Raw genomic sequence first — 57,671 nt, forward strand, 5'->3', positions numbered from 1 at the left:
TCCTGCGCCCCCTCATCGATGCAGGCCTGTTGCCCAGAGACTTTCCGGTGTCGCTGCCCTCGGTCAGCGGTTACTCGGGCGGTGGCCGCACCATGATCGAGGCCTACGAGGCCGGCACCGCACCGCTGCACGAGGCCTACGCGCTGGGCCTGTCGCACAAGCACATTCCCGAGATCCTGCGCTACACCGGCCTGAACCGGCGCCCCATCTTCATTCCTGCGGTCGGCAACTTCCGCCAGGGCATGCTGGTGCAGCTGCCCCTGCATCTGGACGACCTGCCCGGTCAGCCCAAGGCCAGCGATCTGCACGACGCGCTGGTGGCGCACTATGCGGCCAGCGCAGCGCAAGGCGGCTGGGTCAGCGTATTGCCCGCGACCAGCGACGGCAAGCTGGACGCCACCGCACTGAACGACACCAACCAACTCGAATTGCGCGTGTTCGCCAACGAGACGCACCGCCACGCCGTCGTCATCGCGCGCCTGGACAACCTCGGCAAAGGCGCCAGTGGCGCGGCCGTGCAGAACCTGCAGCTCATGCTGGGGCTGTAACGCCCGCCGTATCAATCGTCGTCCGCACCGCGGACCACACGACGGATCGCCTCGGCGCCAAAGCCGCGCGATGCGAGGAACCGCATCTGCTTGGCACGACCCGCCGCGTCCGCCGCGGGCTCGCCGAATTTCTTGCGCCAGACCTCGCGGGCCCGCTCGGTCTCGGTGCCCCGAAGCCGGTCCACCGCCTCGGCAACCGCCTCGGCACTGACGCCCTTGGCCTGCAGTTCCTGCTTCACGCGACCTGCGCCCAGCCGGGCGGACCGCCGGTGGATCACCGACTCGACCACCCGCTGTTCGCTGATGAAGCCCTTGGCCTGCAGCTCGTCCAGGGCGCGCTGCACTTCACCAGGCTCCTGCTCGTGGGGTGCCAGCTTCTTCTCCAGCTCGGCGCGCGAGTGTTCGCGGCCAGCCAGCAGCCGCAGCGCTCGGCCCTTGAGCGAGATCTTGTCGAACCCCACCGCAGGACTTATTCAGCGGCCTCGGCTTCGGTGGCCTTGGCCTTCTTGCCCTTGGCAACGGCCGGGGCAGCTTCTTCGGCTCCCGCATCAACCGGCAGCAGGGGCACCCCCAGCTCGGTGCGCACCTTGTTCTCGATCTCCACGCGCAGCTCGGGGTTCTCCTTGAGGAACTCGCGCGCGTTGTCACGACCCTGGCCGATCTTCTCGCCGTTGTAGGCATACCAGGCACCGGACTTCTCGACCACCCGGTGCAGCACGCCCAGATCAAGGATTTCGCCTTCGCGGCTGATGCCTTCGCCGAACAGGATGTCGAATTCGGCCGTCTTGAACGGTGGCGAGACCTTGTTCTTCACCACCTTCACCTTGGTTTCGTTGCCGATCGCGTCCTCGCCTTTCTTGATGGTGCCGGTGCGGCGGATGTCCAGGCGGACGGAGGCGTAGAACTTGAGCGCGTTGCCACCGGTAGTGGTTTCGGGCGAACCGAACATCACGCCGATCTTCATGCGGATCTGATTGATGAAGATGACCGTGCAGTTGGTCTTCTTGATGGTGGCAGTGAGCTTGCGCAGGGCCTGGCTCATGAGGCGGGCCTGCAGGCCGGGCAGGCTGTCGCCCATCTCGCCCTCGATTTCGGCCTTGGGCGTGAGCGCCGCCACCGAGTCGATGATGACCAGATCGACCGCACCAGAGCGCACCAGTGAATCCACGATCTCCAGCGCCTGTTCGCCGGTGTCGGGCTGACTGATCAGCAGGTCGGGCACATGCACGCCCAGCTTCTGCGCGTACTGGATGTCCAGCGCGTGTTCGGCATCGACGAAGGCGCAGGTGCCGCCGAGCTTCTGCATCTCGGCAATCACCTGCAGGGTCAGCGTGGTCTTGCCCGAGGATTCCGGGCCGTAGATTTCGATGACACGGCCACGGGGCAGGCCGCCGACACCCAAAGCAATGTCCAGACCCAGCGAACCGGTGGAGACCACCTGGATGTCCTCGATGGCCTCGCCTTCGCCCAGGCGCATGATGGTGCCCTTGCCGAACTGCTTTTCGATCTGGGCCAGCGCGGCCTGCAGGGCCTTGGCTTTTTCGGTATTGGTGGCGTTGTCCATGTGCGGTGCTCCTGTGTGTGAGTGGGTACTTGCATCAGTCTGTGGATTTATGTACAGGCTGGATGTCTGAACAGGAGTGTATCGCCACATAAACTTCTCACAAGCCAGTAAATGGTCAGTTTGCCTTACCATTTGCCATGCCTGTCTCACCCGCTTCCACGACCGCCGACGACCGCTGGCGGGCCACCCACCTGGGCCGTGTCATGGGTCGTGCGCTGCGCCGCTTTGACGAGCGCGTGCTGTTCCTGATGGCGCACGACGCCAATGTGCCCCTGGCCCTGTCCAACCTGGCCGCACGCGAGCAGATCGGCGCCGCCCACATCCACATCACGCGCCACCTCGCCCTCAAGGGTTCGCGCCTGACCGAACTGGCCGCCGCCGCAGGCATGAGCAAGCAGGCCATGGGCGATCTGGTGGCGCAGTGCGAGGCCTGGGACCTGGTGCGGCGCGAGCCCGATCCGCTGGACGCGCGCGCGCGGCGCATTGTCTTCACCGAGACCGGCCTGCTCTGGCTGGAGGCCTTCCGGCTGGCCGTGGCGCGGGCGGAAACCGAGTTCCGCGCGCAGGTCGGCACCGAGGTGGCGACCGTGGTCGCGCTGGGGCTGGAGGCGTATGCTTCGCGCTAGGCGCGCCACCTACAATGACCCCAGAACCCGTAAGGAGACACCCATGCGCATCCTGATTGCAGAAGACGACCAGGTCCTGGCCGATGGTCTGTTGCGCAGTCTGCGGGCCGCAGGTGCCGCGGTCGACCATGTGGCCAATGGCAGCGAGGCCGACGCGGCCCTGATGACCAACAACGAGTTCGACCTGCTGATCCTCGATCTCGGCCTGCCCAAACTGCACGGCCTGGAGGTGCTCAAGCGCCTGCGTTCTCGCGGCTCGGCCCTGCCCGTGCTGATCCTGACCGCCGCCGACAGCGTCGATGAGCGGGTCAAGGGCCTGGACTACGGCGCCGACGACTACATGGCCAAGCCGTTCTCGCTGCAGGAGCTCGAAGCCCGGGTGCGCGCGCTCACGCGCCGTGGCATGGGCGGCGCCAGCTCCACCATCAAGCACGGCCCGCTGGTGTACGACCAGGCCGGCCGCGTGGCCACCATCGACGGCAAGATGGTCGAACTCTCGGCACGCGAGCTGGGCCTGCTGGAGGTGTTGCTGCAGCGCGCCGGCCGCCTGGTCAGCAAGGACCAACTGGTCGAGCGGCTGTGCGAGTGGGGCGAGGAGGTAAGCAACAACGCCATCGAGGTCTACATCCACCGCCTGCGCAAGAAGATCGAGAAAGGCCCGATCCGCATCGCGACCGTACGGGGGCTGGGCTACTGCCTCGAAAAGATCTGAGCGCCTGAGCACCCTACTGCCCCGACATGCCCGATCACAAGCAGGACAGCCACCGGATCACCTTCGGACTGTTCCAGCGCGAGCAGCGCAGCCTGTTCGGTGAGATCCTCGACTGGATGCTCACGCCGCTGCTGCTGCTGTGGCCGCTGTCGCTCGCACTGACCTGGTTCGTGGCCCAGAGCATTGCGTCCAAACCATTTGACCGGGCGCTCGAGTTCAACCTGCAGGCACTCACACAGTTTGTCGTCACCAAGGACGACAAGGTCAGCTTCAACCTGACCCCGCAGGCGCGCGACCTGCTCAAGGCGGATGACAGCGACCTGGTGTACTACCAGCTCCGGGATGCCCGGCAGGGCGTGATCAGCGGCGAGGCCGATTTCCCGCCACCACCCGACACCAGCGTGCCGGCCGCCGGACGGGTGCTGTTGCGCGACGACGAGGTGCGTGGCGACGAGGTCCGCGTAGCCTACACCTGGCTAGCGCGGCACAGCGACCCCAGCCAGCTGGTGCTGATGCAGGTGGCCGAAACCAAGGGCAAGCGCTCGACGCTGGCCACGGAAATCATCAAGGGCGTGATGGTGCCGCAGTTCGTGATCCTGCCGCTGGCGGTGCTGCTGGTGTGGCTGGCGCTGGTGCGCGGCATCCGCCCGCTCTCCGACCTGGAGCAGAAGATCCGCGCCCGCAAGCCCGACGACCTCAGCCCGATCGAAGAGTCCTTCATCCCGCAGGAGGTGGCCCCGCTGGTGTCATCGATCAACGACCTGCTGACACGCCTGACCGCCTCGCTCACCACCCAGAAGCGTTTCCTGGCCGACGCCGCGCACCAGCTCAAGACGCCGCTGGCCGGCCTGCGCATGCAGGCCGAACTGGCGCAGCGGGAATCCAACCCGCAGGAGATCCGCAGCTCGCTGCAGCAGATCGCGCACTCCAGCACGCGCGCCACCCACACCGTCAACCAGCTGCTGGCCCTGGCCCGCGCGGAAACCACCGGCCGCACCCTGCCCACGGCGCAGATCGACCTCGCGCAGCTGGTCACTGGCGTGGTGCGCGACTCGGTGCCCCGGGCGCTGGAACACGGCATCGACCTGGGCTACGAAGGCCCGGACGAGATGCCCGAGATCTGCCTGATGGATGGCAACCCCACGCTGCTGCAGGAGATGACACGCAACCTGGTCGACAACGCGATCAACTACAGCGGTCGCGGCGGCGTGGTGACCGCACGCGTGCTGTTCGACCGTTTCAGCGGCGTACAGATCCTGCAGGTCGAGGACAACGGCCCGGGCATTCCGGAGAACGAGCGCGAGCTGGTGCTCCAGCCGTTCTACCGCGCCCTGGGCACCAACGTCGATGGCTCAGGCCTGGGGCTGGCCATCGTGCACGAGATTGCCCAGCAGCACGGGGCGTTGGTGATGATGGAGGACGCACACGCCGAAAGCCAGCGGCGCGGGCTGCGGGTGTCGATCCGTTTTGCCGCGCGCCGTTCGCCCGACGAATAGAGTTGTTGCCCCCACGCTCCACCGCTGCGCGGATCGCGCTCAGGCCGCGGGCTGGTAGACGTTGAGTTGCAGGCGCTCGCGCTCGATGACGCGGGCCACCGCCGGCAGCGCGGCGAACCGCTGGACCAGGGTCCAGGTCGCGGGCAGCGTGGTCGGGTCGATGCCGGCGTAGCCACCCCAGCGCAGCAGGGTCAGCGCGTAGGCGTCCAGCGCACATGGCGCCTCGCCGCACAGCCAGGGCGAGGCCTTGGCGGCCATGGCCTCGATCTCGCCGAGCAACCCCTTGTAGCTGTTCGCCGCAAAGGCACGGATGATCTTCTGCGCCCCCTCGTCGTCGGTGAACTTCTGCGGCATGAACACGTGGGTGAAGGTCGGGTGCACCGTGTTGTTCATCCAGGCCAGTGTGGACAGCGCGCGGGTGCGCGCCACGCCCGAGGCGGGCAGGATGCCGGCCTGCGGGAACTTCGCGTCCAGGTGCAGCAGGATGGCCACGATCTGCGTGATCACCTCGCCGTCGTCCACCAGCACCGGCACCTGGCCGCGCGGGTTCATCGCGAGGTACTCGGGGCTGCGCTGCTCGCCCTTGTGCAGCTTGACCATCATCGGCTCGAACGGCACGCCGGCCAGTTCGAGCATGGCGTGTGGCACGAACGAGCAGGCGCCTGGGGCGAAGAAGAGTTGGAGGCTCATGGACCGTGTCTCCTGGTGTTGTGGTGAATGGAATCAGTCGACCAGGTGCTGGCCGACGATGCCGGCGATCTCGAACATCGTGACCTGGTCCTTGCCGAACACCGGGCGCAGCTTGGCGTCGGCGTTGACCTTGCGCTTGTCGGCCGCGTCCTGCAGGCCATGGGCCTTGATGTAGTCCCACAGCTTCTTGACCACCTCGGGGCGCGAGACCGCGCCTTCGCCGATCACCGCGGCCAGCGCAGCGCTGGGCTGCTTGCCGGTGGCGGCGGTGGTCTTGCGCGGGGCCTTGGGCGCGGCGGCCTTTTTCGCAGCCGGCGCCTTCTTGGCTGCGCCAGCCTTCTTGGCAGGTGCGGCCTTGGCCGCAGCTCCGGCGGTCTTGCGCGGTGGGAACTTGCTCTCGCGCGGCTCGAACTCGAAGTTCACTTTGCCGGCCTCCTTGTCCCAGGCGAGGAAGGCCTTGAAGCTGCGGCGTGTGCGCATGGAGACGAACTTGTCCAGCAGGTCGGTCTTGCCCGTTGCCAGCAGCTTGCTCATCTGATCGCGCGCCACCGGCTGCTGCAGGATGACCTTGCCGCTCTTGAACGTGCAGCTGGGCGTGGGCTGGGCGGCCGTGGGCACTGCCTTGCTGCAGACGTAGTTGGCCCCGTGCTCGAACACCTGGGCGCCGCAGACCGGGCAGGCGCCCAGGCCCTCCTGGTCCGCAAAATCCACCAGCTCGCCGGTTTCTTCGGCGTTCTTGTCGTCGCCGAAGTCGAACTCCAGCTTCCAGTTTTTGTCCTCGTCGCTGTACTTGAGGGTCATCTCGGCCACGAAGGGCCAGCCGGCCTTGGAGCGGAAGCCTTCCAGCGGGCCGATGTGCCTGTCGCGCACAAAGGCCTCGGCTTCGGTCACTTCGAAGGTGCGGCCGGCGGGCGACTTGGTGAACGAGAAGCCGCAGCCCTCGCTGTTGCCGTCGGCGCCGGTGCAGGCGTAGCGGCGGTAGTTTTCCTTCACCACGCCGCCGCAGTTGGGGCAGGGCGCTTCGAGCGTGGCGTAGTTGCCAGGCACGGTGTCGCGGTCGTATTCCTTGGCCTTCTTCACCATGCGCTCGGTCATGGCGGCGATCTCGGCCATGAAGGCCGCGCGCGAGAGCTTGCCGTGCTCCATCTGGGCCAGCTTGTATTCCCACTCGCCGGTCAGTTCGGGGCGCGAGAGTTCCTCGACCTCCAGGCCGCGCAGCAGGGTCATGAGCTGGAAGGCCTTGGCGGTGGGGATGATCTCGCGCCCTTCGCGCAGCATGTACTTCTCGTTCAGCAGGCCTTCGATGATGGCTGCGCGCGTGGCCGGGGTGCCCAGGCCCTTCTCCTGCATGGCCTCGCGCAGTTCGTCGTCCTCGATGAACTTGCCCGCGCCTTCCATGGCGCCCAGCAGCGTCGCTTCCGAATAGCGCGCCGGCGGCTTGGTCTTCAGGCCTTTGGCCTCCACGGTCTCGGTGCGCACCGTCTCGCCCTCGCGCACCGGCACCAGGTTCTGACCCTTGTCGCCGTCCTTCGCGCCTTCCACGTCTTCGGCCGCTTCCTTGCCGTAGACCGCCATCCAGCCCGGCTTGACCAGCACCTTGCCTTCGGTCTTGAAGTGGTGGTTCAGCACCTTGGAGATGCGCGTCGTCACCATGAACTCGGCGCTGGGGAAGAACACCGCCAGGAAGCGGCGCACCACCAGGTCGTAGAGCTTCTGCTCGGCCTCGCTCAGGCCGCTGGGCGCCTGCAGCGTCGGGATGATGGCGAAGTGGTCCGAGACCTTGCTGTTGTCGAAGATGCGCTTGCTGGGCTTGATGTAGTTGCCGTTGAGCGCCGTCAGGGCGTGCGGCGCCAGGTGCTTCATGCCGCTGTCGGCCAGCATCTCGAAGGTCTGCTTCACGGTGCCCAGATAGTCCTCGGGCAGGTGGCGCGAATCGGTCCGCGGGTAGGTCAGGGCCTTGTGGCGCTCGTACAGGCTCTGCGCCAGCTGCAGCGTGGTCTTGGCCGAGAAGCCGAAACGGCCGTTGGCCTCACGCTGCAGGCTGGTCAGGTCGTACAGCAGGCCGCTGGCCTGCGTGGTGGGCTTACTCTCTTCGGTGACGCTGGCGGCCTTGCCGCGCACCGCCTCGACGATGGCCAGCGCCTCGCGGTGGTCCCACAGGCGGTCCGCGCGCAGGTCGGCGTCGGCGTCGTCGCCGGTGGGCTTCTTGAAGGCGGGATCGAACCACTTGCCGGGGTACTCGCCGGCCTCGGCCAGGAAGCTGGCGTGGATTTCCCAGTAGTCGCGGCTGCGGTGGGCGCGGATCTGCTCTTCGCGCTCGACCACGATGGACAGCGTGGGCGTCTGCACCCGGCCGACGGTGGTCAGGAAGAAGCCGCCGTCGCGCGAGTTGAAAGCGGTCATGGCGCGGGTGCCGTTGATGCCCACCAGCCAGTCGGCTTCTGAGCGGCTGCGCGCTGCGTCAGCCAGGCCGCGCATCTGCTCGTCGCTGCGCAGCTTTTCAAACCCGTCGCGGATGGCCTGCGGCGTCATGGACTGCAGCCACAGCCGCTGGACCGGCTTGCCCAGGCCCTGGTACTGGCCGCTTTTCTGCCCGCCGGCGTACTGCTCGATCAGGCGGAAGATCAGCTCCCCCTCGCGGCCCGCGTCGCAGGCGTTGATCAGGCGGCCCACGTCCTTGCGCTTGGCCAGCCTGACCACGGCCGACAGGCGCGACTTGGTCTTGTCGATGGGCTTGAGCTCGAAGAACGGCGGCAGCACCGGCAGGTGGGCGAAGCTCCACTTGCCGCGCTTGACGTCGAACTGCTCGGGCGCGGCGATCTCCACCAGGTGGCCGACGGCGGAGGTCACGACGTACTGCTCGTTCTCGAAATGGTCGTCGTGCTTGTCGAACTTGCCCGCCACCGGGGTAAGCGCGCGCACGATGTCCTGGGCCACGGACGGCTTCTCTGCAATGACCAGTGTTTTGTTCATCTCTACAATTTGGGCTTCACGCGCGTGTACACGCGCACGGGGGCGCACACGCACATACGCGCGCACCTGCATGAAACAACCTTACCAAAATTCCCGATCGTGAAGAAAACCGCCCCCGCACGCCGCATCCAGACCCGCCGCTCGGGCGTTCACGGCAAGGGGGTGTACGCCCTGGTCGATCTGGCCGAAGGCGAAACCGTCATCGAGTACGTGGGCGAGGTCATCAGCTGGGACGAGGCGCTGCGCCGCCACCCGCACGATCCGAAGGACCCCAACCACACCTTCTATTTCCACATCGACGAGGACCACGTCATCGACGCCAAGTACGGCGGCAACTCCTCACGCTGGATCAACCACAGCTGCGACCCCAACTGCGAGGCCGAGACCGACGAGGGCCGGGTCTTCATCCGCGCCAAGCGCAACATCAAGGCCGGCGAAGAGCTGTTCTACGACTACGGCCTGGTGATCGACGAGCCCTACACGCCAGCCCTCAAGAAGCAGTACCCCTGCTGGTGCGGCTCGAAAAACTGCCGCGGCACGCTGCTGGCCCCCAAACGCGGCGGCCGCGCCACGAAGCTCGGATGACCGACCTGCTCGCCCACGCCGAATCCGTCTGGCAGTCGGTCGTCGCCGACCTGCCGACCTTCACCGTCGAGGTGCTGCCCCGCATCGACTCGACCAGCAGCGAACTGATGCGCCGCGCCCGCGACGGGCTGGTGGAGCCGGTACTGCTGGCGGCCGAGGAACAGACGGCTGGCCGGGGCCGCATGGGCAAGGGCTGGCACAGCCGGGCGGGTCAGTCGCTGACCTTCTCGCTGGCGCTGCCGCTGGCGCCGGCCGACTGGTCGGGCCTGTCGCTGGCGGTGGGCGTGAGCCTGGCCGAGAGCCTGCATCCGGACGTGCAGCTGAAGTGGCCCAACGACCTCTGGCTGCAGCAGCGCAAGCTGGGCGGCATCCTGGTCGAGACCGCGGGCACCGGTGACGGTGCCTCGGCGCCGCGCACCGTCGTCGTGGGCGTGGGCATCAACATCGCGCGCCCGGACACGGCAGCGGTGCAGTCGCTGGCCACGCCCGGTGCGGTGGCGGCCATGCCGCCGGCCGGGCTGGCCGAGGTGCGCATGGGTGTGACCGCCGGCGAGACCCTGGCCCTGGTTGCGCCCGCGCTGGTGCGCGACGTGCTGCGCTTCGGCGCGGACGGGTTCGCCCCCTTTGCGAACCGCTTCGCGCTGCGCGACGCCCTGCTGGGCCGCGCCGTGCGGCTGACCGACGGCACGGAAGGCACCGCCGAGGGTGTCGACGCGCAGGGCGCCCTGCGCGTGCGGACGGCACAGGGGCTGCGCACCGTGCACAGCGCGGAAGTGAGCGTGCGCCCATGCTGAGACTCGTCGCCATCGCCCTGCTGCTGGCCAACGCGGTCTACTTCGCCTGGACCCAGGGCTTCCTGGCGGGGCTGGGCCTGGCGCCAGTCCAGCAGAGCGAACCCGAACGGCTGAACGCGCAGATCGAACCGGGCACGCTGCGCCTGCTCAACGGCCCGCGCGCCGAAGCCGAGGACCTGGCCCAGGCCACCGACGCAACCCCCAGCTCGCCGGAAGTCGCGCCCGCCACGTCCTGCTGGCAGGCCAGCGGCTTTACGGCGCCTCAGGCCGACGCGCTGCGCGCTGCGCTGGCCAGCACCGGCCTGAACGAAGCGCTCTGGCAGTTCAGCGAGGCCAAGTCCTCCGGCCGCTGGATCGTCTACATGGGCCGCTACAACGACGAGCAGATGGCGAAGAAGAAGGGCGAGTTGCGCGAGCTCAAGATCGAGTTCCGCGAGGTCAACCTGCCGTCGGCCGGGCCGGGCCTGGCGCTGGGCACTTTCTCCAGCGAGGAGTCGGTGCAGCAGGCGCTCAAGGACGTCGCCAGGAAGGGCGTGCGCACCGCACGCGCCGCTCTGGAGCGCCCCGAGAGCGTTTCGTGGACCCTGCGCCTGCCCGCCATTACCGACGAGCAGCGCACGTCGATCGAGAGCCTGGGCGAGTCCCTGGCTGGCAAAAAACTCCAGCCGTGCGAATGAAAAAAGCCGCTGTTTCCACAGCGGCTTTTTGAGTCCAGGGCACCCGTGGAACCGGCTTTGCCGGGCCACAGGGTGCGTCCCCTCTCCGGGGGGAAGCCGCGAAGCGGCGCAGGGGGGAGCTTATTTGCTCACGACGCGGACCATTTCCAGGCACTTGTTCGAGTAGCCCCACTCGTTGTCGTACCAGCTCACGACCTTCACGAAGGTCTTGTCCAGCGCGATGCCGGCGTCGGCGTCGAACACCGAGGTGCAGGTCTCGCCGCGGAAGTCGGTGGCCACGACCTTGTCGGTGGTGTAGCCCAGCACGCCCTTGAGCGCGCCTTCGCTCTGGGCCTTCATTTCGGCGCAGATCTCTTCGTAGGTGGCTTCGCTGTTGAGTTCAACGGTCAGGTCCACCACCGACACGTCGGAGGTCGGCACGCGGAAGGACATGCCGGTCAGTTTCTTGTTCAGCTCGGGGATCACCACGCCCACGGCCTTGGCAGCGCCGGTGGAGGACGGGATGATGTTTTCCAGGATGCCGCGACCACCGCGCCAGTCCTTGTTGGACGGGCCGTCCACCGTCTTTTGCGTGGCGGTAGCAGCGTGCACCGTCGTCATCAGGCCGCGCTTGATGCCCCACTTGTCGTTCAGCACCTTGGCCACGGGGGCCAGGCAGTTGGTGGTGCACGAAGCGTTGGAGATGATGGCCTGGCCGGCGTAGGTCTTGTCGTTCACGCCGAAGACGAACATGGGGGTGTCGTCCTTGGAGGGAGCGGACAGGATGACCTTCTTGGCGCCCGCGTCCAGGTGCTTCTGGGCAGTGACCTTGTCCAGGAACAGGCCGGTGGATTCAATGACCACGTCGGCACCGACGTCGGCCCACTTCAGGTTGGCGGGGTCACGCTCTTGCGTCAGGCGGATGGTCTTGCCGTTGACGACGATGTTGCCGCCTTCGACCTTGACGGTGCCCTTGAAGCGGCCGTGCACGCTGTCGTACTGGAGCATGTAGGCCAGGTAGTCGGGCTCGAGCAGATCGTTGATGGCCACGATCTCGATGTCCGGGAAGTTCTGGATCGCGCTGCGCAGCACGTTGCGACCGATGCGGCCGAAACCGTTGATACCGACTTTGATAGCCATGTCCTCAGCTCCTGTGATGGATGAAAAAAGAAAGGAAAACCTTATTTGGCGAGCACGGCGCGCACCGTGTCGGCCACGTTCTCGGGGGTGAAGCCGAAGTGCTTGAACAGCACCGGCGCCGGGGCCGATTCGCCGTAGGTGTCGATGCCGACCACGGCCGACACGCCGTACTTCCACCAGCCGTCGGTGGCACCCATCTCGACGGCGACGCGCGGCAGCCCCTTGGGCAGCACGGCGGCCTTGTAATCGGCGCTCTGGCGGTCGAACACACTGGTGCTGGGCACCGAGACCACGCGCACGGCGATCTTGTGTTCCTTGGCCAGGGCTTCCTGCGCCTTGAGCGCCAGCTGCACTTCGGAGCCGGTGGCGATGATCACGGCCTGGGCCTTCTTCTTCAGGCCCACGTCGGCCGGCTCGGACAGCACGTAGCCGCCCTTGCTGATGTCGGCCAGGTCGGCCTTGGGTGCGTACGGCAGGTTCTGGCGCGACAGGCACAGGGCGCTGGGGCGGTTGGCGGTCTGCAGGGCCACGGCCCAGGCCACGGCGGTTTCGGCCGTGTCGGCCGGGCGCCAGACGTCCAGGCCCGGGATCAGGCGCAGGCTGGCGACGTGTTCGATGGACTGGTGCGTCGGGCCGTCTTCACCCAGACCGATGGAGTCGTGCGTGAACACGTGGACCACGCGCTGCTTCATCAGCGCGGCCATGCGGATGGCGTTGCGGCTGTAGTCGCTGAAGGTCAGGAAGGTACCGCCGTAGGGGATGAAACCGCCGTGCAGGGCAACGCCGTTCATGATCGCGGCCATGCCGAACTCGCGCACGCCGTAGTTGATGTGGCGGCCGCCCACGCCAGCCTCGTTCTTCACGACGTTGCCGGCCAGGTCCACGCGCAGGTTGGGCGTGGACTTGGTGTTGGTCAGGTTGGAACCGGTCAGGTCGGCCGAACCGCCCAGCAGTTCGGGCAGGGCCGCGGTGAAGTGCTCCAGAGCGATCTGGCTGGCCTTGCGGCTGGCCACGGTCTCGGCCTTGGTGTGGGCTTCGACGGCGGCGTTGACAGCGACCTGGTTGAAGGACTTGGGCAGCTCGCCCTTCATGCGGCGAGTGAACTCCTTGGCCAGCTCGGGGAAGGCGGCCTTGTAGGCGGCGAACTGTTCGTTCCAGGCGGCCTCAAAGGCCTTGCCAGCCTCCTTGGCGTCCCAGGCGGCGTACACGTCCTTGGGGATCTTGAAGGGCTCGTGGCTCCAGCCCAGCGCTTCGCGGGTGAGCTTGATTTCTTCGGCGCCCAGCGGCTCGCCGTGGGCCTTGGCGGTGTTGGCGCGGTTCGGGCTGCCCTTGCCAATGCTGGTCTTGCAGCAGATCAGCGTCGGCTTGTCGGCGCTGTTCTTGGCGGCGGCAATCGCGGCGCTCACGGCGTCGGCGTCGTGGCCGTCGACGGCGCGGATCACGTTCCAGCCGCAGGCTTCAAAACGCTTCGGGGTGTCGTCGATGAACCAGGGCGCGACCTGGCCGTCGATGGAGATGCCGTTGTCGTCGTACAGCGCGACCAGCTTGTTGAGCTTCCAGGCGCCGGCCAGGGCCACGGCCTCGTGGCTGATGCCTTCCATCAGGCAGCCGTCGCCCAGGAACACGTAGGTGTGGTGGTCGACGATGGCATGGCCTTCACGGTTGAATTCGCTGGCCAACAGCTTCTCGGCCAGCGCCATGCCCACCGCATTGGTGATGCCCTGGCCCAGCGGGCCGGTAGTCGTCTCGACGCCGGGCGTGTGGCCGACTTCGGGGTGGCCGGCGGTCTTGCTGCCCAGCTGGCGGAAGTTCTTGAGTTCGCCGATGGGCAGCTTGTAGCCCGTCAGGTGCAGCACCGCGTAGATCAGCATGGAGCCGTGGCCGTTGGACAGCACGAAGCGGTCGCGGTTGGCCCAGGCCGGGTTGGCCGGGTTGTGGCGCAGGTGGCGGCCCCACAGCGCGACGGCCATGTCGGCCATGCCCATGGGCGCGCCGGGGTGGCCGGAGTTGGCGGCCTGCACCGCGTCCATGGCGAGCGCGCGGATGGCGTTGGCCTGGGTCTGGGCGCTCACGGCGGAAACTGGGGCGGAGGCGGTGCTGGGGGTGGCGTCGGACATGGTGCAGGGAAGGGGAGGAGAGAAGGGGTCGGCGCGGGCCGAAACCAGGGATTTTATCGGCCCCCGTCGGCGGACCATAATGCGCGCGGCGGTTCACTGAACGCGCACCCACCATGGCCTCCACCCTTCACACGCCCATTCCCGCCATGATCCTGGCCGCCGGCCGGGGCATGCGCATGCGGCCGCTCACCGACATCACCCCCAAACCCCTGCTGCCACTGCGCGGCCAGCCGCTGATGCAATGGGCCATGGAAGCGCTGTCGCGGGGCGGCTTTGACCGGCTGGTGATCAACACCGGCTGGCTGGGCGAGCAGATCGCGGCGCATTTCGCCGACTGGCCGCAGCACCACCCGGGCGCCGAGCTGCGGTTCTCGCACGAAGGGCAGGACTTCGGCTACGCCCTGGAGACGGCGGGCGGCATCTCGCGCGCCCTGCCCCTGCTGGGCGAGGTGTTCTGGGTGCTGGCGGGCGACGTGTACGCGCCCGACTTCGTCTTCAGCCAGGACAGCGTGGACCGCTTCGTCGCCAGCGACCGGCTGGCCCACCTCTGGCTGGTGCCCAACCCGCCGCACAACCCCCGGGGCGATTTCGGTCTGTCGCCCGACGGCCGCGCGCTGAACACCGCCGACGGCGAGCGCTTCACCTACAGCACCATCGGTCTGTACCGCCGCGAGCTGTTCGAGTCGCCATGGAGCGACACCGTCCCGGGCAACCCGCAGGGCACAGCCGAGCCGCTGGCGCCGCTGCTGCGCAAGGCCATGGACGCCGGGCGCGTGGGTGCCGAGCTCTACACCGGGCCCTGGACCGACGTGGGCACGCCCGAGCGCCTCGATGAGCTGAACCGCTGACCCTGCGCCGCGCGCGAGCAAACAAAAGCCGCACAATGCGGCGATGGACGCCCAGACCTCATTCACCCTCTACGCACAGCGCCGCGCCCGCCTGGCCGCGCAGCTGACCCCCGGCGGCATCGCCATCGTGCCCACCGCGCCCGAGCAGCAGCGCAACCGCGACAGCGACTTCCTGTTCCGGCACGACAGCTACTTCTACTACCTGACCGGCTTCACCGAGCCCAACGCCTGGCTGGTGCTGACTGCAGAGGGAGAGGCCACGCTGTTCTGCAACCCGAAAGACGCCGAGCGCGAGATCTGGGACGGCATCCGCCTGGGCCCGGCCGCCGCGCCCGACGCGCTGGGCGTGCAAGCCGCCTTCCCCGTGAGCGAGCTGGACCAGCGCCTGCCGAAGCTTCTGGAAAACCGCAGCGTGGTCTGGTACCCGTTCGCCACCCACAAGGGGCTGGACGGCCGCATCAACGGCTGGCTCGAACCCGTGCGCGCCCGCGTGCGCTACGGCGCGCTGTGCCCCGAACAGCAGCGCGACCTGTGCGGCCCGCTGGACGAGATGCGCCTGATCAAGGACGCGCACGAGCAGGCCGTGATGCGGCGCGCGGCGCAGATCAGCGCACGCGCCCACATTCGCGCCATGCAGAGGAGCGCCGCCATGCTGCGCGCCGGGCAGGACGTGCGCGAGTACCACCTGGACGCCGAGCTGCTGCACGAGTTCCGCCAGCACGGCTCGCAGTACCCGGCCTACGGCAGCATCGTCGCCGCCGGGGCCAACGCCTGCGTGCTGCACTACCGCGCCGACGCCGCGCCCATCCGCGACGGCGAGCTGGTGCTGATCGACGCCGGCTGCGAGCTGGACGGCTACGCCAGCGACATCACGCGCACCTTCCCCGCGAACGGCAAGTTCACCGGCCCGCAGCGCACGCTCTACGACCTGGTGCTGGCCTCGCAGGACGCGGCCGTGGCCGCGACAAAACCCGGCAACCGCTTCACCGACCCGCACGAAGCCACGGTGGCCGTGCTGGCGCAGGGCCTGCTCGACGTGGGCCTGCTGGACAAGAACAAGGTCGGCAGCGCACAGGACGTGATCGCCAACCGCAGTTACTTCCCGTTCTACATGCACCGCACCGGCCACTGGCTGGGCATGGACGTGCACGACTGCGGGAGCTACGTCGAACCGTCGGAAGTGGGTACGGTGAACGAACGCAAGGACCCGCTCTCGGGCGAAGTCATCAAGGACCGCCCCAGCCGCATCCTGCGCCCGGGCATGGCGCTGACCATCGAGCCCGGCCTGTACGTGCGCCCGGGCGAAGGCGTGCCGGAGGCGTTCTGGAACATCGGCATCCGCATCGAGGACGACGCCATCGTCACCGACAGCGGCTGCGAGCTGATCACGCGCGATGTGCCGGTCAAGGCCGAAGAGATCGAAGCGCTGATGCGCGGCTGAGGTGACGCGGATCGTCAGCGTCCAGACCGGCGTGGTCCGCCCCCTGATGGTGGGTGACCGGCGTGTGCTGTCGGCCATCGGCAAGACGCCGGTGGGCGGCGCGGTGGCGGTCGGACCGCTGGGCCTGGCCGGTGACGAACAGGCGGACCCGGCCTACCACGGCGGCCTGGACAAGGCGGTCTACGCCTACCCGGTGGAGCACCTGCCGACCTGGCAGCGCCTGCGGCGCGAACGCGGCGTGTCGATGTTCGACGAACCGCTGCCGTTCGGCTTCGTCGGCGAGAACCTGAGCGTGGAGGGCCTGCGCGAGAGCGAGGTGTGGATCGGCGACGAATGGGTCATCGGCGATCTGGTGCTGCGCGTCACCGCGCCGCGCGAACCCTGCTCGAAGTTCAATGCCGTAGCCGGTCTGCCCGACGCAGGGCGCCTCATGGTGGACGCCTGCAACTGCGGCTGGTACCTGGCCGTGGCGCAGCCGGGCACGGTGCAGGCCGGACAGGACATCGTGGTGCGCCCCGGCCGGCGCGGCATGACCGTGGCGCAGGCCTTTCTCGCCAAGCGGGCCAAACACATCCGTTGAGGCCGGGCAAAGCCGCCGGGCGGCGCATGCGGTACAACCGCCGCATGAACACCCCGCCCCGCATCCTCTGCCTGACCATGAACCCCTCGGTCGACCTCGCGACCGAGACCGAATCCGTCGTGCCCACGCACAAGCTGCGCTGCGGCGACACGCTGCACGACGCGGGCGGCGGCGGCGTCAACGTGGCGCGCGTGCTCACCCGCCTGGGCGGGCGCTGCGTGGCGCTGTGCCCGACCGGCGGCTCCCCGGGGCAGTGGCTGGAGAAGCGCATGCGCGACGAGGGCCTGGACAGCGTGTTCCTGCCTATTGCCGACGAAACCCGCGTGAGCTTCACCGTGCACGAGCACAGCACCGGCGCCGAGTTCCGCTTCGTCATGCCCGGCCCGCACCTGAGCGAGGCCGAATGGATGGCCTGCCTGCAGCACCTCGAAAGCCTGAGCGACTTCCCTGACCTGGTGGTCGCCAGCGGCAGCCTGCCGCCGGGCGTGCCCGCCGACTTCTACGCCCGCGTCGCGCGCCTGTGCCACCAGCGCGGCGCCAGGCTGGTGCTCGACGCCTCCGGGCCGGCGCTGGCGGCGGCGCTGGCCGAGGGTGTGTTCCTGTTCAAGCCCAACCTCAAGGAGCTGGCCGAGCTCAGCGGCCAGACGCTGGAGACGCCGGCCCAGTGGCAAGCCGCGGCGCGCCAGCTGGTGCTGGACGGCCGGAGCGAGATCGTGGCGCTGACCCTGGGCCACCTGGGCGCGCTGCTGGTCACGCGCGAGGCGATGTGGTTCGCACCGCCACTGGACATGCCGGTGGCCAGCGCGGTGGGCGCGGGCGACAGCTTCGTCGCCGGCCTGGTCTGGGCCTGGCAGCACGGCATGCCGATGGATCAGGCCTTCGCCTGGGGCGTGGCCGCCGGCTCGGCCGCACTGCTGACCGCCGGCACCGGGCTCGCACGGCCGGACGACGTGCGGCGGCTGTTCACCAAGGTCCAGGTGCGGGCAGTGGCCTGACGCGGCAGTGCCCGGTCTGCGGACGGGCGGCGAGGGCAACGTCTTGAGGCATTTATTGATAATGGTTATCATTTAAGACCAGCCAGCCACGGGCGCGCCTCCCGCCGCGCGCCGTCAAGAGCCAGCCAATGACCCCCGTCGTACGACGGAACTGCTGTCTCTTGACCCATGAACACCCACCTGTCTGCCCCGGCAGCGCTCAGCCCGCTCGCCCTCGCTTCCCGCATCGCCCTCGCCAGTTCGGTCCTGTTCGGACTGACCCCGTCCGCCCTGGCCCAGACGGCACCCGCCGCGCCTGAGCCCATGCTGGGCACGGTGGTCGTGCGCGACAGCGCCAGCGCCGCACCCACCGAACAGTCGCCGGCCTTCGGCGCGTCGGTGTCCAGCTCGGCCACCGGCCTGGACCTGCGCCTGCGCGAGACGCCCCAGTCCATCAGCGTGACCTCGCAGGCCCAGATGCAGGCCTTCGGCCTCAACGAGGTGCGCACCCTGCTGTCCGGGGTGACCGGCGTGCAGGTCGAGAAGGTCGAGACCGACCGCACCTACTTTTCCGCCCGCGGCTTCGACATCACCAACTTCCAGGAGGACGGCATCGGCCTGCCCTTCGCCTCGGGCCTGCTCAACGGCGACATGGACACCGCGATCTACGACCGCGTGGAGGTGCTGCGCGGCGCCAACGGCCTGCTCTCGTCCACCGGCAACCCTTCGGCCACGGTCAACTTCGTGCGCAAGCGCCCGACCGCGAAGCTGCAGGCCAGCGCCGGCCTGACCCTGGGCTCGTGGAACCTGCGCCGGGTCGACGCCGATGTGGCCGGCCCGCTGAACGCCAGCGGCAGCCTGCGCGGCCGCGTGATCGTGGCCGATGAGGACAAGAACTCCTACCTCGACCGTTACCACGCCCGCAAGCAGGTGGCCTCGGGGGTGATCGAGGCCGACCTGGGTCCGTCCACCGTGCTGACCCTGGGCCACGCCCAGCAGAACAACCGGCCCCAGGGCCTGATGTGGGGCGCGCTGCCGCTGTACTACAGCGACGGTTCGGCCATCGACTACGACCGCTCGGCCAGCTCGGCGCCCGCCTGGGCCCGCTGGGACACCGACGACGGCCGCAGCTTCGCCGAGCTGCTGCACGACCTGGGCAACGGCTGGAGCGCCAAGGCCACGCTCAACCAGCGCCGCATCAGCTCGGACACCGCCATGCTCTACATCTATGGCACGCCCGACCGCGCGACCGGCGCCGGCCTGTTCAGCTGGCCCTCGACCTACGACCACCAGGAGCGCCAGACCCTCGCCGACCTGCAGTTCAAGGGGCCGTTCCAGCTCGGCGGCCGCCGGCACGAAGCGGTGTTCGGCGCCTCGGCCGGCCGCAACAAGGTCGACATGGCGTCGAGCTACGACGACCTGGGCCAGGCGCTGACGCTGCAGCAGGTGCTGGACGGCAGCTTCGCGATGCCCGACTTCGACCAGGGCGTCTCGGCCTTCGGCAACCGCGTCGACAAGCGCCGCACGGTCTACAGCGCCGGCAAGTTCAGCCTCTCGGACAGCCTCAAGCTGATCGCCGGGCTGAACCTCACGCGCGCCAGCAGCGCGGGCGTGCAGTACGGCGTCGACCACAACTACCGCGCCAGCAAGACCCAGCCCTTTGCCGGCCTGGTCTACGACGTCCATCCGAACGTCTCGGTCTACGGCAGCGCCGCCAGCATCTTCAACCCGCAGATCGAGCTGGACGCCAGCGGCGCGGTGCTCGACCCGGTGGAGGGCCGCACCGGCGAACTGGGCCTGAAGTTCGAATCGAGCGACAAGCGCCTGAACGCCAGCCTCGCCGTCTTCCGCACCCAGCAGGACAACACCGCCGAGTACGCCGGTTTTGCCAACGGCATCTCCTACTACCGCGGGGTCGACGCCACCGCCCGCGGCTTCGAGGCCGAGATCGCCGGCACCGTGGCCCCGGGCTGGCAGCTGAGCGCAGGCTACGCGCAGAACCGCATCAAGGGCGAGGACGGCCAGAACGTGCGCACCTTCGTGCCGCGCCAGACCCTGCGCCTGTCGACCACGGTCGCCATCGACGCCGTGCCCGGCCTGGAGCTGGGCGCCAGCCTGAAGTGGCAAAGCGCGATCTCGCGCGACCAGGGCGGCGGCATCACCTCGGCGCAGGACGCCTACGCCCTGCTGGACCTGATGGCGCGCTACCGCTTCAGCCAGCACTGGAGCCTGACGGCCAACCTTCGCAACACCACCGATCAGAAGTACCTCAACAGCCTGCTGTGGGACCAGAACTATTACGGCGAGCCGCGCAGCGCCTCGGTGACGCTGAACTGGGCGTACTGAAGCCACACGCCCCGCCTCGTCCACCCACGCCGTCCCGATCCGCCATGCACCACCCCCTCACGTCCCTCTGCGCGGCGCTGTCCGCCGCCTGTCTGCTGACCCTGCCGGCCCAGGCGCAGTCCACCGAAGAAGCCACGCTCGCGCCCGTCACCGTCAAGGCCCAGCGAACACCCGACGCCACCTCGGAGGGTTCGGGTTCCTACACGACGGAAGCCACGTCGACCGCCACCGGCCTGCCACTCTCGATCCGCGACACGCCGCAGTCGGTGAGCGTGGTGACCAGCGAGCGCATGCAGGACCAGGCGATGGACACGGTCGAGGACGCGCTGCGCGCCACCCCCGGCGTCTCGCTCAAGAGCATGGACCGCGGGCGCAACGGCCTGTCGGCGCGCGGCTTCCTCATCACCAACTACCAGTTCGATGGCGTGCCCATGTTCACCGGCAACATCGGCGCGGAGACCATCAGCACCGCGCCCTTCGACCGGATCGAGGTGGTGCGCGGCGCCACCGGACTGCTCAACGGCGCGGGCGACCCGTCCGCGGCCATCAACCTGGTGCGCAAGCACGCCACCAGCAAGACCTTCACGGCCACGGTGGAAACGGAGCTCGGCAGCTGGAACCACCGCGCCGGCACCCTGGACCTGAGCACGCCGCTGAACAGCGACGCGTCGGTGCGCGGGCGCGTGGTGCTGAGCGCCGACGCCCAGGACGCCTTCATCGACCTGGAGAACACCCGGGGCAGCGTGTTCTACGGCGTGGTGGACGCCGATCTGGCCCCCGGCACGCGCGTGAGCGTGGGCGCGAGCCACGAGACCCGCCAGCGCAACGGCGTCTACTGGGGGGGACTGACCTACTGGTACGCCGACGGTGGGCGCACCCAATGGGACCGCTCCAAGACCACCGCCACGCGCTGGAACCAGTGGGACACCGAAGAGACCACGGCCTTCGCCAGCCTGGAACACCGGCTGGCCAACCGCTGGCGCGTGCGCGCCGACCTCGCCCACCGCAAGCAGGTGGAAGACTCCAAATTGCTGTGGGTGATGGGCACGCCCGACCGGTCCACCGGCCTGGGCATGTCCGCCTATCCCTACCACTACCACGCCGAGCCCACGCAGAACCACGCCAGTGTCTCGGCCAGCGGCCCCTTCCGCCTGGGCGGGCGGGAACACGAACTCAGTGTCGGCGTGATGCACAGCCAGCTCAAGGACGGCTGGGACAACCGCGACGCCCTCTCGGGCCTGCCCGAGGTGGGCAACTTCAACGAATGGGACGGCAGCTACCCCGAACCGGCCATGTCGCCGTTCTACCTGGCCAGCCGGGACACCACCACCCAGACCGGTGCCTATGCGGCGTCGCGCCTGCAGATCACCGACGCGCTGAAGTTCATCGTGGGAGGGCGCGTGAGCCAATGGAAACGCCAGGGTGAGGTCGGCGCATGGACCGCGGAGGCCTACACCCTGCGGCACAGCAGTGTCTTCACGCCCTACGCCGGCGTGGTCTTCGACCTGAACGACCACCTGTCGGTCTACGCCAGCCACACCACCATCTTCAAGCCCCAGACCGAGAAGGACCGCCACGGCCAGTACCTCGACCCGCTGGAAGGCGACAGCTCGGAAATCGGGATCAAGGGCGAGTTCTTCAACGGCAGGCTCAACGCCTCGGCCGCCGTGTTCCGCACCGACCAGGACAACCTCGCCACGCCCGATGCGGGCTACTTCGTACCGGGCACCGCGACCGTGGCCTCGCGCGCTGCGCAGGGGGTCGAGTCGCAGGGTGTCGAACTGGAGGTGTCGGGCGAAGTGGCCCCCGGCTGGCAACTGGGCGCCGGCTGGACCCAGTTCAGCGCCCGCGACGCACAGGGCGCCCATGTGGTGACCGAGCACCCGCGCCAGCAACTCAAGCTGTTCACCCGGCACACCCTCGGCGGTGCCCTGCAGAAGCTGAGCCTGGGCGGTGGTCTGGTGTGGGAAAGCAGGCCTCCGGTCACGGCGACCCACCCGGTCACCGGTCTGGAAGAGCGGGTCGGCCAGCCCGCCCACGCCCTCGTGGATGTCATGGCGGCCTATGCCCTGACCCCGCGCACCTCCGTGCAACTGAACATCAGCAACCTGCTGGACAAGGTCTTCTACGACAGCTCCTGGAGCGGCTACACGCAGGGAGAACCGCGCAAGTTCACCCTCGCGCTCAAGCATCGCTTCTGAGTGGCTCCGCCTCCTCCCATCCTCTGCACACCCCCACCATGGCACATCCCCACAACTCGCTTCGCTGGCCGGCGATCACCGCCCGTGTGACCGCCGGCATCTTCGGCGCCTACGCCTTCACCTGGGGCTTTGCGGCCGCCGGCGTGGCCGCGCTGACGGGCCTGGGCGTGGCGTACCACGACGCCGAGATGGGCGTGCTCATGCTCGCCTTCCTGGTGTTCCTGGGCCTGTTCCTCTGGAGCTTCGCCGCCGCCAGCATCGCCCGCGTCTGGGCCGTGCTGGCCGGGGGCGCGGCCCTGCTGTTCACCGCCGCCTGGGCGATCCAGCGCGCGATCCTGTCCTGAAAGGAAACCCCCATGTTCCAGAACTTCCGGCAGTCCATGGCCTGGCTGCACACCTGGTTCGGCCTGGTGATCGGCTTCGTGCTGATCGTGGTGTTCTTCTTCGGCTCGCTTTCGGTGTTCGACCGGGAGATCGACCGCTGGGCGATTCCGCAGACGCGCTTCGACCCGCAGCCCATGCCCTCGTTCGACCGGGTGCTGCTGCCGGCGTTCAGGAAGATAGAACCCGACGCCGCCGACTACGCGGCCAACATGGCCACGCTGCACGACCCGGCGAAAGGCCCGATGACGCCGCGCACCGAACTGCCGGCCGACGAGTACTGGGCCTACACCACCCACCGCGACCCGGTGCTGCGCATGGGCATCGGCTTCAAGGTGCCGCTGGCCAAAGACCCGGACGGCCACAACCACATCCACGGCGAAACCACCATCGACCCGCGCAGCGGCGCCGTGGTGCGCGCCGACCAGCTCAAGATCGGCAGCGACTGGTTCTACCCCATGCACTACAGCCTGAACTGGCAATGGAAGAACCTGGGCATCTTCCTCGTCGGCCTGGCCGCGCTGGTGATGCTGGCCGCCCTGGTCAGCGGCGTGGTGATCCACCGCAAGGTCTTCCGCGAGTTCTTCACATTCCGGCCGAAGAAGCACACCCAGCGCAGCGCGCTGGACCTGCACAACATGACCGGCGTGGTCGCGCTGCCCTTCCACTTCTTCTTCGCCTTCACCGGCCTGGTGATCTTTGCGGCCTTCTACTTCCTGCCGGTCTCGCAGTTCCAGCTCAAGGGCCTGCACGACCAGCACGAGGTGATGGAGGCGCAGGAGACCGGCCTGCCCCACGAGGCCGCCGGTGTGCCCGCGCCCCTGGCCTCGGTGGACACGATGGTGGCCGAGGCCAAGCGCCGCTGGGCCGCGCGCGACATGGCGGGCGAGGTGGGCTTCCTGGTGGTGCACCACGTGGGCGACGCCAACAGCTACGTCAGCGTCTACCGCGCTGGCAGCGACCGTGTGGCCCTGGTGGGCGAGGGCATCCACTTCAAGGGCAGCACCGGTGAACTGCTGCGCGAGGACCCGCCGCGCAGCCCGGTCTCGGAAGTCAACGAGTTCCTCACCGGCCTGCACCTGCAGCATTTCGAACACTGGTTCCTGCGCTGGCTCTACGTGCTGGGCGGCCTGCTGGGCTGCGTCTGCATCGCCACCGGCTTCGTCTTCTTCGTCGAGAAGCGCAAGCAGAAGCACGCGAAGGCGGGCGGGCAGGGCAGCCGCGTGGTCGACGCGCTGGCCGTGACCACGGTCACCGGCATGGTGATCGCCGCCATCGGCATGCTGGTGGCCAACCGCCTGCTGCCGCCCGACCTGGCGGGCAAGGGCGACTGGGAAAAGACCGTCTTCTTCGGCGTCTGGGCGCTGGCCCTGGTGCACGCCCTGGTGCGCAGCGCCCCGGTGGCGCGGGCCCGCATGAACCCGGCCTGGCGCGAGCAGTGCTGGGCCATCGCTGCGCTGGCCGTGGCGGCGGTGGCGCTCAACGCCCTCACCACCGGCGACCACCTGGTCAAGACCGTGTTCACCGAGACCTACTGGGCCGTGGCCGGCGTGGACCTGAGCCTGCTGGCCAGCGCGGCCATCGCCGGCTGGGCGGCGCGCCTGCTGACCCGGCGCGAACAGGCTGCGCCTCGCGCGACAGCCGCCCCGGCGGGCAGCGATGCGGTGGCGGAGGTGGCCCATGTCTGAAGCCTTGTGGCTGCTGCTGGCCGGGGTGCTGAGTTTCAACGGCATGGCCTGGCTCGCGCTGGCGATGGAGGTGCACTGGGGCCAGGTGATGCACCGGCACGCCGACGAGGCGCTGCGCCCGCGCCGGCGGCTGCGGGCCCTGGGCGCAGCCGCCTTGCTGCTCTCGCTCCTGGCCTGCCTGTCGGCCGACCGGCCGTCGATGGCGGTGCTGGTGTGGACCATGCTGCTGGCCGGCAGCGCGCTGGGCGTGGGTCAGTTGCTGGCCTGGCGGACGCACTGGCTGCGCCCCTGGGCCTCTGCCGAGCCTTTCAGATCCTTGCGCCGCGAACAATCCTCACCAGGCCCAGTCGACATCCGGTGAATGGCGTCAACGAATCTTAAGTTTTTCAAACTAGAATCATTCTCATTTATTTTCTCAGGAGCAACCACCGATGAAACTGCACACCGTCGCCGCCGCCGTGCTGGCCCTGGCTTCCCTGACCGCCGCCTCGCTGCCGGCCCACGCCCAGACCGCCGCACCCGCGGCCGCGGCGGCCGCAGCCGTCGACCACAAGGCCGTGGCCACCCACTACGCCGCCCTGGTGCACGCCAACTACGCCGACACCCTGGCCGCCGCCAAGGACCTGCAGGCCGCCATCGCCGAGTTCACCAAGGCGCCCTCGGCCGACGGTCTGACCAAGGCCCGCAAGGCCTGGCTTCATGCCCGCGAGTTCTACGGCCAGACGGAAGCCTTCCGCTTCTACGGCGGCCCGATCGACGACGACAAGGGCCCCGAGGGTCAGATCAACGCCTGGCCGCTGGACGAGGCCTATGTGGACTACGTGACCGGCAAGCCCGGCGCCGGCATGGTCAACAACGCCAAGTTCAAGATCACCAAGGCGGCACTGGCCAAGGCCAACGAACGCGGCGGCGAGGAGAACATCAGCGCCGGCTGGCACGCCATCGAGTTCCTGCTGTGGGGCCAGGACCAGAGCGAGACCGGCCCGGGCAACCGGTCGTTCGAGGACTATGTGGTGGGCAAGGGCCAGAACGCGGAGCGCCGCGCGCAGTACCTGACCGTGGCCACCGAGTTGCTGGTCGACGACCTGTCGGCCATGGTCAAGGCCTGGGAACCCAACGCCAAGAACTACCGCGCGAAGTTTGAGAAGGGCGGCAAGGAGTCGGTGCGCAAGATCATCGTCGGCCTGGGCTCGCTCTCGCGCGGAGAACTCTCGGGCGAGCGCATGGAAGTGGCGCTGAACTCGCAGGACCAGGAAGACGAGCACTCCTGCTTCTCCGACAACACGCACCGCGACGTGGTGAGCAACGCCAAGGGCATCCAGAACGTGTGGACCGGCGAGTACACGCGCCGCGACGGCAGCATGCTCAAGGGCCCGGGCGTGCGCGACCTGGTGGCCGCGAAGAACCCGGCCCTGGCCGAGAAGACCACGGCCCAGATCGCCGACTCGGTGAAGGGCGCCGAAGCGATCCCCGCACCGTTCGACCGCGCCATCGTCAAGGGCTCGGCCGGCCGCCCGGCCATCGAGAAAACCATCGCCAGCCTGGTGTCGCAGTCCAAGCTGCTGGTCGAGTCGGCCTCCGCCGTCGGCATCGCCAAGCTGACCCTCGTGGAGCCCTGATCCTTCATGAACTTCCTACCCAAAGCCACGCGCTTCGCGCCAGCCATGGGGGCCGCTGCCATCGGTGCGGCGGCGTGGGTCCTGGTCGGACCCGCCGCCGCCGACGCCGACCCGGACCCGCTGGGCGAGTTCACCGGCGGCGCCACCACCGTGCACACCACGGGCAGAAACTCCTTTTCTTTCCCGCTGGCCAACCTGGACGATGCCGAGCGCACGCGCTTTGTCATCGGCAATTCCTTCTTCAAGCGCAACTGGGTCGAGGCCCCCGCCTCCACCACGGCGCGCGACGGTCTGGGCCCGCACTTCATCGCGCGCTCCTGCGCCGGCTGCCACGTGATGGACGGCCGCGGCGCGCCGCCCGACTGGAAAAAGACGCTCGGCCCCGAGCCCGACCCGACGGTGGCGCTGCTGTTCCGTCTCTCGGTGCCGGGCACGCCCGCGCCGCACGACGGCGTCGTGCCCGAACCGACCTACGGTGACCAGTTCAACAACGCCGCCATCCAGGGCGTGAAGGCCGAGGGCACGGTGCGCATCCGCAGCACCCCGGTGCATGGCCGCTTCGCCGATGGCACCCGCTACACCTTGCACCAGCCGGTCTACAGCTTCACCGACCTGGGCTACGGCGCCATGGCCAGGGACGTCATGGTCAGCCCGCGCATCGCGCCGCACATGGCCGGCCTGGGCCTGCTCGAAGCGATTCCCGAGAGCGAGATCCTGGCCAACGCGCGCGAGCAGGCCGCCGCGCCCGGCCCGGTCAAGGGCCAGCCCAACCGCGTCTGGGACGCCTTCGCGCAGAAGGAGGTCATCGGCCGCTTCGGCTGGAAGGCCAACACCGGCAGCCTGGCACACCAGAGCGCGGGCGCGTTCCTGGGCGACATGGGCATCACCAGCAGCGTCAACTGGCGCGAGGCCTGCACGCCCGCGCAGAAAGACTGTCTGGCCGCACCGCACGGCGGCGGCAAGCGCACCGGCCACGACGGGCTGATGCCCTCGTCGCAGGCCAGCGCGCAGGTGCCCGAGATCGACGACCAGACCCTGGGCGATGTGGTGTTCTACGCCGCCACCCTGGCCCCGGCCGCGCGCCGCAAGCCCGACGACCCGCAGGTGCTGCGCGGCCAGGCGCTGTTCGCGCAGGCCCAGTGCGCCACCTGCCACCGGCCCAGCTACACCACCGGCGAGCCGCTGTTCCCGCGCCTGACCAGCCCCAAGGTGGCCGGCCAGCGCATCTGGCCCTACACCGACCTGCTGCTGCACGACATGGGCGAGGGCCTGGCCGACGGCCGGCCCGACTTCCAGGCCAACGGCCGGCAGTGGAAGACGCCGCCGCTGTGGGGTGTGGGCCTGTTCAAGGACGTGAACGGCCACCAGCGCCTGCTGCACGACGGCCGCGCCAACGGCGTGCTCGAAGCCGTGCTGTGGCACGGCGGCGAAGCGCAGGCGTCGAAAGACCAGGTGCTGAAGTTCAGCAAGCGGGACCGCGACGCGCTGGTCGCGTTCGTCAACTCCTTGTGAGGGGCCGCACATGATCAACCGCCGACACACCCTGGCCGGCCTGCTGGCCGCCGCGGCGCTGCCCGTCACGGGTCTGCACGCGCAGACCGGTGGCGCGCTCGCCTTCCCCTACTACAGCGGCGAGGACGCGCTGCAGGGCCTGTACGCCCAGCACCTGCCGCCGCTGGCGCGCGACTTCGAGACCCAGGCCAAGGCCCTGACCGCCGCCGCGCGCCAGCACTGCGCCGGGCCCGCCGCCCCCGCGGCGCTGAAGGACGCCTGGCGCCGCGCCCTGCTGTCGTGGCAGACCCTGTCCAGCCCCGCGCTGGGCCCGGTGATCGAGCGCCGTTCGCAGCGGCAGATCGACTTCTGGCCCACGCGGCCGGCCCTGCTGGCCAAGGCGCTGGCGCGCGCGCCGCAGACACTGGCGGACATGGAGTCCGTCGGCACACCGGCCAAGGGCTTTCCGGCCATGGAGCAGCTGCTGGCCGCCCCACCCTCGCCCGCCCACTGCCCCTACCTGGTGCTGGTGGCCGAAGGCATCGAGGCCGAGGCGGTGGCACTGCGCACGGGGTTCGACGCACTCGCCGCGCGCGACTGGACCAGCGACGAGGACGCCGCCCGCAGCGCCTTCGCCGAGTGGATCAACCAGTGGCTCGGCGGTCTGGAGCGGCTGCGCTGGGCCCACATCGAGCAGCCGGTGCAGAAGGCCCGCACGGCCGGCAAGGGCCATGCTCCCGAGTTCGCCCGTCTGGCCCCTGCCGACAACGCCGCTGAATGGCGCGCGCAGTGGCAGGCGCTGCGCACGCAGGCGCGCCTGAGCGCCGCGCAACGCGCCCAGCCGCCGCAGCCGGGCCAGGGCCTGGTGCCCATCGAGGCCCTGCTGATGGGCAAGGGCCAGATCGCGCTGGCGCAGCGCTGGGGCCAGGCGCTGGACCGCGCCGATGCGGCCATCGCCGCACTACCCGCGAAGGCGGGCGAGAAGGAGCTGATGGCGCTGTCGAAAACGCTCAAGGGCGTGACCACGCTGTTTCAGACGGAAGTGGCGGCGACGCTGGACGTGCCGCTGGGGTTCTCCGATGCGGATGGTGATTAAGGGCCTCCCCCCTGCGCCGCCTTCGGCGTCTTCCCCCCTGAGGGGGGACGCCACTGGCGGCCCGGCAAAGCCGGTTCCGCGGTGGCTGCTGGATGAAGGCATTTCGCGCCGGCGGCTGTTGCTCATGGTCGCAGGCGTGGCTGCTTCTGTACCGACCTGGGCCGGTGCAGCGAAGAACACCACCTTGCTCGCCGCCTGGCAGAGCGGCACCGAACAGCACATCGGCCTGCTGTCGGTGGGTGATTCGTCGTGGTCGGTGCAGCGTTCGCTCGTGGTGCCGACGCGGGCGCATGGGCTGTGGGCCGAGGCCGTGGGCTCGGTGCTGGCGGTCGCGCGGCGGCCGGGCGACTGGCTGCTGCGCTGGCACCAGGCCAGCGGCCGCACGCAGTGGCACTGGATCGGCGAGGACCGACGCTTCAACGGCCATGTGATCGCGCGCACCGGCAGCGCCACGCTCTGGACCACCGAGACCGACCTCGACACCGCGCAAGGCCGCATCGGCGTGCGCGACGCGGCGTCGCTGGAGAAGGCCGGCGAGTGGGCCACGCACGGCATGGACCCGCACCAGCTGCTGGCGCTGCCGCAGGCGGTGGGCGACCTGCCCGCCGGCACGCTGATGGTCGCCAACGGCGGCATTCCCACACTGCCCGAAACCGGGCGCAGCAAGCGCGAACTCGGCCGCATGGATGCGTCCCTGGTGGCGCTGCACCCGGACAGCGGAGAGCTGCTGGGTCAGTGGCGCCTGGCCGACCCGTTCCTGAGCCTGCGCCACCTGGCCTTCGACCCGGTCTCGGTCACCCTGGGCATCGCGCTGCAGGCCGAACACCCGCAGTCCAGCGACAAGGCGGCTGCACCGGTGCTGGCGGTGTGGGACGGCCGCACCCTGCGCGCGGCGGAAGGCCAGCCGCCGGTGGCCGGCTACGGCGGCGACATCTGCGCCTGGCCGGGCGGCGGCTTCGCCGTCAGCTGCCCGCGCGTGAACCAGCTGGCGCTGTACGACGCGCGCGGGGTCTGGCGGCAAGCGCTGGCGCACCGCGAGGCCTGCGCGCTGGCCAGCCGCGACGGCCGCTGGTGGCTGGGTGGCGCCTCCGGCGTGCTAGGCGCGCAGGGCGAGGCCCGCACGGCCGCGGCACCGCTGCAGCTCGACAACCACTGGGTCCCGGTGGGCTGAAGACCGCGCCGGACCACGCCGCCTAAGGGCGGTTGCGGTGGGCCGCAAACGGTTGAACCGGGCGCCGCCGGGGTGTGGGAACATCCCGGTTCGTCGTTCACAACAACCGTTTTCAGGGAAGCCACCATGACACAGAAGATCGATCCCGCCAAGCTCAAGGCCGCCGCCGAGCGCCTTGAATGGGTGTGCCAGCAGTATCCGAATGAGGAGAGCGTTCAACATGTGTTGAAGGTCATGCAACCCATGATCGACGACGCCAAGGCCGGCCGCATTCTGGAGCCGATACCGGACAGGTTCGAGCTGCCGTTCCGCTGGGCAATGTCGTCTGAAGGTCTGTTTCGCGAATTTGCGGATCCAGACCTGGAGAGCGCCTACGTGGACTTCGGCATCGAACTGGAAGGCGGTTTGTCAGAGCAGGAAAAGCGGATCCTGGCGAAATTTGAAGCCCGAGTGGCTGCCAAATCCAAAGGCATGGGGAATGCTTCATGAGCGACCCCGACCTGACGCCAGAAGCCCTAAAGCAGCGATACCCACAAGACGTTGTCGCCAAATCGGAAACCTTTGTGACTCGTGGGGTGAGCAAAGAAGCCGCCTTGGGCTTTCTTGAAACGCCTGGAGGCGAGCGTTATCTCGACCTCTTGCATGAGGCCTCACCCAACACGCCGCTGCCTGATCTCCAAGAGCGAGCCATCAAACAGATCACCTCCGGTCGCGAACTCCCCCGCATGGAGATGCTCGACGAGCCCCTGGTCAAGATCGTCCCCAAAGGCCAGCAACCTTCACCCTACTCTCCGTTCTGGGCCAAGGAAGCCGACCTCGACGCAGCCATCCAGCAACGCAAGAACCTCTCGCGACACTTCGCCCTCCCCGTCGCCAGCGAATCGCCCCAATACGACGTCTACAAGATCACTCCCAAAGCGCCCACCGAAGTCTTCGTCAACACCGTGGCGCCGACCAGCGAGCTGGACGGCCAAGTCACCAAACCAGGTGGCGCAAGGCAGTTTCTGACGCCCAACCGCCAGCTCTACGAACCCGCGGAATTGGTCAAGACCATCGACAACCGGCTGCCCCTCTCCACCGCCATCCAGCACGGCATCCGTCCCGCCAGCAAAGCCGCGGGCGTGCTGGGCACGGCCTACGGCGCCGTCGACGCCAAGCACCAGGTCGACGCGGCCATCGACACCGCGCGCTCCAACCGCGAGCAGTGGGTGCGCGGCGGCGAGGAGACCGCCAACCAGGCCGCCCGGACCGCCATCACCGGCGGCGCGGCCACCGTGGGTGCCATTCCCGGCGCCGCCGCAGGCGCGCTCACCAGCCCGGTCACGGGGCCGGTCGGACCGATCGCGGGCGGTCTGGCCACCGGTGGCGCCGCAGCCTATGGCGCCGAGAAGCTCTACGAGGACTCGCGCCTGCAGCAGTGGACCAAAACCCTGGGGCGCGAGGTGGGGCAGCTGGGTTATGACTACGTGTCGAAGGAAGGCCGCCTGCTGCGCCAGATCAATGGGCACAGGGAAGATCTTTCGCACACCACCGACCCGGCCGAGCGCGCACGCCTGCAGACCCGGCTGGACGCGGCCAGCACCGCCTTCGGCCAGGAAGCCGAACGCAACGTGCGCTACTTCGAGGGCCGGGCCGGCATCGACCAGGGCTGGGAAGCGATGCACGCGCGCTTCCCCAAGGTGGACAAGGACGATGTGAACGACGCCCTGGCCCGCCACATCGACGCCGGCAAGAAGCCCCTTGATGCGGTGCGCGGGGCCTACAGCGACGCGGTGCACGAGCAGTACCCACGCGCCCTGCCCCACGAACCGCTGGAGAACTACCGTGCGCTGAGCCCTCAGCAGCTGGCGCAGAAGCACCAGCAGTTCGCTGGCGTGGTGGCGCAGGGCCGCCGCACGGTGGAGGCACTGCAAGCGAACAAGGACTCGCACAACAACGTCGACCAGGGCTGGCCCAAGGCGCTGGCGCAGCAGCGCCAGGCCGGGCGCGTACAGCAGGGGGCCAACGAGTTGTGGCGGGACATCGGTCACCTGGGCGCGATCCGCGAGGCCTACAAGGAGCGCGGCCTGACGCCGCCGGAGCTGCCCGCCGAGTTGAAGCCCCGCAACCCTCAGGCCGCGCCGACGCGCTCGAGTCAGACCTCGCTCACGCCCGAACAGCAGCGCCACCACGCGCTGGCCCGCGAGCAGCTGGCACCCGGGCTGCGCGCCCGGGGGCTGGACGACGAGCGCATCGACCGCGTCAGCGCAGCAGCGGTGAGCCACGCGCAGGCGCATGCGCACCGCGGCGAGGTGCGCGCCTTCCACCTGAGCAAGGACGGCGAGCGGATCGCGATGGTGCAGGAAGGCGCACCGGTCAGCGAGTTCAGCGTGCGCGAGGCGCAGGCCCGGCCCGCAGAGCAGCACCTGGCGCAGGCGCAGCAGACGGCCCATGCGCAGACGCAGGACACCGCCCGCACCGCCGCAGCCCCTGCTGCACCGACCCACGCCGCGCCCGAGCGCGCGATGGCCTGAGCGGTTGAGCGTGGGGGCCAGGAATTCAGCGCCGGGCCGCCCCAAGCTGAATTCGCACCCCCTCGGGGGGGCAGCGACCCGCGCAGCGGCGGAGCGTGGGGGCTACCCCTCCTCCCCGGTCAGCCGCGCCGGGTCGAGCAGCCGCTCCAGCTCTTCGCGCGGCAGGTTGGTGTGCTCGACCGCGACATCGACGATGGGCCGACCCTCGCGGTAGGCCTGCTTGGCGATCTCGGCGGCCTTTGCGTAGCCGATCAGCGGGTTGAGCGCCGTCACGAGGATCGGGTTGCGCGCCAGCGCCTGCTGCAGCCGCGCCTCGTTGACCCTGAAGCTGGCGATGGCCTTGTCGGCCAGCAGGGGCATCACGTTCGCCAGCAGGCCGATGCTCTCCAGGAGGTTGCGCGCGATCACCGGCAGCATCACGTTGAGCTCGAAGTTGCCCGACTGCCCGGCAACGGTGAGGGTGGTGTCGTTGCCGATCACCTGCGCCGCCACCATCGCGGTGGCCTCGGGGATCACCGGGTTGACCTTGCCGGGCATGATGGACGAGCCCGGCTGCAGGCTTTCCAGCTCGATCTCGCCCAGGCCCGCGAGCGGGCCGGAGTTCATCCAGCGCAGGTCGTTGGCGATCTTCATCAGCGCCACCGCCAGCGTCTTGAGCGCGCCCGATGTGGCCACCGCCGTGTCCTGCGCGCCCATCAGCGCAAAGCGGTTGGCGGCGGGCGCGAACGGCAGGCCGGTGGCGCGCGCCAGTGCGGCGGCGCACAGCGGCGCGAAGCGCGGGTCGGCGTTCACCCCGGTGCCCACCGCGGTGCCGCCCAGCGCGAGCTGCTGCAGCGCGGTGGCCGCAGCGCGCAGGGGCAGCGCCGCCGCCTCCAGCTGCGCCGCCCAGCCGGCCAGCGCCTGGCCCATGCGCACCGGCGTCGCGTCCATGAGGTGGGTGCGCCCGGTCTTGACGTAGCCATGGGTCTGCGCGGCCTTGGTCTGCGTGACCGCCACCAGGTGGTCGAGCGCCGGCAGCAGGCGCTGGTGCAGGGCCAGCGCCGCAGCCACGTGGAGGGCGCTGGGCACCATGTCGTTGCTGCTCTGGCTGGCGTTGACCTGGTCGTTGGGGTGCACCGGTGTGCCCAGCGCTCGGCTGGCCAGCGTGGCGATCACCTCGTTGGCGTTCATGTGGCTGCTGGTGCCCGAGCCGGTCTGGAAGACATCGACAGGAAAGTGCAGCATCAGCGCCGCATCGTCCAGCGCCAGCAGCGCGGCGCAGGCCTGCGCGATGGCCCCGGCCTCGGCGGCGGGAATGGCCTGCAGCTCGCCGTTGGCCTGCGCGGCGGCGGCCTTGAGCTGCAGCAGCGCGCGCACGAAGAGCGGGGGCATCGGCTGGCCGCTGACTGGAAAATTGAGCACGGCGCGCTGGGTCTGCGCACCGTAGAGCGCCTGGGCCGGCACAGACACCGCGCCCATGGAATCGTGTTCGGTGCGCCAGTCGCCGCTTTCCGCCGCGGGACCGGACGTGTGGGGAGGGATCATGGGACGCTCCCATCGGATGGCCGCAGGGCCGGGGCGCCATGGTGCGCCCGTCCGCCGGGCACCACCCCGGTGCCCCCCGATGCGACCACTGCGGGCAGGGTCACTCCGGGTCCGACGGGCCAGCCCCGCGGGTGGCGGTGGACAGGGTCTCGTCCTCCAGCCGATCACAGGCCTGCCCGGTGCGCCGGCACTGTCCGTCGGGCTCCAGCCAGGGGTGGGCGTGGCCGGCACAGCCGGTCTGGCAGATCACGGCCTGGGCCTCGAGCAGCCCGGGAGCGATGCGCGGAGCAAGACCACGCGGGCCGGTCGCGGCCCGCGGGACCAGCGCTGCCGACCGGAGGTCCCAGGCCACGGCCGTGCGCATCCGCACGAGTTCGCCGCGCAACCGGATGTTCTCTCCGTCCAGCGCCGCCTGCCGCCGGGCGCTGGCCTGCAACTGATCGCCAACACGCTGCTGCAGCTGTGCCAGCCGCCGCGACAGGACGCCGTGTTCGGCCACCAGCTCGCGCACCACCAGGGCCCTCGCTTCGTGTCTGGCCATGGCGGGGCGGCCACTCACTGCAGCACCTCCGGTGCGCTGTGCCACAGCGGCGTGGGGGCCGGTACGCACCTCGGGGCACCTCCCTGTTCGACCTCCAGCTGCCAGCGCGTTCTCAGGTTGGCCAGCATGCAGCGCATGTGGGGCGAGACCTGAGGGTGCTCGGACAGGAAAAACAGGTTGGACACCAGCTTGCGCGCCAGCAGCGACCGGTGCAGGTCGCCCGCGGCGGCCTGCGCATAGCCGGTCATGAGGGCCAGCGTGCCGGCCATGAGTGCCTCCACCGAGGGCAGCACATATTCCTCGTCGCAGCAGGCGTTGATCGGGGTGTCGGGATGATTCACGGGAGGGCCTCCATGCCGGTGGGTTCCATCGCTGGCTGGCAGGAAACAGGCGTCGCAACGGAGCCTGGCTGGCTGGCGGTCAACAGATGACTCAGTATATGAGAATCATTCTCATTATTCAACTGCCGAAGTGCGGCTGCCTGTCCGGCGTTTGGTGTCGGCGCGGCGCGACGCCACAATGCGGGTCGAGCGCTGCCAATTTTCAAGAAAGGAGCTCACCATGAAAGGCGACCCGCAAGCCATTGCCCACCTGCAGGCCCAACTCAAGAACGAGCTGACCGCCATCAACCAGTACTTCGTGCACTACCGCATGCTCAAGCACTGGGGCCTGGACAAGCTGGCCAAGAAGGAATATTCAGAGTCGATTGGCGAGATGAAACACGCCGACTGGCTGATGGACCGCATCTTCATGCTCGACGGCCTGCCCAACCTGCAGGACCTGGGCAAGCTCAACATCGGCGAAAACGTGCCCGAGATGCTGGGCAGCGATCTGGCGCTGGAGCGCGGTGCGCAGGCCACCATCAAGGACGGCGTCGCCTATTGCGAGTCGGTGCGCGACTTCGTCTCGCGCGACCTGCTGATGAAGATCCTGGACGACACCGAGGAACACATCGACTTCCTCGAAACCCAGCTCGAACTCATCGACAAGGTGGGCATCCAGAACTATCTGCAGAGCCAGATGGGCGACGAGGGCTGACCGGAGATCCCCCGGACACCGGGGGTCAATTCCCTGGGCACACAGGGGACTTTGCGGTTTGAATGCGAGCAATTATCATTTGCTTGTTCTTCCTCTGACCCCTTGCCACCATGATCGTCTGTGTCTGCCGCCGTGTGAATGACAAAGCCATCGCCCAGGCCGCGCGCTGCGGCGCGAGCTTCGACGACATCCAGATCGACATGGGTGTGGCCACCCAGTGCGGGCAGTGCGAGTCCAGCGCCCGCGCCGTGTGGATGCAGTGCCGCCCCTCCCAGCCCACCGCACACCTGCAACTGCAGACCGAGGCACCGGCGCCGGCCTGATTCCGGACCCCTTGCAGCAAAAAGCCGCCCCCGGGGCGGCTTTTTGCTGTGGAAAACCGTGCTTGCGCGCGCCGGATTCCGGCCCAGAATGTCACAGGCACCCGAACCATCCGTTCGCAAAAAAACGATGGTCATGCCGAATCCCAAGATTTAGAATGCGCAATAGCGTTTCGCATTGCAGAATCACCTCGCCGGAGACAGTCCAATGAGCACCGAACAAGCACAGAACAAGCGCGCAGAGCTGCGCCGCGCCGCCCTCGAATACCACGAGAAACCCGTCCCCGGCAAAGTGGCCATTGCCGCCACCAAGCAGTTGGTCAACCAGCGCGACCTGGCGCTGGCCTACTCGCCCGGCGTGGCTGCGCCCTGCGAAGAAATCGTGGCCGACCCGGTCAACGCCTTCAAGTACACCAGCCGCGGCAATCTGGTGGCGGTCATCACCAACGGCACCGCCGTGCTGGGTCTGGGCGACATCGGCCCGCTGGCGGCCAAGCCGGTGATGGAAGGCAAGGGCGTGCTGTTCAAGAAGTTCTCGGGCATCGACGTCTTCGACATCGAGATCAACGAGAAGGACCCGGACAAGCTGGTCGAGATCATCGCGGCACTCGAACCCACCTTCGGCGGCATCAACCTCGAAGACATCAAGGCGCCGGACTGCTTCTACATTGAGCGCAAGCTGCGCGAGCGCATGAAGATCCCGGTCTTCCACGACGACCAGCACGGCACCGCCATCGTGGTCGGCGCTGCCCTGCTCAACGGCCTGAAGGTCGTGGGCAAGGACGTCAAGAAAGTCAAGCTGGTGACCTCGGGCGCCGGGGCCGCCGCGCTGGCCTGCATCCAGCTGCTGGTCAAGCTGGGCCTGCCGCGCGAAAACATCTGGGTCACCGACCTGGCCGGCGTGGTCTACGAAGGCCGCACCGAACTCATGGACCCTGACAAGGCCGTGTTCGCTCAGAAGACCGAGCAGCGCACGCTCAGCGAGGCGATCGAAGGCGCCGATGTCTTCCTCGGCCTGTCAGCCGGTGGCGTGCTCAAGAAGGAGATGGTCGCCAAGATGGCCGCCAACCCGCTGATCTTCGCGCTCGCCAACCCGAACCCCGAGATCGCGCCCGAAGACGTCAAGGCGGTGCGCGACGACGCCATCATGGCCACCGGCCGCACCGACTACCCGAACCAGGTCAACAACGTCCTGTGTTTTCCGTACATCTTCCGCGGTGCGCTGGACGCCGGCGCCTCGACCATCACCGACGAGATGGAGATCGCCGCGGTGCACGCGATTGCCGAGCTGGCCCAGGCCGAGCAGAGCGAGGTGGTGGCCGCCGCGTATGCGGGCGAGAAACTGGCCTTCGGCCCCGAGTACCTGATCCCCAAGCCCTTCGACCCGCGCCTGATGATGAAGATCGCGCCGGCCGTGGCGCAGGCTGCGGCTGACAGCGGCGTGGCGCTGCGACCGGTCACCGACATGGACGCCTACAAGCAGCGCCTGCAGAGCTTCGTGTTCGCCTCCGGCACCATCATGAAGCCGCTGTATGCGGCCGCCAAGACGGCACTGAAGAAGCGCGTCGCCTACGCCGAGGGCGAAGAGGAGCGGGTGCTGCGCGCCTGCCAGATCGTGGTCGACGAGAACCTGGCCCGCCCGACCCTGCTGGGCCGGCCGACCATCATTGCCGCGCGCATCGAGAAGTTCGGCCTGCGCCTGAAGGAGGGTCTGGACTACGACGTGGTCAACGTCGAGCAGGACGCACGCTACCGCGAGCTTTGGACCACCTACCACCAGCTCATGGAACGCCGCGGCGTGACCGAGCAGCTGGCCAAGATCGAGATGCGCCGGCGCCTGACCCTGATCAGCTCCATGCTGCTGCGTCGCGGTGACGTGGACGGCATGATCTGCGGCACCTGGGGCAACACCCAGCTGCACCTGGACTACATCGACCAGGTGATCGGCAAGCGCGAAGGCTCCAACTGCTACGCCGCCATGAACGCGCTGATGCTGCCCGGCCGCCAGGTGTTCCTGGTGGACACGCACATCAACTACGACCCCACGGCCCAACAGCTGGCCGAGATCACCCAGATGGCGGCCCGCAAGATGATGCGCTTCGGCATCACGCCCAAGGCGGCGCTGCTCTCGCACAGCAACTTCGGCTCCAGCAACCAGCCCAGCGCGGTCAAGATGCGCGAGACCCTGGCCATCCTGCAATCGAATGCACCATGGCTGGAGGTGGACGGCGAGATGCACGGCGACGTGGCGCTGGACGCCGATGCACGGGTTTCGATCATGCCGCGCTCGACCCTGCAGGGCGACGCCAACCTGCTGGTCTGCCCCAACATCGACGCGGCCAACATCGCCTACAACCTGCTCAAGACCGCGGCTGGCGGCAACATCGCCATCGGCCCGATGCTGCTGGGGGTGGGAAAACCTGTGCATATTCTCACCGCGAGCGCCACCGTCCGCCGCATCGTCAACATGACCGCCCTCACGGTGGCCGAAGCCAACGTGCAGCGCCAAGGTTGATGCATATAGCAAGCACTAACTAATTTTCACAATTGCCCCTGCTCAACCTGCTTAATTAAGCAGCAACAACTTGCTTTTTTGCAGCGCATCAGGCACACTTGCGCGCTTGTATTTCAGGGTTAACCCACCCCGACAAGGGGGCTCAATTCGCGCAGAGCGAACGCCCCCGGGGCAGGTGGATGGCTTCAGGAACACAGGGACTTTGATGGGTCTGCAACCGATCCGGGCAACAAGGAGCCGTGTCGGGCTGGTCGTGGGACTGGCCCTTGCAGCGGTTCTGGCGACGTCGCTGAGCACCATGCTGGTGCAAGCCCGGACCCCTTCTTCCGTACTTCCCGGCTCAGCGGTGGCTTCGGTGGCCTTCACCGGCCTGCCGCCACAGGGACAGGATGTCATGGAGCAGATCCGCCAGGGTGGTCCGTTCCGGTATGAGAAGGACGGCACCGTGTTCGGCAACCGAGAGCACCTGCTGCCCAGCCAGAAACGGGGTTATTACCGGGAATACACAGTGCCCACGCCGGGGTTGAGACACCGCGGGGCCAGGCGGATCGTGTGCGGAGGCCAGCAGCCACGTTCGCCAGATGCCTGTTATTACACCGAGGACCACTACAGCAGCTTCCGGCTGATCGTGCAGTGACCCGCGGTGATGTGAGTGGATTTCGTTTTCAACTTTGACTGTAGAAAGAGACGCGGAGATGGACACGCCACTTCGTAATGTTCGTACCAACATCGTTCAGTCGATCCGCGCTTTCGGCGTGAAGGACCTGCAGGCCGCCGCCGAGCAGCTGGGTCACCACTTCCTGTATGCCAACCTGGCCAAGGCCCAGAGCAAGCAGGACGTGCTCGAACTGATCGCAGCGCAGTACACCTTGCCGCCGCATTTCGGCAAGAACTTCGACGCCCTCTACGACTGCATGACCGATCTGGTCCACAAATCGGGCCCGCAAACCGGCTTCATCGTCGTGCTCGAACACATCCCGGCGCATGCCAAGTTCGACAAGGAAGCGCGCGAGCAGTTGCTGGACATCTTCCGCGACGCGGCCGACTACTGGAGCGATCGCAAGATCCCGTTCCGCTGCTTCTATTCCTTCTCGGTCGCGCGCGCCCCAAAAGGTGAAGAGCCGATCGAGGTGGAAAACGAAGAGCCCATGCCCACGGACAAGATCCTGGATGTGAGCCCGATGGCGCTGCGCATGAGCAGCCCGTTCAATGCGGGTTACTGGCTGACCGCGGCCTGATCAACCGCAGAACCTGAAAAAGCCGCTGCTCGTGCAGCGGCTTTTTCACGTCCGAACGGCCTGCGCGAGTGCGACGTACTCCGCCACCGGCACCTCTTCCGCCCGGCGCTGCAGGTCGAAGTCGCCCGAAAAGCCACGGGCTTCCAGCCATCTGCCCAAGGTGTTGCGCAGGATCTTGCGGCGCTGGCTGAACGCGGTCTGCACCAGGTCGCCATAGGTCCTGAAATCCATCGCTGGCGGCTGTACCAGCGGCACCATGCGCACCACCGCGCTGTCGACCCGGGGTGGTGGGTCGAAACTCTCCGGCGGCACGAACAGCACGTTCTCCATGGCATAGCGCCACTGGAGCATCACCGAGAGGCGCCCGTAGTCGGCGGTGGCCGGTGCGGCCACCATACGGTCAATGACCTCTTTCTGCAGCATGAAGTGCTGGTCCTGAACGACCGCGACATGATCGAGCAGGTGGAACAGGATCGGACTGGAGATGTTGTAGGGCAGGTTGCCCACCACACGGATCTTGCGGCCTGGCCAGCGCGCGGCCAGCGCGGTGAAGTCCACACGAAGCACGTCGGACTCGACCACATCCAGCAGGCGGTGCTCCCGCAGGCGGGCCGCCAGGTCCCGGTCCAGCTCGATCACCGTCAGGCGTCCGAGGCGCTCGACCAGCGGCTGGGTCAGGGCCGCCAGACCCGGACCGATTTCCACCATGGCATCCGATGGCGAGGGCGCTATCGCTGCGACGATCGCATCGATGATGGCGGTGTCGCTCAGGAAGTGCTGACCAAAGCGCTTTCGCGCGACATGCTTCATGCGCGGGCGTGCCGGTGACGACTCAAGGCTGCGGCGCTTCGCGCATCTCGACAAAGGCGCGGCTGCGCACTTCTTCGGTCCACGCGTTGATCGCGTCGTCGGCCTTCTGTTCGCGCACCAGTTCGCGCGCCATGTCGCGCTGCTCACGCTCGCTGAGCGCGGCCTGGCGACGCTCCTCCAGCCGGATCAGGTGCACACCAAACCGCGACACCACCGGTTGCGACACCTCGCCAGGGCGCAGCGCATTCATCACCTGCTCGAACTCGGGCACGAACTGGCCGGGCGACACCCATCCCAGGTCGCCGCCCTGGCGGGCAGAGCCATCCTGGCTGTGCTGACGGGCCAGATCTTCAAAGCTGGCCTGCCCCGCAGCGACCTGCTGGCGATAGCTGTTCAGCCTTGCAATGGCTTCGTCCTGGCTCAGCTGAGCCCCCGGACGAAGCAGGATGTGGCGCGCGCGGCTCTGCACGACGCTCAGTTCGGGCAACGGTGCCTGGCGCTTGTCCACCACCTTGAGCACGTGCAGCCCGGCCGCACTGCGCAAGGGCCCGGCGACGCCGCCCACCGGCAGGTTGCGTGTGGCCTGCACAAACAGTTCGGGCAGGCGCGACAGCGGGCGGAACCCGAGAAGACCTCCACTGGACGCCTCGGGCGCTTCTGAATACTCGCGCGCCTGGACCGCCAGATCGGCACCGTTGCGCAACCGGTCGGCCACCCCCTGGGCCCGGGCTTCCAGCTCACGCAGCTTGTCGGGGCCGGCTCCCTCGGGCACTTGCACCAACACGTGTCCCAGGTTGAGCTCCAGCCCTTCGGGACGGGCCGCCTGCCGCTCCGCGATGAAGCGGTCGATGTCGGCCTCGGTGACGCGCACGCGCGCCTCCACCTCGCGGTCGCGCAGGCGCTGCAGCAGCACCTGGTTGCGCAGTTCGTTGCGCAGTTTGTTGATGTCCATGCCTTCGGCGGCCAGCCGCCGCCGGAAGGCCTCCACACTGAGCTGGTTCTGAGCCGCCAGCGATTGCTCGGCCTGCGCCAGTGTGGCCTCGTCCACCCGAACGCCCTGTTCGGTGGCCTGCTGCAACAGCGCCCTCTCCACGATGAGTTGCTCCATCACCTGCTTCGCCAGTTGGTCGCGAGGAGGAAGGCTGCGGCCCTGGGCCGCGAACTGCTGCTCGACACGCAACATGCGCTGCCGGACATCAAAATTGGTCACGGGCTCGGAGTTGACCAGTGCGACGATGTAGTCCACGGTGCGGGTCGAGGGCCCGCTGACCGGGCGCTGCAACTCCGCGGCAGGGCGCAGTGCCTGACCCTGCGCCGGCCACGCGCCCAGCAACAGCCCCCCGGCCAACAGGATCTGCAAGCCTCTGAGGTGAACTCCCGGACGGTCAGTCATATTGCTGGAAACGGTTGGGCTGGACGACTTCTTCACGCAGGTACTGGTATTTGGGCACGTTGGCCTGGATGCTCTGCAAGGAACTGCCACCGACCTTCGAGAACCCGTTGAACTCGAGCTGGAACAGGATGCGGCGATCCGAGGTGTTTGAACTGGTCTGCAAACGCTCCAGGACGACACGTCCCAGCCAGCAGCCGGCGTCGTACTCGAAACCGGCAATCACGTCGATGAGCTTGCGGTCGGGCATGCTGTAGTTCAGGCGCCCGACACCGTACCACTGCCCCGGCCCGAGTGCCCTTCCAGGCACCGGTTCGGGCGTGCGGCCCCAGATGCCGGACAGCGGCCACTGCCAGCCCAGATCGAGTTGCTCGCTCACACCTTTCTGGATGCGGTAGGCGGCGCTGAGCACCTTGTAAGGCCCTGGGGTGTACCGGCCACCGAGAGTGGTGCGGCGGGACTCGCGGGTCTTGGTGTTGTACTGCACGTTGGCGTCGAGCGACCACAGCGGATCCCACTGCACACGCCCCGCAAGCAGGGTGTCGCTCAGGCGTTCGGTGACCGGCGTGCCCCGTGGCAGCGTGACGTTCTGGTCGGCCAGCAGGGCGCGCTGGGCGACACCCAGGCGCACCACCTCGGCCCCGGTCTCCGAGTCCAGCAGACGCGAGCTCACGCCCACCGTCACCGCCCGGGTGTCGCTGATGCGGTCGTTGCCACTGAAGGCATGTTCGGCAAACATGCTGGAGTAGTTGAAGTCGCGGGCGCCCGAGTCGTAGTTGGGCAGCTTGCTCTGGTCGCGGAACGGCGTCCAGGTCGCGAAGGCGCGCGGCTCCAGGGTCTGGATGTAGCTCGTGCCAAAGAACTCGGCCGGCCGCTCGAACACCAGACCGCTGTCGATGCTGACCGTGGGCACGGTGCGCGTGGCCGACACCGTGGACCCGGTCGTGTTGTCGTTGCTGTAGCGCGCCATGTGCACGCGCGCCTTGGGCGTGACGTACCAGCCCGGGGCCTGCCAGCGCCGGGCAATCTGGGCCACCGCCACCGAACGGTCACCGCCGATCTCCCGCCCGGTGGGCACACCCGCGCTCAGCACCGCCCGCTGGAAACGCGTCACGTTGGTACCGAGGGACAAGTCCCAGCCAGGGGCACCGAACAGGGTCTGGTTGGGCTGCTCGTAGGAAAAACCTATGGACGGCAGACGGTCGAACGGGGGCGTGATCGGCGCGTTCACATCCTGCAGGGTCTGGTACCGGTACATGCCGCCGCTGACCGACCAGGGGCCTTTGCCCCAGCCCAGCGCGACCTCGTTGTGCAGCAGGCGCGAGGTCAGCGAGGTGATGGTGCGCGGGAAGTCGCGCCAGTAGTTGTCGTCGCTGACCTTGTTGAGGTTGACGCGCAGTCCGATCGGGCTGCCACCGCCAATCGGGCGGGTCAGCTGGTGGTTGTGGCGGTACGCCACCGCCCAGCGGTCGTCGTCGCGCAGCTTGTCCGAGGGCATGTAGGACGTGCGCAGGTTGCCGGTGTAACCGGGCTGCAGGTAACGGAACTCGCCCGACAGGTCCAGTCCGCGCTTGGTCATCAGCGTGGGCGTGACTGTGGCGTCGTAGTTGGGGGCGATGTTGAAGTAGTAGGGCGTCGACAGTTCCACGCCGCTCTGCGTGCTGATGCTCAGGCTGGGCGGCAGGGCTCCGGTCTTGCGCTGGTCCGACAGCGGGAAGCTCAGGATGGGCGCGGCCAGGATGGGAACCCCCTTGAACTCAATCACGCCCGACTTGGCAATGCCCACGTCCTCCACCCGGTCCAGTTCGATGGACGAGGCGCGCACGATCCAGTCGGGCATCCAGGTCGAGCCCGGCGGTCGCGGGCAGGTCGAATAGCGGCCGTCGTGCACCATGGTCCGGTCATCGCCCATGAAGTCGACCCGGCGCGCATCGCCTTTGCCTTCGTTCTTCAGCAGCGAAAACTCGGGCTGGTTGAAGTGCCCCCAGTGGCTGTTGACGTTGACCTCGGCATCCGGGCCGGTGAATCGGTCGCCGTTGCGGTTGATGAGCACATTGCCCTGGGCCTTGGTTTCGCCGGTGCGCTTGTCGTGTTCGATGCGGTCGGCGCGGATCACGGTGTCGTGCCGGCGCAGCTCGGCGCCGCCCTGCATGACCGTCACCCCGTCCATTTCGCCTTCCAGGCTCTCGCCCCAGATGAAAACGGGCAGCTGCTTGCGAACCTCCGTCGGTACCTGCTGGATCAGCGACTCGCCGGACTTGAGCCGGATGGCCGCCGCGTCGGGACCGGCACCGGTGTTCTGGGCCCAGGACGGAGCACAGGCGCCGCCCAGTGCGAGCATGGCCAACGCTCCCTGCACAGCGCGCGCCAGGGTGGTGGGTTCCGGAAGTCGCGCCATGCGCGGCAGACGGGCGGGGCTGTTCAGGGAGGAGGAATCAGGTTTCAAGGCGGTGTGTGGCGAAACGGCCGTCTCTGATTTCGGTGGCACATGCCCCGTCGCTGTCGATCGACCGGGCCTCGGACTGCCGGCGGAGGTGACCAACGGCAAGGGGGATTTGTAGAATCTCCGGCCATTATCCTATGCCACCCGCCCGGCCTGCCAGCACGTCGGCGCCTCCGTCTCCCCCCGCTTCCATGACGCCGAACACCCCCGCAGTCACCTGGGCCGATCCGGCCCGCCACGCCGCCTTCGACCACTGGCTGCAAGGGCTGGCCACGGCCCAGGGCCTGCGCCCCGAAACGCTGCGCCCGGCCTCGGCCGACGCCAGTTTCCGCCGCTACCTGCGCGTGGACACCGTCGACGGCGGCAGCCGCATCGTCATGGATGCACCGCCCGACAAGGAAAACTGCGCGCCCTTCGTGCACGTGGCGGGCCTGATGAAGGCCGCCGGCCTGCTGGTGCCCGACATCCTGGCCTGGGACGAACCCCGGGGCTTCATGCTGCTGCCCGACCTGGGCACGCAGACCATGATGGAGCAGATCGACGCCGACCACCCCCAGGCCAACCATCCGCGCTACATGCAGGCGGTGGACGCGCTGCTGGCCTGGCAGCTCGCCTCCAGGCCCGGCGAACTGCCGCCCTACGACGAAGCCCTGTTGCGCCGCGAGCTGCAGCTGTTTCCCGACTGGTACCTCGCGCAGCATCGACAGGTCAAGGTCGAAGGCACGATGGCCGGCACATTGCAGAAGACCTTCGACACCATCGTGGCGCGCAACCTGGCCGCACCCACGGTGCACGTGCACCGCGACTTCATGCCGCGCAACCTGATGATCCCGGCCCACCCGGGTTCGACGCCCGCCCAACAGCTGGGCGTGCTGGACTTCCAGGACGCGGTGCACGGCCCCATCACCTACGACATCGCCAGCCTGATGCGCGACGCCTTCCTGACCTGGGAAGAAGACTTCGTCATCGACATCACCGTGCGCTACTGGGAAAAGGCGCGCAAGGCCGGGCTGATGGACTTCGAGGACTGGCACAGCGACTTCGGCGCCTTCTACCGCGCGGTCGAGTGGATGGGCCTGCAGCGCCATCTGAAGGTGGCCGGCATCTTCGCCCGCCTGACGCTGCGCGACGGCAAACCGAAGTACCTGGCCGATGCGCCGCGCTTTATCGCCTACATCCGGGCCACCGCCCACCGCTACCGGGAACTCGGTCCGCTGCTGAAACTGATCGACGAAGTGGAAGGCCTGCAGGCGGCCAGCGGCTTCGCCTTCGGCCGCGTCTGAGCCGTTCCAGCGTGCCCCGCTTTCACTGCCCCATCCCGCTGAGCGCCGGCGCCGAGCTGGAACTGCCGGCCGCTGCCGCGCGCCACGTGCAGGTGCTGCGCCACCAGCCCGGCGATGCGATCACCCTGTTCAACGGAGAAGGTGGCCAGTGGTCGGCCACCATCCTGCGCATGGGCCGCAGCGACGTCGCGGTCAAGGTCGGCGCGTTTGAAGACGTCGAGCGCGAGCCGGCGCGGCGCGTGCACCTGGCGATGGGCATGCCGGCCAACGAGCGCATGGACTGGCTGGTGGAAAAGGCCGCCGAACTCGGCGTGGCCAGCCTGCAGCCCCTGCACACCGCGCACAGCGTGCTGCGCCTCAGTGGTGAACGTGCGGCCAAGAAGCAGGGTCACTGGCAATCGGTCGCGGTCGCGGCCTGCGAACAGTGCGGCGGCAACCGCGTGCCAGCGGTGCGGCCGGTGGCCGACGTGGCCGCCTGGTTGCGTGACAGCGGGCACATCGCCCCGCTGCGCTGCGTGCTCTCGCTGGCGGACGGCACACGCCCGCTGTCGGAGGTGCTGCGCGAGCAGCCGGCCGACACACCGGTGCTCTTCCTCAGCGGCCCGGAAGGCGGACTGTCTGCGCAGGAAGACGCCCTGGCGCGCACCGCGGGCTTTGTGCCCGTCACGCTGGGGCCCCGCATCCTGCGGGCGGAAACGGCGGCGCTCGCGGCCCTGGTGAGCGCCCAGGTGTGAACGACCGCTGAACGAACCCTTCAGCGCGGGTACAGGCGGACCGGAACAGACTGCGTTCCACAGTCAATACCGACTGCCACGCACGAAGGAGTTCACCATGAACAAGCACCTGCTTCTCGCTGGCGCCGCTTGCCTGGCCCTGGCCACCACCGCACCGCTGGCCACGGCCGGCGAACACCAGCGCGATAACCAGCCGACCCAGCGGTCGGCGCAGCACCGTGACGATTCCCACCACAGCCGCTCCAACCGTTCCGCCCAGGGCTTCGATCACGGCATGCAGGTGGTGCCCACCACAGCGGGCGCCGGCCAGGCCGGCGAAGGGTGGCGCTACTTCTCGGACCCTGCGGCACACCGCGCGGTGGTCATCAGTCCGCAAGGCGAGTACTTTCTCAGCCGCGGCAAGGGGATGCGCCTGGTCGCCGTGACACGGCCGCAATCCTGAGCCGCGTTCAGGGTGGCGTGCGGCGCGGCGCCGCCACCTTGTATAAACGCTGACTTATGAACAAAAACCTCTGGCTGCTGGCCGCCGCGCAAGGCCTGTTCCTGACCAACAACGTGGTCTTCATCGCCATCAACGGGCTGGTGGGGCTCTCGCTGGCCCCGCTGGGATGGATGGCCACCCTGCCGGTGATGGGCTATGTGGTCGGCGGCGCGTTGTCCACCCCGCTGGTGGCGCGCACCCAGAGCGCTTTCGGCCGCCAGGGCTCGTTCCAGATCGGGTTGCTGGTCGCCCTGGGCTCGGCCTTGCTGTGCTGGTGGGCCGCGATGGACAAGAACTTCTGGCTGCTGGTGGCGGCCACCGTGATCGCCGGCTACTACAGCGCCAACGGCCAGCTCTACCGCTTCGCCGCCGCCGAACTGGCGGCACCGGACTACCGCGAAAAGGCGGTGTCGCTGGTGCTGGCCGGCGGTCTGGTGGGCGCGGTGCTCGGTCCCAACCTGGCCAGCCGCACGCGCAACCTGCTGGAGGTGCCGTTCGCCGGCGCCTACCTGGCGCTGGCGGTGGTGGCGCTGCTGTCGATGGCGGTGATGGCCTTCATGAAGTTCCCGCCGCTGCCGCCGAAGAAGGCCAACGCCGACACCGGCCGGCCGCTCTCGGAGATCATGAGGCAGCCCGTCTTCATCGTGGCCGCCGCGGGCGCGGCGCTGGGCTACGGCGTGATGAACCTGCTGATGGCCGCCACGCCGCTGGCGATGCAGGTCTGCGGCTTCGAGTTCGAGGACGCGGCCCTGGTGCTGGAATGGCACGTGATCGGCATGTTCGCCCCCGGCTTCTTCACCGGCCACCTGATCAAGCGCTTCGGTGTGCTCACCATCATGGGCGTGGGCGTGCTGCTGAACGCGGCCTGCATCGCCATCGCGCTCACCGGTGTGGACCTGCACCAGTTCCTGATCGCGCTGTTCCTGCTGGGTGTGGGCTGGAATTTTCTGTTCACCGGCAGCACCACGCTGTCGCTGCAGGCCTACAGGCCTGAGGAAAAAGACCGCGCACAGGCCGCCATCAACTTCTTCGTTTTTGCCACCATGGCGGTCACCTCGTTCGCCTCCGGCGCCCTCGTCACCACCCAGGGCTGGGCCCTGCTGAACCTGGGTTCGCTGGCGCCCGTGGCCCTTACCGGGGTGGCGCTGGGCTGGCTTGCCTGGCTCCGGCGCGCGGCCCACAATCCGGCCTGAACCGGCCCCGGTCGGCGCCGGACGCCACGCATTGAGAGGAGAGCTCGCATGGGACTGTTGGATTCACTGGTGGGCGCGGCCACGAACGCCGCCTTCGGGGGACAGCAGAACAGCCAGCCGGCGCAAGGCGGCCCCGGTGGTCTGGACCCGCAGCTGCTGATCGGTCTGATCGGCGTGCTGATGAACAACGCGGGAGGGCTCTCGGGCATCCTGGCCAAACTGCAGCAGGCCGGCCTGGGCGACGCCGCCGCCTCCTGGGTCGGCACGGGGGCCAACCAGCCGGTCTCGCCCGACGCGCTGGGCAGCGCCCTGGGCCCGGACCTGATGGACATGATCGCCCGCCAGCTCGGGGGCAGCCAGCAGCAGGCCGCCGGCACCATGGCCGACCTGCTGCCCGGCCTGATCGACCAGCTCACCCCCCAGGGGCAGGTGCCGCCGGACAACGGCCTGGACGCGCTCGGTTCGCTGCTCGGCGGAGGTCAGCGCGGTGGTGCCGGGGGTCTGGATGCGGGCGACCTCATGGGCATGCTCGGCGGCCTGATGGGCCGACGCTGAGCCTCAGGCCGGAATGTGCGCGTCGAGCCAGGCGCGCAGTTCGGCGTACACCGCCGAGGGGTCGGTCTCGTTGAAGATTTCGTGAAACAGCCCATCGAACCGGCGGCTGTGCACCAGCCCCTTCGGCGCGACCGCGGCAAAGGCGCGGCTGCCCTCGGGCCGCACCAGCCGGTCGGCCCCGGCGTACATCAGCAGCGTGGGCACCTGCCAGGTCGGCGCGGCCGCCACCACGCGCGGGCCGTTGCTGTCGATGAAGCGCGCCAGCCGCGCCGAAATGCGGTTGTGCACCAGCCGGTCGCGCTGGTAGGCCGCCACCTGCGCCGGGTCGTGGGAGATGCCGCTCGGGTCCAGCCCGTTGGGCACGGTGAGGTCGGGTGCCCAGCGGTAGAGCAGCCGGGTCAGCAGGCGCTGGAACGCGCTCATGCCGGTGTCCAGCGCGGGCGACGAGAGCACCAGGGCATCCACCGGCTCGATGCCGCGCTGCACGAAGGTGGAGGCCACCAGGCCGCCCATGCTGTGGCCCAGCAGCACCAGGGGGCAGGCCCAGGGTTCGGCGATGTGCCGGCGCGTGTCGTCCACCAGCTCCTGCAGGTCGGCCAGCAGGTCGTCGTCGTCCGACAGCACCCCGCGGTCACCGCCCGAGTCGCCGTGGCCGCGCTGGTCGTAGGCGCGCACGCTGAAGCCCCACTCGTTCAGGCGCTGTGCCACCGCGTCGTAGCGCCAGGCGTGTTCACCCAGACCGTGCACGATGAGCACCACGGCCCGCGGCCGCTGTCGCGACGGCAGGGGCCAGTCGTAGAGCGCGATGTTCAGGCCGTCGCGCAGGGTGAAAGGCGCCTGGGTGGTGTCGGACATGGGCGGCGGCGTCAGGGCATGCGGGCGATGACCTGCGCCACCGAGGCGGTCAGGCGCCGCGCGTAGTCCAGGTGCAGGAATTCATTGGGCCCGTGCGCGTTGCTGCGCGGGCCGAGCACGCCGCAGACCATCATCTGCGCGGTGGGGAAGCCCTGGCTGAGCATGTTCATCAGCGGGATGGTGCCGCCCTGGCCGATGGTGGCGCAGGCGGCGCCGTAGTGCGCCTGCGAGGCGTCCTGCAGCGCCTGCTCGAACCACGGCGTGGTGGAGGGCGCATTCCAGCCGGTGGCCGAGCTCAGGCCCTCGAACGTCACCTTGGCCTGGTAGGGCGCGTCGTCTTCCAGCAGGGTCTTGAGCTGCTGCACGGCGGGCGCGGCCTCGACCAGCGGCGGCAGGCGCAGGCTGAGCTTGAACGCGGTGTACGGGCGCAGCACGTTGCCGGCGTTGGCGATGTCCGGGAAACCGTCGGCGCCGGTGACCGACAGCGTGGGCCGCCAGGTACGCGCCAGCAGCGCCTCGACCGGGTCGGTGGTGGTGGGCAGGGCCGAAACGGTGGCGCCGCCGCAGTCGTGGTGTGCCCAGGGGAAGCGCTTGAACAGCTCGTCGCCCAGGATGGCGGCCGTGGCCTGCGCCTGCGACAGCCGCTCGGGGGGCACCTCGCAGTGGAAACTGGCCGGCAGCAGACGGCCGGTGCCGCTGTCTTCCAGCCGGTCCAGCACCTGGCGCATGATGCGGAAGCTCGACGGCACCAGGCCGGACGCATCGCCCGAGTGGATGCCTTCGGTGAGGATTTCGACCTTGAGCACGCCGCTGGCCATGCCGCGCAGGCTGGTGGTCAGCCACAGCTGGTCGTAGTTGCCGGCGCCGCTGTCCAGGCAGATCACCAGGCCCACGTCGCCCAGTCGCGCTTTCAGCGCGTCCACGTAGGGCAGCAGGTCGGCCGAGCCGCTTTCTTCGCAGGTTTCGATCAGGCCGACGATGCGCGGGTGCGCCACGCCCTGGGCCTTGAGCGCCTGGATGGCGGTGATGGCGGCGTAGATGGCGTAGCCGTCGTCGGCACCCCCGCGGCCGTAGAGCTTGCCGTCGTCGATCACCGGCGTCCATGGCCCCAGGTCGCTGCGCCAGCCGTTGAATTCGGGTTGTTTGTCGAGGTGGCCGTACATCAGCACGGTCTGGCCAGACGCCGGGGCGGGCGTGCCGTCCTTTCCTTCGCTGGCCGGCAGTTCAAAGAACAGCACCGGTGTGCGCGGCCGGCCCTGGGCGTCGTTCAGGCGCACGATTTCCAGTTGCAGGCCGGGCACCTGTTGCGCGCGCACCCAGTCTGCGGCGTTCTGCAGCACGCGTTCGAGCAGGCCGTGGGCCGCCCAGTCGGGGTCGAACATCGGCGACTTGGCCGGCACCGCGATGTAGCGCTGCAGCTCGGGCACGATGGATTCGCGCCAGGCGGCGTCGACCTGCGATTGCAGGGCTTGCGGTTCCAGGGGCAGGGCGGAAGCGGGCAGGCGGGCGTTCATGGCGGTCCTCTCGGCGCGGGCGGTGCGACAGAGGGCCAGTATAGGCAGACCACCGCCCCGGCAGGGCGGCGGGAACTTCCGAAAACCGCGCTCAGGCCGACAGGCGGAAGGTGGCGACCACGCCAGCCAGCCGCTGCGCCTGGTCCCGCAGGCTCTGGGCCGCGGCGGCGCTCTCTTCCACCAGCGCCGCGTTCTGCTGCGTCATCTGGTCCAGCTGGGCCACCGCCGAGCCGACCTGGGCAATGCCCTGGCTCTGCTCGCCTGTGGCGGCACCGATCTCGCTGATGACGTCGGTCACGCGCTGCACGCTGGCCACGATCTCGTCCATGGTCTGGCCCGCCTCGCTGACCAGGCGCGTGCCCGCCTCCACGCGGTCCACGCTGGTGCCGATCAGGCCCTTGATCTCCTTGGCGGCCTCGGCGCTGCGCTGCGCCAGGCTGCGCACCTCGCCGGCCACCACGGCAAAGCCGCGGCCCTGTTCGCCCGCGCGCGCCGCCTCGACGGCTGCGTTGAGTGCCAGGATGTTGGTCTGGAACGCGATGCCGTCGATCACGCCGATGATGTCGTTGATCTTGCGGCTGCTCTCGTTGATCTCGCGCATGGTGTGCACCACCTCGCCCACCACGGTGCCGCCGCGGCGTGCGGTGCCCGCTGCGGCCTCGGCCAGCTGGGTCGCCGTGCGCGCCGACTCGGCGCTCTGCCGCACGGTGCCGGTCAGTTCTTCCATGCTGGCCGCGGTTTCCTGCAGGTTGCTGGCCGTGTGCTCGGTGCGGCTGGACAGGTCCTGGTTGCCCGAGGCGATCTCGGTGCTGGCGGTGCTGATGCTGTCGGTCGCCGTGCGCACCTGGCTCACGGTGCCCCGCAGCGAGGCGATCATGTCGGCCAGCGCCGCGAGCAGGCTGCCAGCGGGCACACGGGGCAGGGTGACGGTCAGGTCGCCATCGGCCACCGAACGCATCGCCGACACCGCCAGGGCCGGCTCGCCACCGATCTGGCGCATCACGCTGCGCAGCGTCAGCCAGCCGATGCCGGCGATCACCAGCAGCCCCGACAGCGCCAGCGCACCGTTGACCGCCAGGGTGCGCCACACCATGGCGTCCAGGTCGTCGGTGTACAGGCCCGAGCCCACCATCCAGTTCCAGCCATCGACCTTCATGATGTACTGCAGCTTGGGCACCGATTTCGTGTCGCCCGGGCGCGGGAAATTGGTCTGCACGAAGGCCCGGCCGTCGGTGCTCTGGCGCATGCCGTTGACCAGGGACGCGATGACGTCGGCGCCCTCACCGTCCTTGACCTTGCCGACCATGTTCTGACCATCCCACTCCGGCTTGATCGGGTGCATCACGCCCACGCCGTCGAGCGACCAGATGTAGAGGTACTCCTTGCCGCCCTCGCCGTAGCGCGCATGCGCGACCGCGGCCTTGGCCGCTGCCTGCGCCGCCTCGGCGCCGAGCTTGCCGGACGTCTGCATGGCACGGAAGCCCTCGACGATGGAGTGGGCCGACTCGACCGCCGTGACGAGCTGACCGTGGCGGGCGTCGGTGAGCTGGCGCTTGGTCTGCACCACCGACAGCGCACCCATGACCGCGATGCCCAGCACCGCGACCACCACCAGCAGCAGGATGCGGCCGCGAAGACTCATCTGATTCAACATGAATGTTTCTCTCTACCTAAATCAACCGGCACTCAGCCGGAAAGTGGCCACCACACCGGCCAGCTTCTGCGCCTGGTCCTGCAGGCTCTGGGCCGCCGCTGCGCTTTCTTCCACCAGCGCGGCGTTCTGCTGCGTCATCTGGTCGAGCTGCCCCACGGCGCCGTTGACCTGCCCGATGCCCTGGCTCTGCTCGTTGGCCGCCGTGGTGATGTGACCGATCAGATCGGAAATCCTCTGCGCGTTCGCGACGATCTCGCCGATGGTGGTGCCGGCCTCGGTGACCTGGCGCGTGCCGGCCTCGACCTTCTCGACGCTGGCGCCGATCAGGCCCTTGATCTCCCGCGCCGCTTCGGCGCTGCGCTGCGCCAGGCTGCGCACCTCGCCGGCAACCACGGCAAAACCGCGGCCCTGTTCGCCCGCGCGCGCCGCCTCGACGGCTGCGTTGAGCGCCAGGATGTTGGTCTGGAAGGCGATGCCGTCGATCACACCGATGATGTCGCCGATCTTCTGGCTGCGGTGGTTGATCTCCTGCATGGTCGCCACCACCTCGCCGACGACCTCGCCGCCGCGCGCCGCCACCGCCGCGTTGGCCTGGGCCATCTCGCTGGCCTGGCGCGCCGACTCGGCGCTTTGCTGCACGGTGCTGGTGATCTGGTCGATGCTGCTGGCGGTCTGCTGCAGGCTGGAGGCGGCCTGCTCGGTGCGGCTGGACAGGTCCTGGTTGCCCGAGGCGATCTCCGCGCTGGCCACACCGATGCTGTCGGTGGTCTGGCGCACCTGGCTGACGATGCGCACGAGCGATGCCTGCATCTCGCCCAGCGCCGACATCAGCTGCGTGAGCTCGTCCTTGCCTTCCACCGCGACCGACTGGGTGAGGTCGCCGCGCGTGATGGCCATGGCCAGGCGCTGCGCCTGGTCGAGCGGGCGGCAGATGCTCTGCATGTTGGCCAGGGTGGTCGGCACCACCACCAGCACCGCCACCGCCACCGCGATGCCGAACAGCAGCATGGTCTGCTGACCGGTGCCGACCTGCTCGGCCTGGACCGCCGCCGCTTCCGCCGAGATGATGGCCTCGATCTTCTTCATGTCGGCCTGCAGTTCGGCGTAGCGGTCGTGGGCGCGCGCCAGCATGCGGTTGGCCACGGTGGCGCTGTCGTACCCCCCGGCCTTGATGTTGGCCACCGTGGGTTCGACCGCCGCCGAGTAGTCCTTGAGCTTGGCGCTCATCTGCTGCAGCACCGCGTTGTCCTCGTCGGCCTCGCCCTGCTGCAGGGCCAGCATCAGCTGGCCGATCTCGTCGCGGGTCTTCTCCCACTTCATGTTCGCCAGCGACAGCTGCTCGGGCGATTCATAGTGGATCACCATGTCCTTCTCGTGGCGGCTGAGGTCCGCCATGGCCAGTCGCAGCTTGGACAGCTCGACGGTCTCATGGAAGGCGTGATCGACAAACTCCTGACTCAGGGCCTGCATGCGCTGCATGCCCCACAGGCCGGCGCTGCCCACCACGAACAGCAGGGCCAGCACGACGCCGATGGCGCCGATCATTCGGAAGCGGATGGAAAAGTAACGCATAAAGGACCGGATCCACATGATGAGACTCGCCGGAAGGTTGGTATTGGCTTCAGAAACTTTCCCAGTCGCCTTCGGTATTGGCACTGGCACTGGTCACCACCTTGGCGGGAGACACCGGGGCCACAGCGGGCGCAGGAGCCCGGGTGGCGGTGGTCAGCGGTGCTGCGGCCGATGCCTTGGGCGGCTGTTCGCGCACCACCGGGCTCGCGGCCGCCTTGGCCGGTGCCGAAGCCGGAGCCCGGGCCGCCTGCACAGGTGCGGTGGTCGCGCGGGTCACCGGGGCAGCAGGGCCTGCCGCTGGCTTGGCCGCGGCCTCTGTGGCGCGGGTGGCGCCATCGACCTTGAAGATCGACACGACCTGCGCCAGCCGGGCCGCCTGGTCCTTGAGGCTTTCGGCAGCTGCCGCGCTTTCTTCCACCAGCGCCGCGTTTTGCTGCGTCATCTGGTCCAGCTGGTTGACCGCGGTGTTGACCTGGCCGATGCCGTCGCTCTGCTCGCCTGCGGCGGCGCTGATTTCGCCGACGATGTCGGTCACACGGCGGATCGAGCCGACCACCTCGTTCATGGTCTGACCGGCTTCGCCCACCAGGCGGCTGCCCGCGTCCACGCGGTCGACGCTGGCGCTGATCAGCCCCTTGATTTCCTTGGCTGCCTCGGCGCTGCGCTGCGCCAGGCTGCGCACCTCGGCCGCCACCACGGCAAAACCGCGGCCCTGCTCTCCGGCCCGCGCCGCCTCGACGGCCGCGTTGAGGGCCAGGATGTTGGTCTGGAACGCAATGCCGTCGATCACGCCGATGATGTCGCTGATCTTCTGGCTGCTGTGGTGGATCTCCTGCATGGTGTGCACCACCTGGTCGACCACCTGACCACCGCGCACCGCAATCTCCGAGGCGTTGGCAGCCAGCTGGTTGGCCTGGCGCGCCGCATCGGCGCTGTTCCTGACCGTGCTGGTCAGTTCCTCCATGGAGGCCGCGGTCTGCTGCAGGTTGCTGGCCGCCTGTTCGGTGCGGCTGGAGAGGTCGTGGTTGCCCGAGACGATCTCGCGGGAAGCCACGTTGATGCTGTCGCTGGCGCCGCGCACCTGGGACACGGTGGCCACCAGCGAGGCCTTCATGTCGGCCAGCGCCTGTTGCAGCTGGCCGAGCTCGTCACCACGGTCCACGACCAGCGGCTGGGTCAGATCGCCATCGGCCACCGCCCGCGCGGCACGCACCGCACCGGCCACCGGCACCGACACCGAACGGGCCGCGCGCCAGGCCACCAGAACGCCCACCACCAGGGCCGCGCAGGCGAGGACGCCGATGATGCTCATCTGGCGCGACAGCGCGGCGCTGGCCTGCTCCACTTCCTGGGCCACCAGCGCATGTTCGTGTTTCTGGAGTTCCTGCATGGCGCCGATGTAGCGCTGCGCCGCGGGCAACAGCTTCTCGGTCAGCATGGTGGATGCCTCCGGCTCCACCGCCTTGAGCGCATCGAAGTACGTCTTGCGCACCTCGATGTATTCCTTGCGCCGTGCGCCGATGTCGGCCAGCAGGCTCTTGCCCTGTTCGGAGGTGATCGCCGCTTCCAGGTCCTTCTGCAGCGTGTTGATGCGCTCGGTGGTTTCGGCCATCAGCGGCTTGAAGTAGCTGTCCACCTCCGGGTGGTTGGCGGACTTGGCCATCGCCATCACGCGGTTGACGTTCAGCTGCGTGCTGGCCACCCACTCGTCGGCGAGCTGCACCAGCCGGTTCATTTCGAGCAGGCGCTGCTGTCCGGCGGTCGCGGAAGTCACGGCATTGAACGCCATGGCGGTCAGCAGCAGGAGCAGCAGCAGCACGGCACCAAAGCCCAGGCCCAGGCGCTGGCTGATCTTGAGGTTGTTGAATTTCATGTTGGTCCTTCGTGGGGTCGGGTCTGGTCAGCGAAGCGATTCCGTGTGGGCCGCACCCTCGGTGCGGAACGTCGCCACGACCTGAGTCAATCGAGTGGCCTGCTCCCTGAGGCTTTGCGCGGCGGCTGCGCTCTCTTCCACGAGTGCCGCGTTCTGTTGCGTCATCTGGTCCAGCTGCGTCACCGCCACGTTCACCTGGCCGATGCCGTCGCTCTGTTCGCCCGCGGCCGCGCTGATCTCGCCGATGATCTCCGTCACCCGCTGCACGCTGGCCACCACCTCGCCCATGGTCTGACCCGCATCGCCCACCAGGCGGCTGCCGGTCTCGACCTTGTCCACGCTGGTGCCGATCAGCCCCTTGATCTCCTTGGCCGCCTCGGCGCTGCGCTGCGCCAGGCTGCGCACTTCGGCCGCCACCACCGCGAAACCACGGCCCTGCTCGCCCGCCCGCGCCGCCTCCACCGCCGCATTGAGCGCCAGGATGTTGGTCTGGAAGGCGATGCCGTCGATCACACCGATGATGTCGTTGATCTTCTGGCTGCTGTGGTGGATCTCCTGCATGGTGTGCACCACCTGGTCGACCACCTGACCACCGCGCACCGCAATCTCCGAGGCGCTGGCGGCCAGCTGGTTGGCCTGGCGCGCCGCATCGGCGCTGTTCCTGACCGTGCTGGTCAGCTGCTCCATGGAGGCCGCGGTCTGCTGCAGGTTGCTGGCCGCCTGCTCGGTGCGGCTGGAGAGGTCCTGGTTGCCTGAGGCGATCTCCGCGCTCGCCGTGCCAATGCTGTCGCTGGCCTGGCGCAACTCGCCGAGCATGCCGACGAAGCGCTGGCGCATGTCCTCGACCTCGCGCACCAGACGGCCGATCTCGTCGCTGCGGTCGGTGGTGAAGCGCTGGCTCAGGTCGCCGTTGGCCACGGCCGTGACCGCGACGGTCAGGCTGCCCAGCGGGCGGCTGACATTGCGCCGCACCAGCCAGTACAGGCCCAGACCCAGCACCGCGGTGGCCGCAACCAGCAGGCCCCAGAAGGCGTACATGGTGGCCCAGTGCGACGCCATGGCCTCGTCGTCCGACACCTCGGCCACCACCCACCAGCCACCGGCCTTGGTGGGTCGCTTGACCACCCAGGGGCTGGACAGGTCGTTCGAGACCAGGGACGTGGAGTCCGCCACGAACGCCTCGGGCGTGGCACGAAGGCTGGCCAGCAACGGTCCGGCCGAGGGGTAGGCCTCCAGCACCTTCTTGCCCGCCGCCGTGGGATGCACGACGAACACCGCGTCCGCATCGCTCTTGCGCGGATCGATGATCACGGTGGAGCCGCTCTCGAAGAAACGGGCCTCGCTCACCAGCTTCTGCAGCGCGGTCTGGAAGTCCGAGAGATCGAAACCGATGAACAGGATGCCCACCACCTTGCCGGCCTGGTCCTTCAGGGCCTCGTAGTGCGTCATGTAGGGCTTGCCGAACAGCACGGCACGGCCGGTGTAGTTCTGGCCCTGCAGCACCAGCGGATAGGCCGGGTGGTCGCGCGCCAGCAGGGTGCCGACGGCCCGCTCGCCGTCTTCCTTCTTGAGCGAGGTGGTCACGCGCTCGAAGTCCTCGCCCTTGCGCATGAACACGGTGGCCACGCCGCCGGTCATCTTGTTGAAGTCGTCCACGTCGCTCGTTTCGCCGTTGAGGCGGAACGACCAGCTCTTGATCAGGCCGGCGGCCTCGTCCAGTTCAAAGAACTGGGAGAACTTGGCCCGGAACGGCCGGTACGCACGGTCGGTCATCAGGCGCGCGGTGGCGTCGAAGGCGTCCACCGAATCGGCGACCGACTGCGTCTTGTCGCCCACCCACTGCACGATGCGCTCGCGGGAGCGCTCCTCGGCCACCAGGCTCATGACG

49 protein-coding genes and 1 pseudogene (2 of these 50 only partly in view) are annotated in these 57,671 nt (G+C 68.6%); 32 read left to right on the forward strand and 18 right to left on the reverse strand.

What is annotated here, in order from left to right; all coding sequences use genetic code 11:
• Positions 1–548: the 3' portion of an N-acetyl-gamma-glutamyl-phosphate reductase gene (gene argC, locus HPF_RS22960; protein ID WP_133157946.1), read on the forward strand. It extends 376 nt beyond the left edge of the window; 548 of the gene's 924 nt are visible here — the last part of the coding sequence; the start codon falls outside the window, past its left edge; the stop codon is at positions 546–548.
• Positions 549–559: 11 nt separating this feature from the next.
• Here argC and recX read toward each other — a convergent pair whose 3' ends face one another.
• Positions 560–1,009 carry a recombination regulator RecX gene (recX, locus tag HPF_RS22965; RefSeq protein ID WP_079364814.1) on the reverse strand — a complete coding sequence of 150 codons (450 nt, stop codon included), beginning with the start codon at positions 1,007–1,009 and terminating at the stop codon, positions 560–562.
• 8 nt (positions 1,010–1,017) lie between these two features.
• Positions 1,018–2,112, reverse strand: coding sequence for a recombinase RecA (gene recA / locus HPF_RS22970; protein ID WP_066159414.1), 1,095 nt, complete (start codon positions 2,110–2,112; stop codon positions 1,018–1,020).
• Positions 2,113–2,249: 137 nt separating this feature from the next.
• Here recA and HPF_RS22975 point away from each other — a divergent pair, with 137 nt between their 5' ends.
• From HPF_RS22975 to HPF_RS22985, 3 genes are read left to right on the forward strand one after another with little or no spacing between them, the layout of a single operon-like run.
• On the forward strand, positions 2,250–2,738 hold the full coding sequence (locus HPF_RS22975) for a MarR family winged helix-turn-helix transcriptional regulator (protein WP_133157947.1): 489 nt from the start codon (positions 2,250–2,252) through the stop codon (positions 2,736–2,738).
• Positions 2,739–2,781: 43 nt separating this feature from the next.
• Positions 2,782–3,450, forward strand: coding sequence for a response regulator (locus HPF_RS22980; protein WP_066159418.1), 669 nt, complete (start codon positions 2,782–2,784; stop codon positions 3,448–3,450).
• A gap of 26 nt (positions 3,451–3,476) precedes the next feature.
• A complete protein-coding gene (locus HPF_RS22985; protein WP_079364812.1) occupies positions 3,477–4,946 on the forward strand; it encodes a sensor histidine kinase in 1,470 nt (489 codons plus the stop codon).
• Between the two features lie 39 nt (positions 4,947–4,985).
• Here the strand turns inward: HPF_RS22985 and HPF_RS22990 are convergent, their stop codons facing one another.
• Positions 4,986–5,636, reverse strand: a complete 651-nt coding sequence (locus HPF_RS22990) for a glutathione S-transferase family protein (protein WP_079364811.1) — start codon at positions 5,634–5,636, stop codon at positions 4,986–4,988.
• 33 nt (positions 5,637–5,669) lie between these two features.
• Positions 5,670–8,609: a DNA topoisomerase III gene (locus HPF_RS22995; RefSeq protein WP_133157948.1), complete on the reverse strand. Its 2,940-nt coding sequence runs from the start codon at positions 8,607–8,609 to the stop codon at positions 5,670–5,672.
• A gap of 99 nt (positions 8,610–8,708) precedes the next feature.
• Here HPF_RS22995 and HPF_RS23000 point away from each other — a divergent pair, with 99 nt between their 5' ends.
• From HPF_RS23000 to HPF_RS23010, 3 genes are read left to right on the forward strand one after another with little or no spacing between them, the layout of a single operon-like run.
• Positions 8,709–9,194, forward strand: a complete 486-nt coding sequence (locus tag HPF_RS23000) for an SET domain-containing protein (RefSeq protein ID WP_243721652.1) — start codon at positions 8,709–8,711, stop codon at positions 9,192–9,194.
• The gene (locus HPF_RS23005; RefSeq protein ID WP_079364809.1) at positions 9,191–9,988 is read left to right on the forward strand and encodes a biotin--[acetyl-CoA-carboxylase] ligase; all 798 of its coding nucleotides are present in this window, start codon (positions 9,191–9,193) and stop codon (positions 9,986–9,988) included. The genes HPF_RS23000 and HPF_RS23005 overlap by 4 nt, the downstream gene beginning before the upstream one ends.
• Complete coding sequence (locus tag HPF_RS23010) at positions 9,982–10,665, forward strand: SPOR domain-containing protein (RefSeq protein WP_133157949.1); 684 nt, start codon at positions 9,982–9,984, stop codon at positions 10,663–10,665. Before HPF_RS23005 ends, HPF_RS23010 begins: the two co-directional genes overlap by 7 nt.
• Positions 10,666–10,785: 120 nt before the next feature.
• Here the strand turns inward: HPF_RS23010 and gap are convergent, their stop codons facing one another.
• Both gap and tkt read right to left on the reverse strand, forming a co-directional pair.
• Complete coding sequence (gap, locus tag HPF_RS23020; RefSeq protein ID WP_066159435.1) at positions 10,786–11,784, reverse strand: type I glyceraldehyde-3-phosphate dehydrogenase; 999 nt, start codon at positions 11,782–11,784, stop codon at positions 10,786–10,788.
• Positions 11,785–11,825: 41 nt separating this feature from the next.
• Positions 11,826–13,901: a transketolase gene (gene tkt, locus HPF_RS23025; RefSeq protein ID WP_133157950.1), complete on the reverse strand. Its 2,076-nt coding sequence runs from the start codon at positions 13,899–13,901 to the stop codon at positions 11,826–11,828.
• Positions 13,902–14,014: 113 nt separating this feature from the next.
• Here tkt and HPF_RS23030 point away from each other — a divergent pair, with 113 nt between their 5' ends.
• From HPF_RS23030 to HPF_RS23100, 15 genes are all read left to right on the forward strand, one after another.
• On the forward strand, positions 14,015–14,749 hold the full coding sequence (locus tag HPF_RS23030) for a nucleotidyltransferase family protein (protein ID WP_279512604.1): 735 nt from the start codon (positions 14,015–14,017) through the stop codon (positions 14,747–14,749).
• Between the two features lie 43 nt (positions 14,750–14,792).
• The gene (locus HPF_RS23035) at positions 14,793–16,190 is read left to right on the forward strand and encodes an aminopeptidase P N-terminal domain-containing protein (protein WP_079364804.1); all 1,398 of its coding nucleotides are present in this window, start codon (positions 14,793–14,795) and stop codon (positions 16,188–16,190) included.
• A gap of 46 nt (positions 16,191–16,236) precedes the next feature.
• Positions 16,237–16,770, forward strand: a complete 534-nt coding sequence (locus HPF_RS23040; protein WP_079364871.1) for an MOSC domain-containing protein — start codon at positions 16,237–16,239, stop codon at positions 16,768–16,770.
• Positions 16,771–16,814: 44 nt separating this feature from the next.
• Positions 16,815–17,765, forward strand: a complete 951-nt coding sequence (locus HPF_RS23045) for a 1-phosphofructokinase family hexose kinase (protein ID WP_079364869.1) — start codon at positions 16,815–16,817, stop codon at positions 17,763–17,765.
• Positions 17,766–17,933: 168 nt separating this feature from the next.
• Positions 17,934–20,090 carry a TonB-dependent siderophore receptor gene (locus HPF_RS23050; RefSeq protein ID WP_133157951.1) on the forward strand — a complete coding sequence of 719 codons (2,157 nt, stop codon included), beginning with the start codon at positions 17,934–17,936 and terminating at the stop codon, positions 20,088–20,090.
• A 44-nt stretch (positions 20,091–20,134) separates the two neighbouring features.
• Positions 20,135–22,291 carry a TonB-dependent siderophore receptor gene (locus HPF_RS23055; protein WP_133157952.1) on the forward strand — a complete coding sequence of 719 codons (2,157 nt, stop codon included), beginning with the start codon at positions 20,135–20,137 and terminating at the stop codon, positions 22,289–22,291.
• Positions 22,292–22,329: 38 nt separating this feature from the next.
• Complete coding sequence (locus tag HPF_RS23060) at positions 22,330–22,635, forward strand: iron uptake protein (RefSeq protein ID WP_079364801.1); 306 nt, start codon at positions 22,330–22,332, stop codon at positions 22,633–22,635.
• Positions 22,636–22,647: 12 nt separating this feature from the next.
• A complete protein-coding gene (locus tag HPF_RS23065) occupies positions 22,648–24,360 on the forward strand; it encodes a PepSY-associated TM helix domain-containing protein (protein WP_133157953.1) in 1,713 nt (570 codons plus the stop codon).
• Positions 24,353–24,721, forward strand: a complete 369-nt coding sequence (locus HPF_RS23070; protein ID WP_133157954.1) for a DUF3325 family protein — start codon at positions 24,353–24,355, stop codon at positions 24,719–24,721. The genes HPF_RS23065 and HPF_RS23070 overlap by 8 nt, the downstream gene beginning before the upstream one ends.
• A gap of 70 nt (positions 24,722–24,791) precedes the next feature.
• Entirely contained in the window at positions 24,792–25,979 is a 1,188-nt protein-coding gene (locus tag HPF_RS23075) for an imelysin family protein (RefSeq protein WP_133157955.1), read from the forward strand.
• A gap of 6 nt (positions 25,980–25,985) precedes the next feature.
• The gene (locus HPF_RS23080; protein WP_133157956.1) at positions 25,986–27,491 is read left to right on the forward strand and encodes a di-heme oxidoreductase family protein; all 1,506 of its coding nucleotides are present in this window, start codon (positions 25,986–25,988) and stop codon (positions 27,489–27,491) included.
• A gap of 10 nt (positions 27,492–27,501) precedes the next feature.
• Positions 27,502–28,566, forward strand: a complete 1,065-nt coding sequence (locus HPF_RS23085; RefSeq protein WP_133157957.1) for an imelysin family protein — start codon at positions 27,502–27,504, stop codon at positions 28,564–28,566.
• Between the two features lie 136 nt (positions 28,567–28,702).
• On the forward strand, positions 28,703–29,737 hold the full coding sequence (locus tag HPF_RS23090) for a DUF1513 domain-containing protein (RefSeq protein WP_243721653.1): 1,035 nt from the start codon (positions 28,703–28,705) through the stop codon (positions 29,735–29,737).
• A 126-nt stretch (positions 29,738–29,863) separates the two neighbouring features.
• Complete coding sequence (locus tag HPF_RS23095) at positions 29,864–30,226, forward strand: hypothetical protein (protein WP_066159467.1); 363 nt, start codon at positions 29,864–29,866, stop codon at positions 30,224–30,226.
• Between the two features lie 86 nt (positions 30,227–30,312).
• On the forward strand, positions 30,313–32,250 hold the full coding sequence (locus HPF_RS23100; RefSeq protein ID WP_133157958.1) for a hypothetical protein: 1,938 nt from the start codon (positions 30,313–30,315) through the stop codon (positions 32,248–32,250).
• A 102-nt stretch (positions 32,251–32,352) separates the two neighbouring features.
• Here the strand turns inward: HPF_RS23100 and HPF_RS23105 are convergent, their stop codons facing one another.
• The 3 genes from HPF_RS23105 to HPF_RS23115 form a co-directional block, all read right to left on the reverse strand.
• A complete protein-coding gene (locus HPF_RS23105) occupies positions 32,353–33,774 on the reverse strand; it encodes a class II fumarate hydratase (RefSeq protein ID WP_079364793.1) in 1,422 nt (473 codons plus the stop codon).
• Positions 33,775–33,874: 100 nt separating this feature from the next.
• Positions 33,875–34,315 carry a hypothetical protein gene (locus tag HPF_RS23110; RefSeq protein WP_079364792.1) on the reverse strand — a complete coding sequence of 147 codons (441 nt, stop codon included), beginning with the start codon at positions 34,313–34,315 and terminating at the stop codon, positions 33,875–33,877.
• A gap of 14 nt (positions 34,316–34,329) precedes the next feature.
• On the reverse strand, positions 34,330–34,656 hold the full coding sequence (locus HPF_RS23115; protein ID WP_066159479.1) for a hypothetical protein: 327 nt from the start codon (positions 34,654–34,656) through the stop codon (positions 34,330–34,332).
• A 220-nt stretch (positions 34,657–34,876) separates the two neighbouring features.
• Here HPF_RS23115 and bfr point away from each other — a divergent pair, with 220 nt between their 5' ends.
• From bfr to HPF_RS23140, 5 genes and pseudogenes are all read left to right on the forward strand, one after another.
• Positions 34,877–35,353: a bacterioferritin gene (bfr, locus tag HPF_RS23120; RefSeq protein WP_066159482.1), complete on the forward strand. Its 477-nt coding sequence runs from the start codon at positions 34,877–34,879 to the stop codon at positions 35,351–35,353.
• A gap of 110 nt (positions 35,354–35,463) precedes the next feature.
• Entirely contained in the window at positions 35,464–35,676 is a 213-nt protein-coding gene (locus HPF_RS23125; RefSeq protein WP_066159489.1) for a (2Fe-2S)-binding protein, read from the forward strand.
• A 205-nt stretch (positions 35,677–35,881) separates the two neighbouring features.
• A complete protein-coding gene (locus HPF_RS23130; RefSeq protein ID WP_079364791.1) occupies positions 35,882–38,188 on the forward strand; it encodes an NADP-dependent malic enzyme in 2,307 nt (768 codons plus the stop codon).
• Between the two features lie 205 nt (positions 38,189–38,393).
• Positions 38,394–38,825: a guanyl-specific ribonuclease gene (locus tag HPF_RS23135; RefSeq protein ID WP_079364790.1), complete on the forward strand. Its 432-nt coding sequence runs from the start codon at positions 38,394–38,396 to the stop codon at positions 38,823–38,825.
• A gap of 58 nt (positions 38,826–38,883) precedes the next feature.
• Positions 38,884–39,279 (forward strand): annotated as a pseudogene (locus tag HPF_RS23140) (barstar family protein); the annotation flags it as partial.
• A 192-nt stretch (positions 39,280–39,471) separates the two neighbouring features.
• Here HPF_RS23140 and rsmA read toward each other — a convergent pair.
• The 3 genes from rsmA to HPF_RS23155 are packed head-to-tail and all read right to left on the reverse strand — an operon-like array spanning position 39,472 to position 44,072.
• Positions 39,472–40,236 carry a 16S rRNA (adenine(1518)-N(6)/adenine(1519)-N(6))-dimethyltransferase RsmA gene (gene rsmA / locus HPF_RS23145; protein WP_079364789.1) on the reverse strand — a complete coding sequence of 255 codons (765 nt, stop codon included), beginning with the start codon at positions 40,234–40,236 and terminating at the stop codon, positions 39,472–39,474.
• 22 nt (positions 40,237–40,258) lie between these two features.
• A complete protein-coding gene (locus HPF_RS23150) occupies positions 40,259–41,596 on the reverse strand; it encodes a peptidylprolyl isomerase (RefSeq protein WP_243721654.1) in 1,338 nt (445 codons plus the stop codon).
• Between the two features lie 25 nt (positions 41,597–41,621).
• Positions 41,622–44,072, reverse strand: a complete 2,451-nt coding sequence (locus HPF_RS23155) for an LPS-assembly protein LptD (protein ID WP_243721655.1) — start codon at positions 44,070–44,072, stop codon at positions 41,622–41,624.
• 188 nt (positions 44,073–44,260) lie between these two features.
• Between HPF_RS23155 and HPF_RS23160 the strand changes: the two genes are divergently transcribed.
• From HPF_RS23160 to HPF_RS23180, 5 genes are all read left to right on the forward strand, one after another.
• Complete coding sequence (locus HPF_RS23160) at positions 44,261–45,352, forward strand: aminoglycoside phosphotransferase family protein (RefSeq protein WP_133157959.1); 1,092 nt, start codon at positions 44,261–44,263, stop codon at positions 45,350–45,352.
• An 11-nt stretch (positions 45,353–45,363) separates the two neighbouring features.
• Positions 45,364–46,086: a 16S rRNA (uracil(1498)-N(3))-methyltransferase gene (locus HPF_RS23165; protein WP_133157960.1), complete on the forward strand. Its 723-nt coding sequence runs from the start codon at positions 45,364–45,366 to the stop codon at positions 46,084–46,086.
• A 97-nt stretch (positions 46,087–46,183) separates the two neighbouring features.
• The gene (locus HPF_RS23800; RefSeq protein ID WP_207959254.1) at positions 46,184–46,528 is read left to right on the forward strand and encodes a hypothetical protein; all 345 of its coding nucleotides are present in this window, start codon (positions 46,184–46,186) and stop codon (positions 46,526–46,528) included.
• Between the two features lie 56 nt (positions 46,529–46,584).
• The gene (locus HPF_RS23175; RefSeq protein ID WP_133157961.1) at positions 46,585–47,760 is read left to right on the forward strand and encodes an MFS transporter; all 1,176 of its coding nucleotides are present in this window, start codon (positions 46,585–46,587) and stop codon (positions 47,758–47,760) included.
• Positions 47,761–47,808: 48 nt separating this feature from the next.
• The gene (locus HPF_RS23180; RefSeq protein WP_133157962.1) at positions 47,809–48,315 is read left to right on the forward strand and encodes a YidB family protein; all 507 of its coding nucleotides are present in this window, start codon (positions 47,809–47,811) and stop codon (positions 48,313–48,315) included.
• A 3-nt stretch (positions 48,316–48,318) separates the two neighbouring features.
• Here HPF_RS23180 and HPF_RS23185 read toward each other — a convergent pair whose 3' ends face one another.
• The 6 genes from HPF_RS23185 to HPF_RS23210 form a co-directional block, all read right to left on the reverse strand.
• Positions 48,319–49,170: an alpha/beta hydrolase gene (locus HPF_RS23185; protein ID WP_079364782.1), complete on the reverse strand. Its 852-nt coding sequence runs from the start codon at positions 49,168–49,170 to the stop codon at positions 48,319–48,321.
• A gap of 11 nt (positions 49,171–49,181) precedes the next feature.
• Positions 49,182–50,684, reverse strand: a complete 1,503-nt coding sequence (locus tag HPF_RS23190) for a M20 family metallopeptidase (protein ID WP_133157963.1) — start codon at positions 50,682–50,684, stop codon at positions 49,182–49,184.
• 91 nt (positions 50,685–50,775) lie between these two features.
• On the reverse strand, positions 50,776–52,326 hold the full coding sequence (locus HPF_RS23195; protein WP_133157964.1) for a methyl-accepting chemotaxis protein: 1,551 nt from the start codon (positions 52,324–52,326) through the stop codon (positions 50,776–50,778).
• A 33-nt stretch (positions 52,327–52,359) separates the two neighbouring features.
• Positions 52,360–53,910, reverse strand: a complete 1,551-nt coding sequence (locus HPF_RS24115) for a methyl-accepting chemotaxis protein (protein ID WP_279512605.1) — start codon at positions 53,908–53,910, stop codon at positions 52,360–52,362.
• Positions 53,911–53,959: 49 nt separating this feature from the next.
• Positions 53,960–55,783, reverse strand: coding sequence for a methyl-accepting chemotaxis protein (locus HPF_RS23205; RefSeq protein ID WP_133157965.1), 1,824 nt, complete (start codon positions 55,781–55,783; stop codon positions 53,960–53,962).
• 27 nt (positions 55,784–55,810) lie between these two features.
• Positions 55,811–57,671: the 3' portion of a methyl-accepting chemotaxis protein gene (locus HPF_RS23210; protein WP_133157966.1), read on the reverse strand. It continues 95 nt past the right edge of the window; only the last 1,861 of its 1,956 coding nucleotides appear in the window; its start codon lies beyond the right edge, outside the window — the gene reads right to left on this strand; it ends in the stop codon at positions 55,811–55,813.

The organism is Hydrogenophaga pseudoflava (assembly GCF_004353865.1).
In the GTDB taxonomy this organism is placed as follows: Bacteria; Pseudomonadota; Gammaproteobacteria; order Burkholderiales; family Burkholderiaceae_C; genus Hydrogenophaga; species Hydrogenophaga pseudoflava.

Coding starts and splice junctions, on each gene's coding strand:
- HPF_RS23040 (WP_079364871.1), top strand. CDS start 16,237: ATGGTGGGTGACCGGCGTGTGCTGTCGGCCATCGGCAAGACGCCGGTG.
- HPF_RS23185 (WP_079364782.1), bottom strand. CDS start 49,170: ATGTCCGACACCACCCAGGCGCCTTTCACCCTGCGCGACGGCCTGAAC.
- HPF_RS23175 (WP_133157961.1), top strand. CDS start 46,585: ATGAACAAAAACCTCTGGCTGCTGGCCGCCGCGCAAGGCCTGTTCCTG.
- HPF_RS23065 (WP_133157953.1), top strand. CDS start 22,648: ATGTTCCAGAACTTCCGGCAGTCCATGGCCTGGCTGCACACCTGGTTC.
- HPF_RS23010 (WP_133157949.1), top strand. CDS start 9,982: ATGCTGAGACTCGTCGCCATCGCCCTGCTGCTGGCCAACGCGGTCTAC.
- HPF_RS23110 (WP_079364792.1), bottom strand. CDS start 34,315: ATGGCCAGACACGAAGCGAGGGCCCTGGTGGTGCGCGAGCTGGTGGCC.
- HPF_RS23130 (WP_079364791.1), top strand. CDS start 35,882: ATGAGCACCGAACAAGCACAGAACAAGCGCGCAGAGCTGCGCCGCGCC.
- gap (WP_066159435.1), bottom strand. CDS start 11,784: ATGGCTATCAAAGTCGGTATCAACGGTTTCGGCCGCATCGGTCGCAAC.
- HPF_RS23195 (WP_133157964.1), bottom strand. CDS start 52,326: ATGAGTCTTCGCGGCCGCATCCTGCTGCTGGTGGTGGTCGCGGTGCTG.
- HPF_RS23085 (WP_133157957.1), top strand. CDS start 27,502: ATGATCAACCGCCGACACACCCTGGCCGGCCTGCTGGCCGCCGCGGCG.
- HPF_RS23050 (WP_133157951.1), top strand. CDS start 17,934: ATGAACACCCACCTGTCTGCCCCGGCAGCGCTCAGCCCGCTCGCCCTC.
- HPF_RS23070 (WP_133157954.1), top strand. CDS start 24,353: ATGTCTGAAGCCTTGTGGCTGCTGCTGGCCGGGGTGCTGAGTTTCAAC.
- HPF_RS23135 (WP_079364790.1), top strand. CDS start 38,394: ATGGGTCTGCAACCGATCCGGGCAACAAGGAGCCGTGTCGGGCTGGTC.
- HPF_RS23005 (WP_079364809.1), top strand. CDS start 9,191: ATGACCGACCTGCTCGCCCACGCCGAATCCGTCTGGCAGTCGGTCGTC.
- HPF_RS23205 (WP_133157965.1), bottom strand. CDS start 55,783: ATGAAATTCAACAACCTCAAGATCAGCCAGCGCCTGGGCCTGGGCTTT.
- rsmA (WP_079364789.1), bottom strand. CDS start 40,236: ATGAAGCATGTCGCGCGAAAGCGCTTTGGTCAGCACTTCCTGAGCGAC.
- HPF_RS23125 (WP_066159489.1), top strand. CDS start 35,464: ATGATCGTCTGTGTCTGCCGCCGTGTGAATGACAAAGCCATCGCCCAG.
- HPF_RS23160 (WP_133157959.1), top strand. CDS start 44,261: ATGACGCCGAACACCCCCGCAGTCACCTGGGCCGATCCGGCCCGCCAC.
- HPF_RS23075 (WP_133157955.1), top strand. CDS start 24,792: ATGAAACTGCACACCGTCGCCGCCGCCGTGCTGGCCCTGGCTTCCCTG.
- HPF_RS22975 (WP_133157947.1), top strand. CDS start 2,250: ATGCCTGTCTCACCCGCTTCCACGACCGCCGACGACCGCTGGCGGGCC.
- HPF_RS22980 (WP_066159418.1), top strand. CDS start 2,782: ATGCGCATCCTGATTGCAGAAGACGACCAGGTCCTGGCCGATGGTCTG.
- HPF_RS22985 (WP_079364812.1), top strand. CDS start 3,477: ATGCCCGATCACAAGCAGGACAGCCACCGGATCACCTTCGGACTGTTC.
- recA (WP_066159414.1), bottom strand. CDS start 2,112: ATGGACAACGCCACCAATACCGAAAAAGCCAAGGCCCTGCAGGCCGCG.
- HPF_RS22990 (WP_079364811.1), bottom strand. CDS start 5,636: ATGAGCCTCCAACTCTTCTTCGCCCCAGGCGCCTGCTCGTTCGTGCCA.
- HPF_RS23080 (WP_133157956.1), top strand. CDS start 25,986: ATGAACTTCCTACCCAAAGCCACGCGCTTCGCGCCAGCCATGGGGGCC.
- tkt (WP_133157950.1), bottom strand. CDS start 13,901: ATGTCCGACGCCACCCCCAGCACCGCCTCCGCCCCAGTTTCCGCCGTG.
- HPF_RS23105 (WP_079364793.1), bottom strand. CDS start 33,774: ATGATCCCTCCCCACACGTCCGGTCCCGCGGCGGAAAGCGGCGACTGG.
- HPF_RS23190 (WP_133157963.1), bottom strand. CDS start 50,684: ATGAACGCCCGCCTGCCCGCTTCCGCCCTGCCCCTGGAACCGCAAGCC.
- HPF_RS23800 (WP_207959254.1), top strand. CDS start 46,184: ATGAACAAGCACCTGCTTCTCGCTGGCGCCGCTTGCCTGGCCCTGGCC.
- HPF_RS23030 (WP_279512604.1), top strand. CDS start 14,015: ATGGCCTCCACCCTTCACACGCCCATTCCCGCCATGATCCTGGCCGCC.
- HPF_RS24115 (WP_279512605.1), bottom strand. CDS start 53,910: ATGCGTTACTTTTCCATCCGCTTCCGAATGATCGGCGCCATCGGCGTC.
- HPF_RS23060 (WP_079364801.1), top strand. CDS start 22,330: ATGGCACATCCCCACAACTCGCTTCGCTGGCCGGCGATCACCGCCCGT.
- HPF_RS23095 (WP_066159467.1), top strand. CDS start 29,864: ATGACACAGAAGATCGATCCCGCCAAGCTCAAGGCCGCCGCCGAGCGC.
- HPF_RS23180 (WP_133157962.1), top strand. CDS start 47,809: ATGGGACTGTTGGATTCACTGGTGGGCGCGGCCACGAACGCCGCCTTC.
- HPF_RS23055 (WP_133157952.1), top strand. CDS start 20,135: ATGCACCACCCCCTCACGTCCCTCTGCGCGGCGCTGTCCGCCGCCTGT.
- HPF_RS22995 (WP_133157948.1), bottom strand. CDS start 8,609: ATGAACAAAACACTGGTCATTGCAGAGAAGCCGTCCGTGGCCCAGGAC.
- HPF_RS23045 (WP_079364869.1), top strand. CDS start 16,815: ATGAACACCCCGCCCCGCATCCTCTGCCTGACCATGAACCCCTCGGTC.
- HPF_RS23035 (WP_079364804.1), top strand. CDS start 14,793: ATGGACGCCCAGACCTCATTCACCCTCTACGCACAGCGCCGCGCCCGC.
- bfr (WP_066159482.1), top strand. CDS start 34,877: ATGAAAGGCGACCCGCAAGCCATTGCCCACCTGCAGGCCCAACTCAAG.